We start from the raw sequence: 55373 nt of genomic DNA on the forward strand, positions 1-55373 counted from the left end.
GCGCGTCGAAGGACGAGATCGAGGCGCTCGCGCTGGCGTGCGACGACTTCGTGCTGCATGCGCAGGGCGCCGCGCCCAAGCGTGTGATCGTGGTGCCGGGCCGGCTCGTCAACGTGGTGATCTGAGCGAATGAACAACCCAACAACTGCTTCCCGCCGCCGCTTCCTCGCCGCCGGTTCCGCGCTGGCCGGCCTGGCCGTCCTCGCCGGTTGCGGCTTCGAGTTGCGCAAGGCCCCGACCTTCGCCTTCAAGAGCCTGTCGCTACCGGGCCGCTCGGCCTTCACCGTCTACCTGCGCCGCAACATCGCCGCGGCGGGCACGGTGGAACTCGTGCCGCCCGAGCGTGCCAAGGACGCCGAAGCGGTGCTCGACATCCTCGGCGAGAACCGGGAGCGCGTCGTGCTGTCGACCAACGCCGCCGGCGAGGTGCGCGAGCTGGAACTGCGCCTGACGGTGCGCTTCCGCCTGCGCACCCAGGCCGGCAAGGAATTGCTGGTCGCGGACATCTCGCAGAAGCGCGACCTGACCTACAGCGAAACCAACGCGCTCGCCAAGGAAGGCGAAGCCGAACTGCTCTACCGCGACATGCAGAACGACGTGGCGCAGCAGATGCTGCGGCGCATCGCGGCGGTCAAGGAACTCTAGGCGCACGCATGCAACTCGCGGCCGCCCAGCTGTCGGCGCATCTCGGCAAGGGGCTGCGCGCGCTCTACACCATCCATGGCGACGAGCCGCTGCTGGCGCAGGAGGCCGCCGATGCCATCCGCGCCGCCGCGCGCGCGCAGGGCTACACCGAGCGCAGTTCGTACACCGTGGCCGGCGCGCACTTCGACTGGAGCGCGGTGCTCGCGGCCGGCGGTTCGCTCAGCCTCTTCGCCGACAAGCAGATCGTGGAGATCCGCGTGCCCTCCGGCAAGCCGGGCAAGGATGGCAGCGCCGCCCTGCAGCACATCGCGGAAGGTGCTGCCGGCAACGACAGCACCCTCACGCTGGTGCTGCTGCCGCGCCTGGACCGCGCCACCCGTACCGGCGCCTGGTTTACCGCGCTCGAGAACAACGGCGTCAGCCTGCAGGTCGACCCGGTCGAGCGTGCCGCGCTGCCGCAGTGGATCGCGCAGCGCCTGGCGCTGCAGGGCCAGCGGGTCAAGGGCGGCGAGGAGGGGCAGCGCACGCTGCAGTTCTTCGCCGACCGCGTCGAAGGCAACCTGCTCGCGGCGCACCAGGAAATCCAGAAGCTCGCGCTGCTGCACCCGGCCGGCGAGCTGGGCTGGGAACAGGTCGAGGCCGCTGTCAACAACGTGGCGCGCTACGACGTCTTCAAGCTGTCCGACGCGGTGCTGGCCGGCAACCCGGTGCGTGTGGCGCGCATGCTCGACGGCCTGCGTGCCGAGGGCGAGGCCGAGGTGCTGGTGCACTACACGCTGGCCGAGGACATCCGCGCGCTCAAGCGCGTGCGCGACGCGATGAACGCCGGCCGGCCGCTGCCGATGGCGTTGCGCGAGAACCGCATCTGGGGCGCCAAGGAGCAGGCGTTCGAGCGGGTGCTGCCGCGGCTCGACGACCGGGCGCTGGCGCGCCTGCTGAAGGCGGCGCACACGGTCGACGGCATCGTCAAGGGCCTGAAGCAGCCCGACTGGCCGGCCAGCGGCTGGCAGGCGCTGCAGCGGCTGGCGCTGATGCTGTGCCGCGCCTGCGTCAAGGCTTAGGGCGCTGCCCGCCCCCGATGGTCAACGGACATTGATCGTTCGCGCGACGCTCGGCACGCCCTGGGCGTCCAGCGCGAAGAGCATGTAGTTGCCGGGGATGACCAGGCCCCGGTCCGCCGGAATCGCCAGGCGGTAGTCGCCGTCGCTGCCGGTCGCCGTGAGCGGGATGCGGCGCTGGTCGGTGTTGACCGAGTGGGTGGCGGACGCCATGCGCACGAGCGCGAAGCGTGCCACCGCGCGGTCGGTCTGCACCACGATCACCTCGCCCGGCGCGGCACGACCGGGGGCCTGCGCAATCGCCGGTCGAGGTGCGAGCGTGCCTTCCGGCGTCAGCAGATACGGCGGCGTCAGGATTTCGGCGTCGGGATGGTTGGCCGTACAGCCGGTGCCGCACAGCCCGCCGCCACCGGCCAGCACCCGCCCGTCCATCAGCAGCAGCGCAACGCTGTGGTAGTTGCGCGGCACCTTCATCGGTTGCAGGGGGGTGAAGGTCTCGGTAGCCGGGTTCCAGATTTCGGGTGTGAGGACCGAGAAGTCGTCCGGCGTCGGGCCGTGCAGCGTCATGCCGCCGATGACCACCACCTCGCCGCTGGGCAGCACCACGCTGTTCGAGAACGTGCGGCCGTAGGCCAGGGGCGCCAGCTTGCGCACCACCGGTGGATGCGGGGCACCGGCCGAGATATCGATGCTGTAGGCCGTCTTGAGCGGGATGCCGTAATCGTGCCCCGGCGAACCAGCGAGCTTGAGGATCTTGTAGGCGTCGTACATCACGGCGCCGCCGGTGATGGCGTAGGCATCGTCGTCGCGTGGACCGGCCTGCACGATCCGGCCGTCGCCCCGGGTGTCGATCCAGTGCATGGCCGCACTCGGGCCGGCGTGGAAGACCCAGCCGTCCGCACCACCGAACAGCCACATGTGGTTGTCGGCACGAAAGTAGCCGCCGGCATCCGGCCCCGCCAGGGGTGGATCGCTCGCATTGGACGGTGACGGCATCTCTGCGGGCACGCCGCTCAGGGTGCGCCAAGTCTGGGTCGAGGCCGACCAGAGCTCGCCGTACTTGCCGCCCAGCGCGAGTCCGCTCCAGGAGCCGCCGACCAGGAAGACCGAGCCGTCGGCCATGGTGGTGCTCGACTGGTAGCCGCGCGCGATGTTCATCGGCGCGGCGCCGACCCAGCCGCCGAGGCTCGGGTCGTAGCGCGTGCTCTTGCCGCTGTCCCAGCCGCCGGTGACCAGGTAGCTGCCGTCGGCCAGCATGCTGATGCCGGGACACACCATGTCGTGGCCGGTTTCGGTCGCCATGCGGGCGGTGGCGGTCTGTGTCGCCGGATCGAACACCGCGGTGAGGGTCTGGCCGCTGATGTTCAGCCCGCCGAGGCCGTCGGGGCTGCCGGCTGCCCACAGCAGGAGCTTGCCGTCGGGCAGGTTGGCGGCCGCCGCCGGGACCAGGGGCAAGGCGATGGGGGCCGTCCAGGACTGCTGCGCGGCGCTCGATTGCAGTGGCGTGTAGCCGGCAGCGACGAAGCGGTAGCTGGCGGGGGCCAGCCACACGCCGTCCTTGCGGGTTCTCAGTGTGACGGTGAGGACTTCACCCTGGGTCGGCAGGTTCGGGACCGTGACGCTCTGGCCGGTCACGACGCTGTCGTACAGCGCCGTTGCCGAGGCGGTGGATTCGATGCGCAGCCCGTAGGCATCGCCATCGCCGGCGTCCCAGGCGAAACGCACGCTGGCTCCGTCGAGCTTACTGTCGCCGGGCGGGCTGAGCAGCTTCGCGGCCTGGGGCACCGCCGGCGGCGGTGTTTCGGTCGGGACGGTGGGCGAAGGGGCGGTGCCGCTCGACGGCACGGACGCGCCGTCGTCTCCACTGCCGCCACCGCCGCACGCGGAGAGCCAGAGCGCAGGCGCCAAGAGCAGGAGGGTGCGGCGCGGGAAGGGTGGCAAGGAGGGCGTCATGACAAACCTTTGTGGGGATGAACGGAAGCAGGGACGACGGTGGAGCGCGACGTCAGCCGCGCAGTTGCTGCAAGGCGCCGCCGATCTCGTCCAGCGGCGGCAGGCCGCTGGTGCGCCAGGCGAGGCGACCTTCGCGATCGAACAGGTGGACCTCGGTGGTGTGGCGGTCGCCCAGGCTGGCGCCCGCGGGGCCGAGCAGATCGAGCAGCTTGTCGAGGTCGGTGACGGTGGGGGCGGCCGCGCTCCAGCGCGGGCCGGCACCGTAGCGCTCGCGCCAGGCGTTCAGGGCGGGGGGCGAATCGCCGAGCGGGTCGATGCTCAGCGACAGCAATTGCACATCGGTGAGGGCCTGGGCCGACAGGCGCGCCTGCAGGGACGCGAACAACGCACCTTGCAAGGGGCAGATCGCACTGCAGCCGGTGAACATCAGCTGGACCGCGGTGAAGCGGCCGCTCAATTGCTCCGCGAGCGTGATCGATCGGCCGTCGTGCCGCGTCAGCCGCGCGGTCGGTGGTGCGCGCCGCGGTCGAATCGGCCCCATGCCGTCGGCCAGGGCCCGGTGCGCGGGGGCGGCCAGCAGGGCCAGCCCTGCGGCTGTCAACAAGCGCCGGCGGAATGCGCAAGGGCTCGCGGGGGATGTCGTGGAAAGGAGGACGGGGGTGGTCATGGGGTGTTGCGGGTGAGGTGGGTCCAGAGCGCCTCGCAGCGCGTGTCGTCGATGTCGAAGCGCGGCATGGTTCGCGGCAGGATCACGTGCGCCGGGTCGATGCCCTCACGCACGGCGCGGCAGAAGGCGGCCAGGTCATAGGCGACGGGTGGGCCGCCGCGCCGCGACAGGGGGGCGCGCAGGTGCTGGCTGTCGAGCGGTGGCCCGGGCAAGGCCGGCCAGCTGTTGACGGCGATCGGTGTGACGGGGCCGGTATGGCACTGGCTGCAGCGCGCCGTCTGGGCCGGCAAGGGTGTCGCGTGGCCCGCCAGCGTGGCGGTGAGCGGCTCGCGGCCGTCGAACAGCCGCGCGCCGCGCGCGGCGGCCCCTAGCCCCCGGCATGCGACCCAGACGGCGGCTGCCACCGACAGCAGCAGGGCCATCACGATCACGGCGATCACCGTGCGCGTGGCGCGCCGACGCCCGGCGCCGGGCGCTTGCTTCATTGCCACGACCTCAGCGGATGTTGACCGTGCGCGCCACGCTCGGCACGCCCTGCGCGTCGAGGGCGAACAGCATGTAGTTGCCCGGCAGCAGGGCACCGCGGTCGGTGGGGATCGCCAGCGTGTAGCGGCCGGCGTCGCCGGTGAAGGCCACCGGAATGCGGCGCTGGTCGGTGTTGACCGAATGCGTGGCCGAGGCCATGCGCACCAGCGCGAACTGGCGCACGGGGCGGTCGGTCGTGACGGCGACCTGGGCGCCCCAGGTGGCGGCGGCCGGCGCCGTCTGGAGCGTCGGGCGTGCGGCGGGCGTGCCGTCGGGCGCGAGCAGGTAGGGCGGCGTCAGGATTTCCACGTCGGGGTGGTCGCCCGCACAGGCACACAGACCGCCGCCGCCTGCGAGCACGCGGCCATCGGGCAGCAGCAGCGCGATGCTGTGGTAGTTGCGCGCCTTCTGCATCGGCGGCAGCGTGACGAAGCGCTCGGTGACCGGGCTCCACAGCTCCGCGGCCAGCACGGAGAAGTCGTCGGAGAAGCCCTTGGGATAGGTCTGGCCGCCGATCACCACGACCTCGCCATTGGGCAGCGCCACGCTGTTGACGAAGGTGCGGCCGTAGGCCATGGGCGCCACCTTGCGCACCGTCGGCGCCTTCGGCGGGCCGGCGCTGATGTCGATCACGTAGGCGGTCTTGAAGGCATCGCCGCTGTCGTGGTTGGGCGCGCCGCCGAGCTTGAGGATCTTGCCCGCGTCGTACATCACGGCGCTGGCGGTCATGGCGTACGGATCGTCGCTGCGCAGCCCGGCCTGCACGATGGCACCGGCGCCGCGCGTGTCGATCCAGTGCATGGCCGCGCTCGGGCCGGCATGGAAGATCCAGCCGTCGGCGGCGCCGAACAGCCACATGTGGTTGTCCGCGCGGTAGACGCCGGCCGCGTCCGGCCCATTGAGCGGCGGATTGGCGGCGTTGGCCGCGGTGGGCATGTCGGACGGCACCGCCGACAGCGTGCGCCAAGCCTGCGTCGCCGGCGACCACACCTCGCCGAACTTGCCGCCCAAGCCGCCGTTCCAGGAGCCGCCCACGGTGAACACGCTGCCGTCCGACATCGTCGTGCTGGCGTTGTAGGCCCGCGGGATGTTCAGCGTGCCCGCCGCCGACCAACTGCCTTTTTGCGGGTCGAAGCGCGAGGTCTTGCCGGCGTCGCTGCCGCCGCTGACCAGGATGCCGCCGTCGGCCAGCATGCTGAGCCCTTCGCAGAACATTTCCTGTCCGGGGTTGGTGGTCACGGTCGGCGTGCTGGTGCCGCTGGCCGGATCGAAGACCGTGGTGTAGGTGGCGAGCCCGCTGTTGCTGCCGAAGTAGGTGGTGCCTTGCGCCGACCACATCAGCAGTTTGCCGTCGGGCAGGTTGGCCGCTGAGGCCGGCACCAGGGGCAGCGCGATCGGGGCGGTCCAGGGCTTGGCCGCGGCGGTCGACTGGGCGGCGGTGTAGCCGGCCGCGGTGAAGCGGTAGTCCACCGCGGGCAGCCAGGTCTCGCCATGGCGGGTCTGCAGGCGGACGACCAGTTCGCCGCCGTCGACCGGCAATCCGGCGACGACCAGGCGCGTGTCGGGGGTCGTGCCGTCGAACAGCGGCGCGGTGCTGCCGGGCCGTTCGACCGTGAGCCGGTAGGCGTCCGCGTTGCTGGCCGTCCAGTCGAAGGTCACGCGCGCCCCGCCGAGCTTGCTGGGTGCGGCGGGGCTCAGGAGGGTGGCGGCCTGGGGCGCAGGCGCAGGCGCAGGCGCAGGGGCGGGCGCGGGCGCGGGTGAGGGCGACGGAGGCGGTGCGGGCGATGGGGCCGGCGAAGGCGGGAGTACCTCGGTGCCGGTGCCGGATCCCCCGGCCGCCGTGCCGCCGGATTCACCGCCACCGCCGCCGCCGCAGGCGGCCAAAAGGGAAAGCGTCGCGCAGGCGAGCGCCAGCGACCGTGGTTGAAACGGCTTCATATGTATTCTTTCGCATTAATGTGTGACAGGGCGCAGGCTAGCCACGCCAAAGAGCCTTGGCAACCCCGGTCGACCCCGGGCGCGGCAAAATGCGTGAATGAATGCGCTCAATGTTTCGGAATACGTGCAGACCCTCGGGCTGCAGGCCAAGGCCGCGTCGGCCCTGATGGCCAAGGCGGATGCCGCCACCAAGAACAAGGCCCTGAAGGCGCTGGCCCGCCGTCTGCGCGACAGCGCCGCCGAGCTGGCACCGGCTAATGCGCGCGACATCGAACGCGCCACGGCCGCCGGCCTGTCGGCACCGATGGTCGACCGCCTCAAGCTCACGCCGAAGGTCATCGAGACCGTGGCGCTCGGCTGCGAACAGCTGGCGGCCATGCCCGACGTGATCGGCGAGATCAGCGGCATGAAGCAGCAGCCCAGCGGCATCCGCGTGGGCCAGATGCGGGTGCCGATCGGCGTCTTCGGCATGATCTACGAGAGCCGGCCCAACGTGACGATCGAGGCGGCGAGCCTGGCGATCAAGAGCGGCAACGCCGCCATCCTGCGTGGCGGCTCGGAAGCCATCGAATCGAACAAGGCGCTGGCCGACCTGGTGTCGGCCTCACTGGCCGAGGCCGGCCTGCCGGTCGATGCGGTGCAGCTGGTGCAGACCACCGACCGCGAGGCGGTGGGCCAGCTCATCGCCATGCCGCAGTTCGTCGACGTGATCATCCCGCGCGGCGGCAAGGGGCTGATCGAGCGCATCAGCCGCGACGCGAAGGTGCCGGTCATCAAGCACCTGGACGGCAACTGCCACGTCTACGTCGACGACAGCGCGCCGCTGGACATGGCGCTCAAGGTGGTCGACAACGCCAAGACCCAGAAGTACAGCCCCTGCAATGCCGCCGAAGGCCTGCTGGTGGCGGCCTCGGTGGCCGAGCTCTTCCTGCCGGAGATCGGTGCGGTGTTCGCAGCCAAGGGCGTCGAGATGCGTTGCGACCCGGCGGCCGCGCGCATCCTGCGGGCCGAGGGCGCGCTGCACGGCGAGACGGGGACGATCGTCGATGCGGTCGAGTCGGACTGGTCGGAGGAATACCTGGCGGCGGTGATCAGCATCAAGGTGGTGGACGGCGTCGACGAAGCCATCGCGCACATCAACCGCTACTCGAGCCATCACACCGACGCGATCATCACGCGGGACCACATCAATGCGCAGCGCTTCCTGCGGGAGGTCGATTCGGCCAGCGTCATGGTGAATGCGAGCACGCGCTTCGCTGACGGCTTCGAGTTCGGGCTGGGCGCCGAAATCGGCATCAGCACCGACAAGTTCCATGCGCGGGGGCCGGTGGGCATCGAGGGCCTGACCTCCCTCAAATACGTGGTGCTGGGCCAGGGCGAGATCCGAACCTGAGCTGACTTGAGCCGGACTTGAGGGCGCGCAGCCGGAAACGCACTGTTTTCGGCTTGTCATCGGGGCGGGTGGCCCCAAATCCTACAATTGCAGTCCACCTTTCTGCAGAAATCGCATAAGAAGGCCGCCCGCATGGTCCCCCATCTCGTCACCGCCCTGACCGGCCCGATCAACGAACTCGAACAGCGCGTCCTGGATTCCACGCCAGCGATCGAACGCTGGTTCCGGCTGGAATGGATGGAGCACACGCCGCCCTTCTACAGCTCGGTCGACATCCGCAACGCCGGCTTCAAGCTGGCGCCGGTCGACACCAACCTCTTCCCCGGCGGCTGGAACAACCTGACGCAGCAGATGCTGCCGCTGGCCGTGCAGGCGGCGCAGGCGGCCATCGAGAAGATCTGCCCGGAGGCGCGCAACCTGCTCGTCATCCCGGAGAACCATTCGCGCAACACCTTCTACCTGGCGAACATCGCGCAGCTGGTGCGCATCTTTCACATGGCCGGGCTGAACGTGCGGGTGGGGTCGATCGACCCGGCGATCAAGTCGCCCAAGAAGATCGAACTGCCCAACGGCGACACCGTGACGCTCGAGCCGGTGGTGCGCACCAAGCGCCGCCTGGGCATCAAGAACTTCGACCCCTGCACCATCCTGCTGAACAACGACCTGTCGGCGGGCGCGCCGGGCATCCTGGAAGATCTGCATGAGCAGTACCTGCTGCCGCCGGTGCACGCGGGCTGGTCGGTGCGCCGCAAGAGCAACCACTTCCGCAGCTACGAAGAGATCTCCAAGCGCTTCGGCAAGCTGCTGGGCATCGACCCCTGGCTGATCAACCCGATGTCGAGCCTGGCCGAGGGCGTGAACCTCGGCGAAGGTGTCGGGGTCGACCTGATCACCAGCCATGTCGACGCGATGCTCACCAAGGTGCGCCGCAAGTACAAGGAATACGGCATCAACGAGAAGCCCTTCGTGGTCGTGAAGGCCGACAGCGGCCCCGGCGGCACCAGCGTGATGACGGTGCGCGATGCGCGCGAGGTCGAGGCGCTGAGCGCCCAGGCGCACAGCCAGACCAGCTCGAAGGGCAGCGCCCCGGCGCTGATGGACCTGATCGTCCAGGAAGGCGTGCTCACCAACGAGCGCGTGCACGACGGCGTGGCCGAGCCGGTCGTCTACATGATGGACCGGTACGTGGTCGGCGGTTTCTACCGTGTGCACGCCGACCGCGGCATCGACGAAAGCCTGAAGTCGCCCGGTGCGAGCTTCGTTCCGTTGGCTTTTTCCGACAGCGCGCACCTGCCGCAGCCCGGCGCCAAGCCCGGTGCCAGCGCGCCCAACCGCTTCTACATGTACGGCGTGATCGGCCGTCTGGCCATGGTGGCTGCGAGCTACGAGCTCGAGGCGACAGACCCGGACGCCGAGGTCTACGAGTAGGCGGCGGCACCCAGCCGTAGCACATTTCGTCCCCTTGCGGGGACTGGCGGCACGGGCAAAATAGCCGTCCTCTACAGCCAACGGAATCCAGGGTGGGGTGGACGCAGCGGACGCATCCGTTGCTTCTCAGCCCGCCGGTGCCAGGCACCGACGCCTTTTTCCACGACTTCGTGTCAGCCCCCAAATCTTCCTCCGCCGCCCTGATCATCGGCGCCATCGGCGTCGTCTACGGCGACATCGGCACCAGCGTCCTCTATGCCACCAAGGAGGTCTTCGGCCACGGCCATGTGCCGTTCACGCACGAGAACGTCTACGGCATCCTGTCGATGTTCTTCTGGACGCTGACCATCATCGTGTCGCTCAAGTACGTGGTGCTGGTGCTGCGCGCGGACAACGAGGGCGAAGGCGGCCTGGTCGCGATGCTGGCGCTGGCCTCGCGGGCGGTGGCCGACAAGCCGCGGGTGCGCAACGTGCTGCTGGCCGTGGGCATCTTCGGTACCTCGCTGTTCTATGGCGACGGGGTCATCACGCCGGCCATCTCGGTGCTGTCGGCGGTCGAGGGCCTGGAGGTGGTCTCGCCGCACTTCAAGCACTACGTGATCCCGATCACGCTGGTGGTGCTGTTCTGCCTCTTTGCCGTGCAAAAGCGCGGCACGGCGGGCATCGGCAAGTTCTTCGGACCGATCACGCTGGCCTGGTTCCTGGTGCTGGCGGTGCTGGGCGTGTCGCAGATCCTCGGCCACCCGGCGATCCTCAAGGCGGTGAGCCCGCACTACGCGCTGAAATTCATCTGGGACAACCCAATGACCAGCTTCATCGTGCTGGGCGCCACCGTGCTGTGCGTCACCGGTGCCGAGGCGCTCTACGCGGACCTCGGCCACTTCGGCAAGGGGCCGATCCGCATCGCGTGGTTCTCGGTGGTGATGCCAGCGCTCACGCTCAACTACTTCGGCCAGGGGGCCCTGCTGCTGGAGAACCCGGAAGCGGTGAAGAACCCCTTCTTCATGATGGCGCCCGAGTGGGCGCTGATCCCGCTGGTGCTGCTGGCGACGCTGGCCACGGTGATCGCCTCGCAGGCCCTCATCACCGGCGCCTTCAGCGTGACGCGCCAGGTCATCCAGCTGGGCTACCTGCCGCGCCTGAACATCGAGCACACCAGCGTGCGCGCGGCCGGCCAGATCTACATCCCCTTCGTCAACTGGGGGCTGTTCGTGGCGATCGTGCTGGCGGTGGTGATGTTCCGCTCGTCGAGCAACCTGGCGGCGGCCTACGGCATCGCGGTGACCACCGACATGCTGATCACCACGGTGCTCACCTTCTTCGTCATCCGCTATGCCTGGAAGCTGCCGCTGCTGCTGTGCGTCGGCGCCACGGCCGCCTTCTTCGTGGTCGACTTCGCCTTCTTCGCGTCGAACCTGCTGAAGCTGCCTGAAGGCGGCTGGTTCCCGCTGCTGATCGGCGGCGCCATCTTCATGCTGATGATCACCTGGAAGGAGGGCCGGCGTCTGATGGGCGAGGTGCAGCGCACGGATGCGATCGAGCTGCGCAGCTTCCTCGATGCCGTCTTCGTGAGCCCTCCGGCCCGGGTCGACGGCACGGCGGTGTTCCTCACGGCCGAGCCGGGCGTCACGCCCAATGCGCTCTTGCACAACCTCAAGCACAACAAGGTGCTGCACGAGCAGAACCTGTTCGTCACCGTGCGCAACCACGAGGTACCCTGGATCCCGATGGACAAGCGCATTGAGGTGGAGGCCCTGGGCCGCCACTGCTGGCAGGTGATGGTGCACTACGGCTTCAAGAACGACGTCGACCTGCCGCGCGCACTGGAAAACGCACGCCTGCGCGGCTGCCAGCTCGAGCCGATGACCACCAGTTATTTCCTGTCGCGCGACGTCGTGATCCCGACGCTGGGCAGCGGCATGGCGCCATGGCGCGAGAAGCTCTTCGCGCAGATGCACCACAACGCGAGCGGCGCGGCGAACTTCCTGAACCTGCCGAACAACGCGGTGGTGGAGCTGGGTTCCAAGATCGAGATCTGAGGCGGCGGCCGGCGACGGCAAGGTTCGTGCTTGAGCTGGGTCAGGCCCCGACCCGATGCCCGCCATGCACCACCCCGCCACCGCCGCCATGCCTTCCCTGCGCCACAGCTATTTCGAGGATGCCCAGGCGATCTTCGCCGGCACGCTGTTCGTGTCGCTGGCGCTCATCCTGTTCAACCAGGTGGGGCTGCTGACCGGCGGCGCAGCGGGCCTGGCCTTCCTGCTGCACTACGTCACCGGCATCAGCTTCGGCAAGCTGTTCTTCCTGATCAACCTGCCTTTCTACGGCTTCGCCTGGATGCGCATGGGGCGGGAATTCACGGTCAAGACCTTCATCGCGATCACGATGCTGTCGGCCATGACGGAATGGTCGCCCGCGCTCTTCGCCATCGACCGGCTTCACCCGGCCTATGCGGCCGTGCTCGGCGGGTTGTTGCTGGGTGCGGGCTGCCTCTTCCTGGCGCGGCATCGCGGGAGCCTGGGCGGCGCCACCATCGTGTCGCTCTACATGCAGGAGAAGCACGGCTGGCGCGCCGGCAAGGTGCAGATGGGCATCGACTGCAGCATCGTCGCACTGGCCTTCCTCGTCATCGAGCCCAGCCGGGTGCTGTATTCGGTGCTGGCGGCCGTTGTGATGAGCGTGTTCCTCGCGGTCAACCACAAGCCCGGGCGCTACGTTGCGATGTAGCGCTTCGGGGTCGCGTGCTCACCCGAAGTCGGCCGGCCGCTCGCGTGCCAGCGCATCCATGTGCGAGGCGATCGCGCCCGGCGTGGTGAACCAGACATCGCCCCGATCCCTTGCGCGCGCCAGGTGCTGCAGGGCGGTCCGCAGATGCCGCAGCCGGTAGGGCTGTCCGACGATGTACGGATGCAGCGCCAACCCCATCACCAGCGGCTGCGCGCGCGACTGCTCGCGCATCTCGTCGAAGTTGTCGATCACCATGGCGGTGAAGTCCTTCGCGTCCATCAGGCGGCCGACGATCATCGGGATGTCGTTGAGCTCCTGTGGGTACGGCACCGACCACAGCGAGCCGCCGCCGCGGGTGCGCATGCGCACCGGCTGGTCGTCGTGGCACCAGTTGAGCGTGTAGCCGTAACCGGTCTCAGCCAGCAGGTCGGGCGTCAGGTGCGTCTCGGAGATCCAGGGCGACAGCCAGCCGGCGGGCGTTTGCCCGCTCTCGCGCTGCATGCGTTCGCGGCAGCGCACCAGCAGCGCGCGCTCATGCGCCTCGTCGAGCACCCCCTGCCGCTCGGCGTTGCTGTGGCCGTGGCCGATGAGTTCGTCGCCGCGCGCCACGCAGGCCTGCACCAGTTCCGGGCAATGGTCGTAGAGGGCGGTGTTGATGAGGGCGCCGGTCGGCAGCCCGAGCGCGTCGAAGAGTTCGAGGCAGCGCCAGGCGCCCACGCGGTTGCCGTATTCGCGCCAGCCGTGGTTGAGCACGTCGGGCTGCGGGGAGGCCGGGCCGATGTTGGCGCCCAGCCCGTCGCCGAAGGCGAAGTGCTCGATGTTGAAGCCGAGGTACACCGCCAGCCGTGCCCCATTCGGCCACACGTAATCGGGACGGCGCGTGATGGGGCGGTAGTCGAAGCGGTCGTGTGCGGGGAGCAAGTCGGGCCAGCGTGTCGTCATGTCGCCATTCTCACAGCGAGACCGCCCGGCGTGCCGAGCGGCACAATCGCCGGATGCGTTTCTTCAAGGACCTGAGTCTTTCGGCCTTCACCGCCGGCTTCGTCGCGGTGCTGGTCGGCTTCACCAGCTCGGTCGTCATCGTGTTCCAGGCCGCGCAGGCCTTCGGCGCCACGCCCGAGATGATCGCCTCGTGGATGTGGGCGCTCGGCCTCGGCATGGGCCTCGCTTCGTTGCTGCCGTCGCTGTGGCTGCGCAAGCCGGTGATGGTCGCGTGGAGCACGCCCGGCGCGGCGGTGCTGGCCACCGCCGGCGCGGGCTACGGCATGGGCGAGGCGGTCGGCGCCTTCATCGTGTGCGCCGCACTCATCACGCTGGCCGGTGCCACCGGCTGGTTCGAGCGGGTGATGAACCGGATCCCGATGGCCATCGCCTCGGCGCTGCTGGCCGGCGTGCTGGCGCGCTTCGGGCTGTCGGCCTTCGCGGCGGCGCAGACCGCGCTGCCGCTGGTGCTGCTGATGCTCGGCACCTACCTCGTCGGCAAGCGCATCGCGCCGCGCTATGCGGTGCCGCTCACGCTGGGCGCCGCCATCGCGTACGCGGCGCTGCGCGGCGAGCTGGCCTGGTCGGCGGTGCACTTCAGCCTGGCGATGCCGGTGTTCACGATGCCGGTCTTCACCTGGCAGGCGGCGGTGAGCCTGGCGCTGCCGTTGTTCGTGGTGACGATGGCGTCGCAGAACCTGCCGGGCGTGGCGGCCATCCGCGCGGCCGGCTACGACATGCCGATCTCGAAGCTCATCACGCTGACCGGCGTGGCGACGCTGGTGCTCGCGCCCGTCGGCGGCTATGCGCTCAACCTGAGCGCCATCACCGCCGCCATCTGCATGGGCCGCGAGGCGCACGAAGACCCGGCGCGGCGCTACACCGCGGCCGTGAGCTGCGGCGCGATCTACGTCGTGATCGGCCTGTTCGGCGCGGCGGTCACCAGTCTGCTCACCGCCTTCCCGAAGGAACTGGTCGCGGCCATCGCCGGGTTGGCACTGCTGGGCACCATCGGCGGTGGCCTGGCGGCGGCGTTGCGCGACGAGTCGCACCGCGAGGCCGCGCTCATCACCTTCCTGGTCACGCTCTCGGGCGTGACCCTCGCCGGCATCGGCTCGGCTTTCTGGGGCGTGGTGGCCGGCGCCGTCGCGCTGGCGATCCAGCGCGTCGGAAAAAGGGCCGCGGCGGGCAAGGACATCGCGCCTGCCTGCAAGATCAAGCAAGACAGCAAGGCGGCCATCCGGGCCGCCGGAAAGACACCATGAGCCGCAACATCCTCTTCGTCGCCGACCCGCTCGACCAATTCAAGATCTACAAGGACACGACCTTCTCGATGATGCGCGAGGCACAACGCCGCGGCTGGCGCATCGCGGCCTGCCTGCCGCAGGACCTGACCTGGAAGTCGGGCGGCGTGGTTGCGGCCAACGTGCTGCAGATCACGCTGACCGGCGACGCGAAGGCCTGGTACCACGTCGACATCGAGGAGTCCAAGGCACTGAAGGACTTCGACGCCGTGCTGATGCGCAAGGACCCGCCCTTCGACGCCGAATACATCTACGCCACCCACCTGCTCGAGCAAGCCGAGCGCGAAGGCGCGCGCGTGGTCAACAAGCCGCGGGCGCTGCGCGACCACCCGGAAAAGCTCGCGATCATGGAGTTCCCGCAGTTCGTCACGCCGACGCTGGTCACGCGCAGCGCGGGCGCGGTGCGCGACTTCCACGCCGAGCACGGCGACATCATCCTGAAGCCGCTCGACGGCATGGGCGGCATGGGCATCTTCCGCGTGAAGCAGGACGCGATGAATCTCGGCTCCATCATCGAGACGCTCAACAAGGACGGGGCCGAGACCATCATGGTGCAGCGCTTCGTGCCGCAGATCACCGAGGGCGACAAGCGCATCCTGATCATCGGCGGCGTGCCGGCGCCCTTCGTGCTGGCGCGCATCCCGCAGGGCACCGAGGTGCGCGGCAACCTCGCGGCCGGCGGCAAGGGCGTGGCCCAGCCGCTGACGCCGCGCAACCGCGAGATCGCCGAAACCGTTGGCCGTGCGCTGGCGCCGCGCGGCCTGCTGCTGATCGGCCTCGACGTGATCGGCGACAGCGTCACCGAGATCAACGTGACCAGCCCGACCTGTTTCCAGGAGATCACCGAGCAGAGCGGCTTCGACGTGCCGGCGATGTTCATCGATGCGCTCGAGGCGGAATTGAAAAAGGGACCGTGAGGTCCCTTTGGATGTACCAACGACGCCGAGGCGTCGCTAGGGTGATCAGAATTCGACTGAGGCGCTTACGCTGAACGTGCGTGGATTCCCCAGTACGAGGTATCCGTTCTCGGGGTAGCCGCCCACCGACGACCAGTAGTTGCGGTCGGCGACGTTGTCCACGCGGGCGCGGAGCGTCACGAGCTTTCCACTCCACTCGGTGACGTAGCGCGCACCGAGGTCGAGGCGGGCCCAGCCCGGCACGCGCAGGGTATTGGCGCTGTCGGCATAGCTGTGACCGGTCGCGACCACGCGGGCGTCGAAAGACAGCCCGCGCATGCCCGGCACATCCCAATCGACGCCAATGCTGCCTTGTACCTTTGGGACGCCGATCACCCTTTTGCCGTCGGTAATGGTGGCTCCGGTCGACTTCTGCTTGGCATCGAGGAGCGTCAGACCGCCCAGCACTCGCAGGCCCTTGGCTGCTTCACCGAAAGTCGTGAGTTCGAAGCCCTGGTGGCGATCCTTGCCCGCCTCCACGAAATAGCGCTGGTCATTGATGAAAGCACGCGGCTTGTCGGTGGAGAAAAACGCAATGGCACCACCAATGCTTCCACCGTCGTATTTGACGCCGACCTCTTTCTGCTTGGAGACGTATGGCGAGAGTTGCGCACCGGGGTTGAACACCGGACCGCTGGTCGAGGTGGTGGGCGCGGTCTCGCCTTTGCTCAGCCCTTCGATGTAGTTCGCGTACAGCGACACTTGCGGTTGCAACTTGTAGACGAAGCCGGCCATCGGGCTGACGCGGCTCTTTTCGTACCCGGAGGGGACGCCTGTAAAGTATTCGTAGCCTGTGCTCGACAGCGTCTGGTGGCGTAGGCCCAAGGTCAGCAAGGCCCGATCGTCAAGGAGTGACAGGGTATCGCCGACGGCGAAGCTGCTCAGGCGGACTTTGGTCAGCAGTGCTGGGTCGTTCAGATCGTTGCCGCGGAAGGCGCCCGCCGTGAAGCCAGGCAGTGCGATGCCTACCGGTGTGTACATGCTGCTCACGGTGGGGTTGAAGAAGTCCCACTCGTAGGCGTTCTTTTCCTTGAGTTCATAGAACGAGTACGAAGCAACGAGCGAATGCTTGACTGACCCCATCGTTAACTTGGCGCGCATGCCGAGTTCGGCGGTGCGGGTGTCATCCTGGCGCTCGTTGTCGAAGCGGGACATGTTGCCTGCGCCAGCAGCGGTGGTGACCGTGATGCCGGCGAGCCGGTTGCCCTCGAAGCTCCGGCGAGCGCCTGCAGCACCCCAGATGGTCACATCTGGATTGATGTCGTATTCCCCGCGCACCGATCCAAAGGTGTCGCGTTCGTTCGAATAGGTCCAGGGCTGCGCGTAGTTGACGCTGTTGTCGGGCGCCGACGGTACCGAGGTGAGCGCCGGGCCGAGCGTCACGTTCGGCCGCGGCCGCGTCAGACGGTGCTCCTGGTGGCCGACGTCGACCGAGATGCGTGCGTCGCGGCTGCGCCAGTCAAGGCCCAGCGAGAACAGGTCTAGCTTGACCTTCTCGTCATCCACAGCGGTGCCGCCTTCACGATGCAGTGCGTTCAGACGGATGCCGGTGCTCTGGTCCGGACCGAAGCGGCGCGCGATGTCTGTCGACACATAGCCTTGCTCGCCGCTGCTGACGCCGGCACTGACCTGCGTCAGCGGATCGTTGCCCGCGCGCTTGGGCAACAGGTTGATGTTGCCGCCGATGCCACCACCACTGGGCGTTGCGCCGTTCAGGAAGGCGCTGGCGCCCCGCAGCACTTCGACGCGTTCGAACAGTTCCGACGAGATGTACTGGCGCGGCAACAACCCGTACAGGCCGTTGTAGGCGATGTCATCGGAATTCACGATGAAGCCGCGAATAAAGTACGACTCCTGGAAGTTGCCGAAGCCGCGTGCGACCCGCACCGTCGGGTCGTTCTGCAGCACGTCGGCCACGCTCCTGGCCTGCTGGTTCTGGATCAGTTCGCTCGTGTAGCTCGTCGTGGAAAACGGCGTGCTCATGATGTCCTGTGTGCCTAGGATCCCCACCCGCCCACCCCGCGCCACCTGTCCGCCTGCATAGGGCTTGGTCAACCCTTCCGCCGACGCATCGGCGCTGGCTTCCACCGTCACGGTCGACAGGGTGCCGGAAGCGGCGGTCGGGGTGGTTTGTGCAGACGTCGACAGCGCGTGCAGCGCAAGCGTCGCGGCCAAGGTGACGGGCCGCAGCGGAAAGCGGATGGAAGACATGAACGGTTCCCTCTTTATTGGAGTGCAAATGAGAACCGTTATTATCTTGCCGGCTTTCCGGCGCGCGCGCAGGCCGCCGCAAAAAGAGCGCGGACGTTGTTTCCGCGCGACCCGGTATTCAGCCGGCCCGGCGGCCGTCCACGAAAACGGCGAGTTCGCCCGCCGAGAACGGCATCCATTGCTCGTTGGTCGTCAGTGGCGCGGTGACTATCACCGCGACGCGGTCGTCGAGCGTCGTGTGCTGCGAGAAGTCCATCTGCACATCCTCGTCGGCCAGCTTCGCCAGCGTGAACGGATGCTGCCGTTCGATGTACCAGAGGTTCGTCGACGCATGCGCCCACAGCGCCTGGCCGTTCGACAGCATGAAGTTGAAGGTGCCGTGCCGGGCGAGCTGCGGCGCCAGTTCGCGCAGCGTCAGCGTGAGTTCGGCCACGCTGGGTACATCGGCATGCGACTTGGCCAGTTCCTGCATGACCCAGCAGAAGGCGTGCTCGCTGTCGGTGCTGCCCACCGGATGGAAGTTGCCGTGCAGCCGCGGCCGGAAGTCCTTCAGGTCGCCGTTGTGCGCGAACACCCAGTAGCGGCCCCACAGCTCGCGCACGAAGGGGTGGCAGTTCTGCAGGTTGATGGCGCCCTGGGTCGCCTTGCGGATGTGCGCGATGACGTTGCGGCTCTTGATGGGGTAGCGGCGGATCAGCTCGGCCACCGGCGAGTCGCAGGCCGGCAGATGGTCGACGAAGTGGCGCAGCCCGCGGTCCTCGAAGAAGGCGATGCCCCAGCCGTCGGCATGATGGTCGGTGCGGCCCCCGCGCTGCGCGAAGCCCGTGAAGCTGAAGGTCACGTCGGTGGGCGTGTTGCAATTCATGCCGAGCAGTTGGCACATGGTCAGGACTCTTTCGGCGGTGGGGGCACGCGCAGTTGCAGGGCCGCGAGGATGGCAATGGCGCACAGCGCCGACAGCATGAAGAACACCTCGTTGAAGGCGGCCAGCCGCGCCGGGCTGCTGGCCGCCTGCGTGAGCGAATCGCCATGTGCGGCCAGACGCCATTCGAGCGCGATGGCGCACAGGCTCACGCCCGCCGCGCCGCCGAGCATGCGCAGGAAGCTGATGGCGCTGGCGCCTTGCGGGATGAGCGGCTTGGCCAGCGGGCGCATCGCACCGAGGTTGAGCGAGGGCAGGATGAAGCCCAGCCCGATGCGCCCGATGACGGCGAAGGCCACCAGCAGCCACAGCGTGCTGCCCAGCGTCAGCACCTTCATCAGCGCGAAGGACACGGCCAGCAGCGCCAGCCCGATGCTGACCAGCAGCCACGTCGGCTGGCGGTCGGCCAGCCGGCCGACCAGGGCGATGGAGATGGCCAGCACGATGCCGGCCGGCAGCATGATGGTGCCCACATGCGAGGCCGACAGGTGCAGCGCGACCTGCATGTACACCGGCAGCAGGTAGGTCGAGCCGAACAGCGCCGCGCCGTAGATGAACGACACCACGCTGCCCATCGCGAACGACCGGTAGCCGAAGAGCGCCATGTGCATGAGCGGCGCGCCGCCACCGGCCGCCAGACGCTTCTGCCACCCCACGAAGACGGCCAAGGACAGCACCGCGCCCGCCAGCAGCAGGGCGGCCTCGACCGGCGCGTCGCCACGCAGCTCGACCAGGCCATTGAGCAGGCACAGCGTGCCGGCCAACCCGATGAGCAGGCCGCGCCAGTCCAGCCCGCCCGCACGCGTGGCGGTGACGCCGCCCGGCGCCGTGGTGGGCACGAACTTGTAGGCCAGCCAGATCGACGCGAGGCAGAACGGCACCACCATGAAGAAGATGGAGCGCCAGCCGAACAGGTCGACCAGCACCCCGCCGATGCTCGGCCCGATGGCCGGCGCCAGCACCACGCCCATGCCGAAGATGCCGCTGGCGCGTCCCTGCTCGTGCGGCTCGAAGGCGCGCAGGATGATGATGGCCGGGATGGGCTGCACCACGCCCGCGGCCAGGCCTTCGGCCACGCGTGCCAGCAGCACCAGCGAGAAGTCGTTGGCCAGCCCGCCGGCGATGCCGCCGGCCAGCAGCAGCACCATCGTGCCGACATAGGTGCGGCGGTAGCCGTAGCGCCCCAGCAGCCAGGGCGTGGTGAGCATCGACACCGTCATCGCCACCATGAAGCCCGAACTCACCCATTGCGCGCGTTCCTGGCCGAGCGCGAAGTGGTGGCTCATGCCTGGGATCGCGACGTTGACGATGGTCGAGGACATGATCGACGCCATCGTGCCGACCATCACCGAGAGCAGGAGGAGCCAGCGGTAGCGCTCGCCGTAGCGGCTGCGCAGCGAGGGAAGAGGGGTGTCGTTCATCGAGGTGGGCGGGCGGCGGCATGGCCGTGTTGGCCTGTCCTACAAGGATACGGGTCTTTGCGCTGCGGGGCGCCGACGCACGGCGGGGACAATGCCGGGGCTGTCACGCCAGCTGCGCGGCTTTCTCCTCGCACTGTTCCGCCTCTCAAAAGAACATACACCATGGACTCCATCCTTCACGACGGCGCCAGCGCCGCATCGACCGAAGCGGCCGACGCCCCCGCCAGCGACAGTCACTCCCTGGCGGCGGACCTGCGCGCCCCGACGATCAGCCGCGCCTACCAGTGCCAGTGTGGCCGCCCCGTCTTTCTCGGCAACAGCCAGTGCCTGGCCTGCCGCACGCCGCTCGGCTACGTCACCGAACGCCTGGGCGTCGTGCCGCTGGCGCCGGCCACCCACGACAACGCCGAGCCCGAGACCTTCACCGTCTTCGGCGACATCGGCGGCAAGGCCTGGCGCCGCTGCAACAACTTCCTGACGGCTGCCGGCTGCAACTGGATGGTGCCGGCGCCGCGCGACGGCGACGACGCCTCGTTCACCACCGAGGGGCTGGCGCCCGGCTTCTGCCTGTCGTGCAGCGCCACGCGCACCATCCCCGACCTGTCGATCGAGACCAACGGCAACCTGTGGCGCAAGCTGGAGCAGGCCAAGCGCCGCCTGCTGTCGCAACTGCTCGCCCTCGGGCTGCCCGTGGTCACCCGCCATGCCGACCCGGTGCACGGCCTGGCCTTCGACTTCCTCGGCAACATGCCCGGCGGGCCGCACGTGCTCACCGGGCATGAAGAAGGCGTGATCACGCTCAATGCCGAGGAGGCGGAAGACGCCGTGCGCGAACGCATCCGCGCCGAGATGCGCGAACCCTACCGAACGCTGGTCGGCCACTTCCGCCACGAGATCGGCCACTACTACTGGGACCTGCTGGTCTTCCCCACGCCCTGGATCGACGACTACCGTGCCCTGTTCGGCGACGAGCGGGCAGACTACGCCACCGCCCTGCGCACCCACTACGAGAACGGCCCGCCGGCCGACTGGGCGAACCGCTTCGTCACCAGCTACGCCAGCTCGCATCCGTGGGAAGACTGGGCGGAGACCTGGGCGCACTACCTGCACATGGCCGACACGGCGGACACCGCGATGAGCTTCGGGGTCGATGCGCAGAACGTCGAGCTGGCCAGCGACCTGTTCGAGCCGTCCGACCTGTGGCAGCCCGAGCACCCCGGCGCGATGAAGTTTCTCGACTTCCTCAATGGCTGGGTGCGGCTCACCAATGTGCTGAACGAACTGTCGCGCAGCATGGGCCAGCCCGATTACTACCCCTTCGTGCTGCCGCGCGCGGCCGTGGGCAAGCTGCAGTTCATTCACCAGGTGATCACCGAGCAGCGGCAGCGCAGTCAGACCGGCGCGACGCAGGCGGAGGGCACGAGCACCGATGTGGCGTTGGACGCGTCCGCGTCGAGCGTGCCGCCCGCGCCGGAGGCGGCGCCCGCGCCGCCGATCGAGACGGTCGGCATGACCCAGAGCCAAACCCAGACCCAGGCGCAGCAGCCCTTCTTTCAGACCGGCCTGCAGCAGAACCAGGGCATGTTCGACCACAGCGTGGGCAACGTGCAGTCGCACTGAAGCGACGTCGGGGGCCGATCAGACGGTTCGGTCGGCCGCCGCGGCGCAGCGTGCACAGATGCACGCCCGGCCGCGCGCGGCGCCGGGCACGCGCTCACGGAGCGCTTCATCGAAGCGCGCCGTCATGCACCAGCACGGCCCCTGGGCCACGCCGGTCGTCCGCTCGATTTCCGTCGCGCATGCGTTCGCCGCGCCGCAGAGTGGGCAGCGGGTCGGGTCGATGGCCGGAACGTTGGACATGGGGCCATTGTCGCGCGCACCACCGCGCGGGTTCAACGCGGCTCGTCGTCGGTCAAAAAGGCGAAATGCGAGGGCATCGGGCTCGATTCGGGCAGCACGTAGACCAGGCCGCGACGCGTGCCCAGCACCGGCTTCACTTGCGTGTCGTAGAAGGCGGCCGGCACGTTGATGCAGCCGTAGGAAATGCGGTTGTCGTGAGCGCTCGGCGAGGCCAGTCGCTGCAGCCGCCGTTCTGCTTTGTTGGTCGCGCGCACCCGGTGCATGGAGATCGCCGCGTCGTAGTCGACCCACACGATGTCCTCGCCGGCGGTGTTGCGGCCGGGCTCCGAGACGAAGCGCCCCGCCGGGGTCGTGCGTTCATGCGGCAGGATCTGGGCGATCGGCCGTTCACCGATGCCGGGCACCGACACGTCGCCGCGCGCCAGACCGAGCAGCACCGGCGACGACGCCATCAACGAACCGTTGGCGTCGTAGATCAAGAGGCGTGCCTTCTTCTTGTCGATCAGCGCGAAGGGCTGATGCCGGTTGTCGCCAGTCGCCACGGCGCGTTGTACGAAGGCCGAGGCCTGGGCGTCGCCGGTTGCCGCATAGGCCGGCACCAGCGTCGCGCCGCAGAGCAGCCACGTGGCGACGAGTCGAAGCAGGGAAGGGTGCATGACGCGGTCCCGAGATGGTCGTGAAGGGAAAGACGACGGGCCGGCGACCGCATGCGATCGCCGGCCCCGTGGCCTCTGGGCAGGTCTCGACCTGGCGGTCGACCTCAGTTGCGGTCTGCGCGCGCGGGGCGCATGGCGGGTTCGGCCGGCGCGTTGGGCGCTTGGGCGGGCGTGGTGGTCGTGCCACTGTTCATCGGTGCGGCACCGGGCGTGGCCGTTGGCGTGCCGGTGGTGCCCATCGGCGTGCCTTGCTGCGTCTGCTGGCCGGCCCCGATGGCCGGATTCGACACATTGGGGTTCGGCGGATTGCCCTGCGCCATAGCGACGCCGGCGGCGCCCATCAGCAGAGCGGCGAGAAGGGGAGCGGTGCGCTTGATCATGATGAATCTCCTGGAGTGGATGAGAGGGAGTCGAACCGGTGAACCCGGCGCTGACGCGGTGGACAGCTGCGTTCAGCCTAGGCAGCGCGAGCGATGTCCCCGTCGTCCCGGCGCGCGGTGCCGTGTAGGAGAGGCATGCCCACGGTTGTGGCGAATGGGGCTGCGCCGCTGACGGCCAGGGCTGGCGTTGCCATTCGTCCGTGTTGCTGCGTCGCTGCGCATCGGCGCCTGAGACGCGGGCTCCTCAATGCATCGGCTCACGCCTTGGGCGGCGTGCGCAGCGCATCGCGCAGGCCGCCCACGATGCCGGCCTGCGCCGGGCGTGCGCGGGTCACCATGCCGATCTCGCGGTGGAAGGTCGCGTCGCCCAGCGTGACTACCCGCACGCCCTCGGGCACGCGCCAGTTGGCGCGCACGCGCGGCAGCAGGGCGGCGCCCATGCCCAAGCCCACCAGTTGCACGATGCCTTCGAGCTCGTCCATCTCCACGGCGTCCTGCACCTCGATCGCTTCGCTGCGCAGGAAGCGGTCGACCAGCCGGCCGCCGAAGGACGCGCGGTCGTAGCGCAGGAAGGGCTCGCTGGCGAGGATGCGGCGCCAGTCTCGACCCTTGGCCTGTGGCGGCGCGAGCAGCACGAAGGGCTCCTGCCACAACGGTTCCCACACCAGCTCGGGCGGCATGCTGAAGGGTGGGCGGATCATCACGGCGGCGTCGAGCTCGCCCGCATCCACCATGCCCAGCAGCGCCAGCGACACGCCCGGCACCACGCGCAGCCGCACCTGCGGCACGCGGCGCCGCAGTTCAACCAGCGCGGCCGGCAGCCCGCCCGCCTGCACCGAGGCGATGGCGCCGATGCGCAGCGCCACCGAGAAGTCCGCGGCGCCCGGCCCGGCGTGGAGCTGCTCGGCCATCAGCACCAGGGCCTCGGCGCGCGCGAGGGTGTCGCGGCCGGCCTCGTTGAGCGTGGCGGTGCGGCCCGCGCGGTCGAACAGCGCGAAGCCCAGCGAGGCCTCGAGCCGCTGGATCTGCGCGCTCACGGCCGATTGCGTGAGCCCGATGCGTTCGCCGGCGCGCGAGAAGGTGCCGTGGCGGGCCACGGCGATGAAGGTGCGCAGTTCCTTGAGCATCGGTACAGATCAATGAAAGTGATGAGTCAAAGAAAAATATATCGTTTTTCAGAATCATCGGATTTTCCTAGACTTCCGGTTTTCTTTTCCAACGAACGCACCCCATGACCACCGCTGCCGTCGCCACCACGATCCCGCCCTTCCACCTCGCCTTCCCGGTGCACGACCTGGCGGCTGCGCGCGCCTTCTACGGCGAACTGCTCGGCTGCCCCGAAGGCCGCAGCTCGCCAGACTGGATCGACTTCAACTTCTACGGCCACCAGATCGTGGCCCACCTGGCGCCCGACGAGTGCGCCAATTCCGCGCTCAGCCAGGTCGACGGCCACGGCGTGCCGGTGCGTCACTTCGGTGCCGTGCTGTCGATCCCGCAATGGGAAGCACTGGCCGCCAAGCTCAAGGCCGCGGGCACCGAGTTCGTCATCGAGCCCTACATCCGCTTCAAGGGCGAGCCGGGCGAGCAGGCCACCATGTTCTTCCGCGACCCGTCGGGCAACGCGGTCGAGATCAAGGCTTTCGCGAGCCTCGAGTCCCTGTTCGCCAAGTGAGCCGCGACCGCATCGCGCTCTACTGCGCCCAGGCGCAGGCCTTGGCCTGGGCCGATGGCCTGCGCGCTGCGCTGCCGGGCACGCAGATCGACCTGTGGCCCGAAGCATCGCCCGAAGCGCGGCACGCGATCGTCTGGACGCCGACACAGGCATTCATGGACGCGCACCCGGCGCTCGAACTGATCTTCAACATGGGGGCGGGCGTCGATGCGCTGCTCCGCCTTCGCCTGCCGCCGAAGGCGCGCATCGTGCGCATCGAAGATGGCGGCATGGCGGTGCAGATGGCCGACTACGTGTGCCACGCGGTGCTGCGCCACTTCCGCGAGTTCGACGTCTACGACCGTACCGCAGCGGCCGGCCAGTGGGCGCCGCGCCCGGACCGGGCGCGCAGCGACTTCCCGGTCGGCGTGATGGGCCTGGGCGTGCTCGGCCAGCGCGTGGTGAACGCATTGCAGCAGTTCGACTTCCCCGTGCGTGGCTGGAGCCGCTCGCCCAAGGCGATCGAGGGCGTGCGCTGCTTCAGCGGCACCGAACAGTTCGACGATTTCCTGGCCGCCAGCCGCTTCCTCGTGTGCATGGTGCCGCTCACGCCTGACACGCAGGGCATCCTGTGCCGCGCGTCGCTCTCGAAGCTGCAACCGGGCGGCTACCTGATCAATGTGGCGCGCGGCGCGCATTTGGTCGAGAACGACCTGCTCGCGCTGCTCGACAGCGGGCACCTGGCGGGCGCGATGCTCGACGTGACGCGCACCGAGCCGCTGCCCGAAGGCCACCCGTTCTGGTCGCACCCGAAGGTCACGATCACGCCGCACATCTCGGCGCAGACTGTGGTGTCGGAATCGATCGCGCAGATGGTCTCGAAGATCCAGGCGGTGCAACGCGGCGAGGTGCCGGCGGGGTTGGTGGACCCCGCGCGCGGCTACTGACGTCTTGCGCAGCGGGCAAAGAAAAAGGCACCCGCAGGTGCCTTTTTCGTGCCGGTGCGACGCGGCCGATCAGGCTTCGCCCTTCACCTTCAGCCGCCACGCGTGCAGCAGCGGCTCCGTGTACCCACTCGGCTGCTCGACGCCCTTGAACACCAGGTCCTGCGCGGCCATGTAGGCGGCGCTGGTCTTGAAGTGCCCGGCCATCGGCTGGTAGAGGCCGTCGCCGGCGTTCTGCCCATCGACCACCGCAGCCATGCGTTCGAAGGTCGCGTTGACCTGTTCCTTCGTCACGATGCCGTGCAGCAGCCAGTTGGCGATGTGCTGGCTGCTGATGCGCAGCGTGGCGCGGTCTTCCATCAGGCCGACGTTGTGGATGTCGGGCACCTTCGAGCAGCCCACGCCCTGGTCGATCCAGCGCACCACGTAGCCCAGGATGCCCTGCACGTTGTTGTCGAGCTCCTGCTGCTTCTCTTCTGCGGTCCACGCCGGCTTCGGGGCCACCGGCACCTGCAGCAGGTCGTTGAGGATGGCGTCGCGCTCGGCGTTGGCGTCGATCTTCTCCAGTTCCTTCTGCACGTCGGCCACGCTGACTTGGTGGTAGTGCAGCGCATGCAGCGTGGCGGCGGTGGGCGAGGGCACCCAGGCGGTGTTGGCGCCGGCCTTGGGGTGCGCGATCTTCTGCTTGAGCATGTCGGCCATCAGGTCGGGCATGGCCCACATGCCCTTGCCGATCTGCGCCTTGCCGCGCAACCCGCACGCGAGGCCGACCAGCACGTTGTTCTTCTCGTAGGCGGCGATCCATGGCGTCGTCTTCATGTCGCCCTTGCGCAGCATCGCGCCGGCCTGCATGGCGGTGTGCATCTCGTCGCCGGTGCGGTCGAGGAAGCCGGTGTTGATGAAGGCCACGCGCGCGGCGGCTTCGGCGATGCAGGCCTTGAGGTTGACGCTGGTGCGGCGCTCCTCGTCCATGATGCCGAGCTTCACCGTGTTGGCCGGCAGGCCGAGCAGTTGCTCGACGCGGCCGAACAGCTCGCTCGCGAAGGCCACTTCGGCCGGGCCGTGCATCTTCGGCTTCACGATGTAGATGCTGCCGGTGCGCGAGTTGCCCTTGCGCTGGAGGTCGATGGTCGCGATGGTGGTCGTCACCACGGCATCGAGGATGCCTTCGGGGATCTCCTTGCCGGCACCGTACAGGATGGCCGGGTTGGTCATCAGGTGGCCGACGTTGCGCAGGAACATGAGCGAGCGGCCGTGCAGCTTGAGCGGCTGGCCATCGGCGCCGGTGTATTCGCGGTCGGGGTTCAGGCCGCGGGTGAAGGTCTTGCCGCCCTTGGCGACTTCCTCGGTCAGTGTGCCCTGCACGATGCCCAGCCAGTTCGAGTAGGCCGTGACCTTGTCGGCCGCATCGACCACCGCGACCGAGTCCTCGAGGTCGAGAATGGTCGAGAGCGCGGCTTCCATCACCAGATCGCTCACGCCCGCCGGGTCGGTCTTGCCGATGGCCGTGCTGCGGTCGATCTGGAGGTCGAGGTGGATGCCGTGGTGCTTGAGCAGCACCGACGACGGCGATGCCGCATCGCCCTGGTAGCCGACGAAGGCGGCCGGGTCCTTGAGCGAGGTGTCGCTGCTGTGCAGCGTGACGACGAGCTGGCCGTCCTTCACGCGGTAGCCGGTCGCGTCCTTGTGCGAACCGTTGGCCAGCGGCGCGGCCTGGTCGAGCACGTTGCGCGCGAAGGCGATGACCTTGGCACCGCGCACCGGGTTGTAGCCCTTGCCCTTCTCGGCGCCGTCGGCCTCGGGGATCGCGTCGGTGCCGTAGAGCGCGTCGTACAGCGAGCCCCAGCGCGCGTTGGCGGCGTTGAGGGCGTAGCGTGCATTCAGGATCGGCACCACCAGCTGCGGGCCGGCCTGCTGTGCGAGTTCGGCGTCGACGTTCGACGTCGTCGTCTGTACGTCCTTGGGCTGCGGCAGCAGGTAGCCGATCTTCTCGAGGAAGGCGCGGTAGGCCGGCATGTCGGTGATCGGGCCGGGGTGCGCCTTGTGCCAGGCGTCCATCTCGCTCTGCAGGCGATCGCGCTCGGCCAGCAGCGCGATGTTCTTCGGCGCCAGGTCGTCGACGATGGCGTCGAAGCCCTTCCAGAAGGTCGCGCTGTCGACGCCGGTGGCGGGCAACACCTTGTCTTCGATGAAGCGGTGGAGTTCGTTGGCGACCTGGAGGCCGTGGACGGTGGTGCGATCGGTCATGGAAACCTCGACAGTGGACGGGTGGGGGAGACGGAGGAAACGGGTCGGTTCGCAGTGTGGGGGCGCACGGGGCGCGTGCACAACGGTGCGTTGGACGTCTACTTTATTGCATCCCTGGAAGAAGATTAATCCGCCGTAAATCCATTGATTGATGACCTGAATGCGGGTAATCGGCGTTCGAAGCAGCCCGGCGGGTGGCGACAATCGAGGCTTCCCTCGAATTTGTCACGGATATCCCTGCCATGCCCCAGCCTGATGTGCTGATCAGCGAAGTCGGTCCGCGCGACGGCCTGCAATCGGTCCAGGCCACCATGCCGACCGCCGACAAGCTGCGCTGGATCGACGCGCTCCACGCCGCGGGCGTGCGCGAGATCGAGGTCGCGTCCTTCGTGCCTGCGCGGCGGCTGCCGCAGATGGCCGACGCGGCCGAGGTCGTGCGCCACGCCATCACCTTGCCCGGCCTGACCGTGATGGCGCTGGTGCCGAACCTGCGCGGCGCCGAGGCGGCCCTGGCGGCCGGGGTGCACAAGCTCACCGTGCCGGTGTCGGCCAGCGAAGCGCATTCGCTCGCCAACGTTCGCAAGACGCGCGAGCAGATGGTCGAGGAAGTGCGCGCCATCGCCGCGTTGCGCCGCGACGTCGCGCCGCACGTCGGCTTCGAGGCCGGCCTGTCGACCGCTTTCGGCTGCACGCTGCAGGGCGAGGTGCCGGAAGACGAGGTCATCCGCCTGGCCGCGCAGTGCATCGAGGCCGGCGCCGACGAGGCCGGCCTGTCCGACACCGTGGGCTACGCCAACCCGGCGCAGGTGCGCCGCCTGTTCCGCCGCCTGCGCGCGGAGATCGGCGAGCACGCCGGCGCCGCCCACATGCACAACACGCGCGGTCTCGGCCTGGCCAATTGCCTGGCGGCGTACGAGGAGGGCGTGCGCACCTTCGACGCCTCGCTCGGCGGTCTGGGTGGCTGCCCCTATGCGCCCGGTGCGTCGGGCAACGTGGTCACCGAAGACCTGGTCTTCATGTTCGAGGCCATGGGCGTGCGCACCGGCATCGACATCGAACGGCTGATCGCGGCGCGTGCGCCGCTGATGGCCGGGCTGCCGGGCGAGCCGGTGTACGGCATGACGCCGGAGGCCGGCCTGCCCAAGGGGTTCACCAAGGGATTCGCCAAGGGATTCGCCAAGGAAATGAAGCATGTCTGAGCCCACCCCGCTGCCCTACGCAGGCATCCGCGTCGTCGAATTCACGCACATGGTCATGGGCCCGACCTGCGGCATGCTGCTGGGCGACCTGGGCGCCGAGGTCATCAAGGTCGAGCCGATCGCCGGCGACGACACGCGCCGCCTGCTCGGCTCGGGCGCGGGTTTCTTCCCCACCTTCAACCGCAACAAGAAGAGCATCGCGCTCGACCTGAAGAAGCCCGAAGGCCTGGAGGCCGCGCTCAAGCTCGTCGCCAGCGCCGACATCGTGAGCGAGAACTTCAAGCCCGGCACGATGAAGAAGCTGGGCCTGGACTACGACACGCTCAAGAAGCTCAACCCACGCCTGATCTACGTCAGCCACAAGGGCTTCCTGCCCGGCCCGTACGACCACCGCACCGCGCTCGACGAGGTGGTGCAGATGATGGGCGGCCTGGCCTACATGACCGGCCGTGCCGGCGACCCGCTGCGGGCCGGGACCAGCGTGAACGACATCATGGGCGGCATGTTCGGCGCCATCGGCGCGATGGCCGCGCTGCGCCAGCGCGACGCCACGGGCGAAGGCTGCGAGGTGCAGTCGGCGCTGTTCGAGAACAACATCTTCCTGGTCGCGCAGCACATGATGCAGTTCGCCGCGACGGGCAAGGCCGCCGACCCGATGCCCAGCCGCATCTCGGCCTGGGGCATCTACGACGTGTTCACGGTCAAGGACGGCGAGCAGATCTTCCTGGCCGTGGTGAGCGACAAGCAGTGGGCCATCTTCTGCCAGGCCTTCGGCCTGCAGGAAATGCACGCCGACCCGCGCCTGGCCACCAACAACGACCGGGTGCGCGCCCGCGACTGGATGATGCCGATCCTGCGCTCGCACCTGGCCGACACCAGCGCCGCCGAACTGAGCGCGGTGTTCGAGAAGAACGAGCTGCCCTTCGCGCCCATCACCCGGCCGCAGGACCTGTTCGATGATCCGCACCTGAACGCGACGGGCGGCCTGGCGCCGGTGCGCATGAACGACGGCAGTGAATCGAAGGTGCCGCTGATGCCCTTCACGCTGGGCGGCCAGCGCCCCGGCATCCGGCTGCAGCCGCCGCTGCTGGGCGAGCACACCGAGGCGCTGTTGCGCGAGGTGGGCTACGACGATGCGGCCATCACGGCGTTGAAGGCGAGCCGGTCGGCCGCCTGAGCGCGTGGCCGTTCAGGGCGCGCGAGACATCGTCTGCGCGCGCTCCGCGTCCCACCCGCCGCCCAGCGCCCGGTCGAGCGCGATCCGTGCCGCCAGCTGGTCCGCACGCAACTGCAGCGCCGTCTGCTCCGCGCTGAACAGGTTGCGCTGCGCGTCGAGTTCATCGAGGTGCGAGGCATAGCCCTCGCGGTAGCGGTTGCTGGCCACGCGCAGCGTCTCCTGCAGGGCCGCGCGCTGGGCCTCGACCTCGACCGCCTGCCGCGCCAGTTCGTCGATGGCGGCGAGCTGGTCTTCCACCTCGCCGAAGGCGGTGAGCACGGCCTTTTCGTAGGTGGCCAGGGCCTGGTCGCGCCGCGCGTCGGCCGCGCGCACGCCGGCGCGCAGCCGGCCGCCTTCGAACAGCGGGGCGAGCACGCTGCCGCCGAGGCTCCACAGCTTGAAGGGGTCGCCGGTGAGCGCGCTCGAGCTGATGCTGCCGAGGGTGGCCGACAGGTGGATCGACGGCAGCAGCTGTGCGCGCGCCGCGGCGAGCTGCGCGTCGGTGGCGGCCAGCTGCGATTCGGCGCTGGCGATGTCGGGGCGGCGGCGCAGCAGTTCGGACGGCACGCCGACGGCGGGCAAGGCCGCGAGCGGCAGGTCGGTCAGCGCCTTGCCGCGCGCCACCGGGCCGGGCGCGTCGCCGGTGAGCAGGCGCAGCGCATGTTCCTGGCGCCGGATGGCCAGATCGAGTTGCGGGACGACGGCGGCGGTGGCGCGGTACTCGGCTTCGCTCTGCTGCGTCTCGAGCATGGAGGTGTAGCCGCGCTCCTGGCGCGAGCGCGCGAGCTGCAGCGCCGAGGCGCGCGCGTCGAGCGTCCGGCGCGCCACCTCGATCCGCGCGTCGAGCGCGCGCAGGTTGACATAGCCCGCCACCACCGTGGCCGCCACGCTCAGCGCAGCGCTGTCGCGCGCGGACGCACTGGCCTGCAGTTGTGCGTCGGCGGCTTGGCCCAGCGCGTCGACGCGACCCCACAGGTCGACCTCGTAGGCGGCCTGGAACTGCGGCTGCAGCACGGTCGACAGGTAGGGCTTGCCGGTGGCGGCGCTGATGCTGCGGCTGCGGTTGGCGCCCACGCCGAGGTCGAGCGTCGGCAAGGCGGCGGCATGCTGCACGTCGCTCAGCGCGCGGGCTTCCGCCACGCGTGCGGCGGCGACGCGCAGGTCGGTGTTGCGGGCCAGGGCCCGGTCGACCAGGCCGTCGAGCACGGGGTCGCCGAGGTCGTGCCACCAACCGGGTTGAACCTGGCTGCCGGTGGTCGGCGGTGTCGTGGCGTCCTGCCAGCGCGCGGGCACCTCGGCCGCCAGCGGCGCCGGCGTGGCTGGCAGGCTGCCGCACGCCTGGAGGAGCAGCGCCGCACCCAGTGCCGCGGTGCCGAGCGTGAGGCGCTTCATGAGCGGCTCCCCGGATCGTGCTTCGCCGACTTCGTGTCGACGCTCACGACCACCGACATGCCCGGCCGCAGGCGCTGTGCCATCGCCTGGTCGGCGTCGATGGCGATGCGCACCGACAGGCGCTGCGGGATCTTGGTGAAGTTGCCGGTCGCGTTGTCCTGCTTGATCACGCTGAACTCGGAGCCGGTGGCCGGCGACAGGCGCTCCACGTGCCCGGTCAGGCGCGCGCCCGACAGGGCATCGACATCGAAGTACGCCAGCTGCCCGGGCACCATGTGCGCGGTCTGCGCTTCCTTGAAGTTCGCCACGACCCACACCTGCGAAGGCACCACCGCCATCAGCTGCGTGCCGGGTGTCACGTACTGGCCGAGCTTGACGCCGACTTCGCCCACATGGCCGTCGCGCGGCGCGCGGATCTCGGTGTTGTCGAGGTCGATCTCGGCGAGCTTCACGGCAGCGCGCGCGGATTCGACCGCCGCCTCGACCGCGTCGCGGTTGACGATCACGGTGCGCAGGTCCTGCGTCGCGACCGACTTGCCGGCCTGGCTCTGCATCGCCGCGGCTTCGGCCTGTTTCACCGCGGCCTCGGCCTGGTGCAGCGCGGCCTCGGTCTGGTCGCGCTCGCGTTGCGACAGCGAGCCGTCCTGCGCCAGCGGCACGGCCCGGCGCATGTCGGCCTGGGCGCGCGTGAGCTGGGCGCGGGCATTGAGCAGCTGCGCCTGTGCGCTGGCGATTTGCGCCTGCGTGCTGCCGATGGCCGCTTCGCGCGCGCGCTGGGCCTGCGCGGTGTTCGCCAGGTTGGCCTCCTGCGCCGCGAGCGCGCTGCGTGCCTGCTCGAGCTTCTGGCGGTAGATGCGGTCGTCGAGCTTCACGATCACCTGGCCGGCCTTGACCGTCATGTAGTCCTGCACGTTGACCTCGGCGACGTAACCGTCGACCTTGGGCGCGACGATGGTCACCAGGCCGCGCACGTAGGCGTTCTCGGTGGTTTCGGTACCGGTGTGGAAGGGCGGCAGGCGCCAGGCGTAGAGCACCAGCGCGACGCAGGCGAGGGTGGCGATCAGCACGATCCAGCTGCCGCGCGAACGAAGGGTTGGGGTCAGGAGAGACATGATGAGAAGCGATCAGGAAGAAGCGGCAGGTGCGGTCGACGCATGGGCAGGAACGGCGCGGCGTGCGCGGTGCCAGCGGTGCGTCTTGGCCCCCGCGAAGACGAGAAAACCGAGGGTCGATACGAGCGCCACGGCGCGGAACAGGTCGTTGTAGGCCAGCACATAGGACTGCTGCGTCACCTGCTGGGCGAGCAGGCCCAGGGCCTGGGTGCTGCGTGCGGCCGTGTCGTTGAGCGTCGACGCGTAGGCGCCGCCGAGCTGCGCCAGGCGCTGCACCACCTGCGGGTCGGACAGCTGCATGTGCTCGAGCAGGCGCTCGTAGTGCAGGCGCTGGCGGTCCTGCAGCAGCGTGGCCAGCCAGGCCTGGCCGATCAGGCCCGCCAGTGCCTGGCCGCCGCTGAAGACGGCGATGAAGCTCACGATGTTCTTCATGCCTCCCGCGATCACCTCGCCGAAGCCCTGCAGCAGGGCCGACGCGAGGAACATCGCGCTGGCCGTGGCCAGCAGCGTCTGCGACAGGTACAGGTCGTGGGGGCGCGTCAACACGGTCGACTGGCTGTCCATCCACGCGGCGATGATGATCAGCACCAGCGCGATGTCGCCGAGCACGCCGAAGCGTTTGGACGGCAGCGCCAGCAAGGCCAGCAGGAAGCCGCCCACCGTGCCGGCCGTGACCCAGAGGAACAAGGGATGCATCTGGTCGTTGGTGAAGCCCAGGGTGTTCATGAGGCCCACTGCGCCGGTGGTCTGCTCCGACAGGATGATGCGGAACAGCAGCGTCGCGCCCATGAAGCGCAGCATGAAGGGGCTCACCAGCCAGCGCAGGTCGAGCAGCTGCTTCTCGCGCGGCAGCTCGATGGCCACGTAGAGGCCGAAGCACAGCGCCGACCCGGCCAGGCACAGGCCGAGCCAGGGGGTGTCGGTCCACCAGTGCAGGCGGCCTTGCGTCAGCACCACGCACAGCAGCGCGAGCGAGGTCGCATACAGCGTGAAGACGAGGGCGTCGCCCTTGGCGAACATCTGCTGCGTCGGCATGGGCTTGATGCGCACCACGTTGATGGCGGCCACGCAGAGGATGGCGAGCGCCGCGTCCACCACGTTGAGCCCTTGCCATTGGCCGATCTGCAGCAGGTCTTCGGAAATCACGCGTGACAGCGGCGCCCCGAGCTGCAAGGCCGCGAAGCCCAGCACCGCCCCGATGAAGATCTTGGGCCCGGCCGGAAAGGCCTGCACCATGTAGAGCACGGTCAGGCTGCTGAGCGGCGCGGCGGCCAGGCCGAGCGCTGCACGCACGAGGAGCGCCGAGCCCAGGTGCTGCGTGAACAGGTGCGCCACCGCCAGCAGCAGGTAGAGGGGGATGACGATGTCGGCGAACTTGCGCAGCCCGTACTGGTAGCGCACCTTGGTCAGCAGCAGCGAGGCCGAGATGTTGGTGGCGTAGTAGGCGGTGGTGAGCCAGCTGGCTTCCGTGGGCGTGGCGCCGAGCGCGCCCTGGACGCCGGTGAGATTGGAGTTGACCAGGTTCACCCCCAGGCCCTGCGTGATGCCCAGCAGCACCGACACGGCGGCGAAGGCCAGGCCTTCGCGCAGGTCGTACGGCGCGGCCGGGGCGGGCGCGGGGGCCGCGACGGGTTCGCGTTCGTCGCTCACTGGATTACCTTCGCTTCCGGCTGCGGAGCGAGCTTGCTTGGGGCGGCCCGGCGCGTCGCTCATGTCGGGCGTGCCTCGCCGGGCTGGCGTGCCAGCGGCATCACGAGCTCGTCGACGACCCGGGCGATCGACGCCCGCGTGACTTTCTGGCTGCGCGTGTTGTAGCGGTAGAGGATCATGGCCGGGACCAGGTCGAGCAGCAGATCCATGTCGGCCGGGGCGTCGATCTCGCCGCGCGCGACCGCGCGCTCCACCAGCGCACGCACCTTGGCCCGGCGTGCGGTGAGCCGCTCGGGCGTCACCTTCTCGGTCCAGGCCATGTGCTGGCGCACGTTGCCCAGCATCTCCTGCACGGCCGCCTGCATCACGTGGTTGCCGATGCCGTAGTAGTGCTCGTAGATCTTCACCAGGTCGCCGCGCAGCGTGCCGGTATCGACCTCGACATCGATCGGGGAGTGGAGGGTGAGGGCGTCGGCCAGCAGTTCGTCCTTCGACTTCCAGCGGCGGTAGAGCGAGGCCTTGCCCGCGCCGGCGCGATGCGCCACGGCGTCCATGGTCACGGCCTGGATGCCCGATTCGCCCAGGATCTCCATCGCGGCGCGCAGGATGCTCGCGTCGAGCGCGGCGTCGCGGGGGCGGCCGGGGGTCGGAAGGGCGGTGTCGGCGGTCATGTATTTCGGAACTAATCAGTATCGAAACTGGATTGTATCGAAATTAGGGTTTTCCCGCTGATGCCCGACAAGGCCATGCGGGTGCTCCGGATAATCCGGCGTCCATGGACCGCCTCACGCAACTCGAATCCTTCGTCTCGGTCGCCACCCGGGGCAGCCTGACCGCGGCCGCCAAGGCCGAGGGCGTGGCGCCGGCGATCATGGGCCGGCGCATCGATGCGCTGGAGGAGCGGCTGGGCGTGAAGCTGCTGTTGCGCACCACGCGCCGCCTCACGCTCACCCACGAAGGCAGCGCTTTCCTTGAGGACTGCCAGCGCCTGCTGGTCGAATTCGCCAATGCCGAGGCCAGCGTGAGTGCCGGTGGCGTCAAGGCCAGCGGCCACCTGCGGGTGACGGCGCCGGCCGGCTTCGGGCGCCGCCATGTCGCGCCGCTGGTGCCGCGCTTCCATGCGCTGCACCCCGAAGTGACGATCTCGCTGAACCTGAGCGACCGCGTGGTCGACGTGGCTGGCGAGAGCTTCGACTGCGCGGTGCGTGTCGGCGACCTGCCCGACTCGTCGCTGGTGAGCCTGCGCCTGGCCGACAACCGCCGCCGCTGCGTGGCGACGCCGGCCTTCCTGCGTCGTCACGGCACGCCGCGCCATCCGTCCGACCTGGCGCGCTTCGCCTGCCTCACATTGTCGAGCGATGCGTCGCAGACGCGCGGCTGGGCGTTCCGCGTGCCGTCGGCCAGCGGCGAGCCGGAGACCATCCATTTGAAACCCAGCGGTCCGCTCGACTGCTCCGACGGCCAGGTGCTGCACGACTGGTGCCTGGCCGGTCATGGCATCGCCTGGCGCAGCGGCTGGGAGATCGAGGCCGAGGTCGAGGCCGGCCTGCTGGTGCCGGTGCTCGACGAGTTCGCGGCACCGCCGAACGGCATCTACGCGGTGTTTCCCAACGCCAAGCATCTGGCCCTGCGCGTGCGCCTCTGGCTGGATTTCCTCAAGGCCGAATACGGGCGTCCCGAATTCTGGAGCGGCACAATGGCGGCCGTCCGCACGGACACCCCAAACCCCACGGAAAAGAAACGATGACCTTCGAAGCCATCCTCGCCTACCTGCACCTGCTGGCCATCCTCACGATGGTCGTCTTCATCTCCAGCGAAGCCGCCCTGTGCCGGGTGCAGTGGCTCAACGCCGCGGTGGTGGAGCGGCTCGCCAAGGTCGATCTGGTCTACGGCATTGCGGCGATCATGGTGCTGGCCACCGGCGTGGCGCGCACCGTCTGGGGCGTGAAGGGCACGTCCTGGTACTGGACCAACCCGCTGCTGCACGTGAAGCTCACGCTCTTCATCGTGGTGGGTGTGATCTCGATTTTCCCGACCCTGACCTACGTCCGCTGGCGCAAGGCGCTGCGCGCCACCGGCGCCCTGCCGGCGGAGGCCGACATCCAGAAGACCCGCAAGCTGGTGATGGTGCAGGCGCACCTGATCGCGCTGATCCCCTTGGTCGCCGTCTTCCTCGCGCGCGGCTTCGGCAAATAGGAAAAGCCCCGCGATCGGGGCTTTTCTTCGGGTAGGTATCGCGTCAGCGGCAGGTCAGGCCGGCTTGTTGCTGAGGCAGGTCTTCATGAAGGCCTTCCGGGCGTCGCCGGCCAGCGCCTTGGTCTTGGCGTCGGCGTTGCAGATCTTCATTTTTTCCTGCTGGGTCACCTTGGCGCCGCCGTCGGCCGACAGGCAGCCCTTCATGAACGCCTTGCGGTCGTCGCCCTTCTTCTCGCCGGCGTCCTTGTTGCAGGTGGCCATCTTGCCTTGCTGGGCGGTGGGGGCCTTGGCGGGGGCGGCGCCCTTGTCCTGGGCCTGCGCGGCACCGAAGGAAAGACAGGCGCCCAGTGCGATCAGGGAAAGGATTTTTTTCATGATGTGGTTCCTCGAAGGTTGATCGGGTGACAGCAACCCGGCGACGGCCGGGCCCGTTCATGCTAACGGCCGATCCCGCACCGCGGATGACCGGACGGATGGCCCTGCGGGTTCACCCCGGTAAAATCCCGCGATGCTATTGGTCAAACAGGAGCTGCTCGCGGCGCTCGCGAACACGCTCGAATCCTTCTCGCCCGGCGCCGGTGCCAAGGCCGCCTTCGAATCGCCCAAGGTGGCGGCCCATGGCGATTTCGCCAGCACGGCCGCCATGCAGCTGGCCAAACCGCTCGGCCGCAAGCCGCGCGAACTGGCCGAGCAGTTGAGCGCCACGCTCTTCGCCACGCCCGCCTTCGCGCAGTGGGTCGAGGCGATCGAGATCGCCGGTCCCGGTTTCCTCAACATCCGCCTGAAGACCGCCGCCAAGCAGCAGATCGTGCGCGAGGTGCTGGCCGCCGGCGACGCCTTCGGCCGCCAGCCGGCCCTGGGCGACAAGGTGCTGGTCGAGTTCGTCTCGGCCAACCCGACCGGCCCGTTGCACGTGGGCCATGGCCGCCAGGCGGCGCTCGGCGACGCCATCTGCAACCTGCTGGCCGCCCAGGGCGCGGACGTCTACCGCGAGTTCTATTACAACGACGCCGGCGTGCAGATCCAGACGCTGGCCAACAGCACGCAACTGCGCCTGCAGGGCTTCAAGCCGGGCGACGCCGAATGGCCGAGCGGCGAGAAGGCTGCGGCGTACAACGGCGACTACATCGCCGACATCGCCGAAGACTTCAAGGCGAAGAAGACCGTCAGCGCCGACGACCGCGAATACACCGCCAGCGGCGACGTGGACGACATCGACTCGATCCGCCAGTTCGCCGTGGCCTACCTGCGCCGCGAGCAGGACCTGGACCTGAAGGCCTTCCAGGTGAAGTTCGACAACTACTACCTGGAGTCGAGCCTGTACACCAGCGGCCGCGTGGCCGCCACGGTGCAGAAACTGGTCGACGCCGGCAAGACCTACGAGCAGGACGGCGCGCTGTGGCTCAAGTCGACCGACTACGGCGACGACAAGGACCGCGTCATGCGCAAGCAAGACGGCACGTACACCTACTTCGTGCCCGACGTGGCGTACCACATCGCCAAGTGGGAGCGCGGCTTCCACCGGGTGGTGAACATCCAGGGCACCGACCACCACGGCACCATCGCCCGTGTGCGCGCCGGGCTGCAGGCGGCTGGCGTCGGCATCCCGGCCGGCTACCCCGACTACGTGCTCCACACCATGGTGCGGGTGGTCAAGGGTGGCGAGGAGGTGAAGATCAGCAAGCGCGCTGGCAGCTACGTCACGCTGCGCGACCTGATCGAATGGACCAGCACCGACGCGGTCCGCTTCTTCCTGCTCAGCCGTAAACCCGACACCGAATACACCTTCGACGTCGACCTGGCGGTCACGAAGAACAACGACAACCCGGTCTACTACGTGCAGTACGCGCATGCGCGTATCTGCTCGGTGCTCACGGCCTGGGGGGGCGACGAAGCCGCGCTGAAGGCGGTCGACCTGTCGGCGCTCGAGAGCCCGGCCGCGCAGGCGCTGATGCTGATGCTGGCGAAATTCCCCGAGATGCTCACCGCCGCGGCCAAGGATTTCGCGCCGCACGACGTGACCTTCTACCTGCGCGAACTGGCCGCCAGCTACCACAGCTACTACGACGCCGAGCGCATCCTGGTCGACGACGAAAAGGTCAAGTTGGCCCGGCTGGCACTGGTCGCCGCCACCGCGCAGGTGCTGCACAATGGCCTGGCGATTCTCGGCGTGAGCGCGCCGCGCAAGATGTGATGACCTCTCTTCCCTCACCATGAAAACAAGACAACGCGGCAACACGGTCATCGGCCTGATCATCGGCATCGTCCTGGGCCTGGGCGTGGCGCTCGGCATCGCGGTCTACGTCACCAAGGTGCCGATCCCGTTCATGACCAAGACCCAGCGCGGCGGGGCCGAACAGGACGAGGCCGAGGCCCGCAAGAACAAGGACTGGAACCCCAACGCCCCGCTCGCCGGCAAGCCCTCGGCGCGCACCCCGCCCGAACAGCCCGCCTCGGTCGGTCCGCTGAACCCGGCCGCGCCCGCCACCGGCCCGGTGCCGGCCGTCGTCGCGCCCGACGCGCGCAGTGCCGCTGTTCCGGCCCGCACCCGCCCCGAGGTCAACGCGCCGGCGGCGTCGTCCGACCCGCTGGGCGACCTGGCCCGCGCGCGCGCCGGCATCACCGCGCCGGCCACCACCACGGCGGCGGCCGACGGCACCGACCCCTTCGTGTACTTCGTGCAGGCCGGGGCCTTCCGCAGCACCGAGGACGCCGAGGCGCAGCGCGCCAAGCTCTCGCTGATGGGCGTCGAGGCGCGCGTCACCGAGCGCGAGCAGGCCGGCCGCACCGTCTACCGGGTGCGCGCGGGCCCCTTCAACAAGAAGGACGACGCCGACCGCTTGAAGTCGCGGCTCGACAGCGGCGGCCTCGAATCCAACCTCGTCCGCGTCCAGCGCTGAGCGCAACACAGGGCGTGACCGAACCGGCGTCCTCGGGCGCCCATCCCTGGCTGCGGGAACTCCGCAGCCGCTGCCCGGCTCTGTCAGCCGCACAGGAGAACCTTTGATGACCATGAACCGCCGTGACTTTTCGCTGACCGCCGCTGCCTCCATCGGGCTGCTCCCCCTCGCCGCCACCGGCGTGCACGCCCAGGCCCGCCCGCCGAAGGCCGGCACCGACTACATCGTGCTGGGCAAGCGCGCCCCGGTCGACACGCCCGCCGGCAAGGTCGAAGTGGTCGAGTTCTTCTCGTACAACTGCCCGCACTGCGCCGCCTTCGAGCCGCGCCTGGAGCCATGGGTCAAGACGCTGCCGGCCGACGTGGTGTTCAAGCGCATCCCGGTGCCCTTCGTGGGCAACGACACCGAAGTCAAGCAGCGGCTCTACTACACGCTCGAGGCCATGGGCAAGGTCGACGCCTTCCAGATGAAGCTGTTCCAGGCCATCCACCAGCAGCGCCAGCCGCTGTTCGGCGACGCCGCGATCCTGGCCTGGGCCGAGAAGCAGCCCGACCTGGATGGCAAGAAGTTCGCCGACCTGTTCAAGTCCTTCTCGGTGGCTGGCAAGGCCAAGCGCGCCACCCAGCTGACCAGCGACTACCAGGTGGCCGGCGTGCCGGCGCTGGGCGTGGCCGGGCGTTGGTATGTGGACGGCGACACGGCCGGTTCGCTCGACCGGGCCCTCGAGGTGGTCGGCCTGCTGGTCGCCGAAGCCCGCAAGGGCTGAGAACGTGTGAATGAACCTGCTGCGCACCCCGATCTCGCATCTGCGGTCCTCACCGCACGGGAGTGCGGCTCCGGTCCTCAATGCAACCTCGGGGCGCTCGCGACGGTTCCTCCACGCGTTCTAAGGCCCGCGGCCGTTCGACACGGCCGCTTCACAAATGTCAAAAGCCCGCCTTGGCGGGCTTTTTCGTCCGGGCGACCGGATGCACTGATCCGGCGCATACAATCGTCGAGCAAGTTTCGTGCCTTTATGACACTTCGACCCCACACTCCCCTTTCCTCCCTCCTGCGCGCCGGCTTCGCCGCGCTGCTGCTCGCCGTCGCCACCGTTCCGGCGCTGGCCGAAAAGGCCGACCGCACCAAGCCCATGAACATCGAGGCCGATGCCATGCGCTACGACGACCTGAAGCAGACCAGCGTGTTCACCGGCAACGTGGTGGTGACCAAGGGCACCATCATCATCCGCGGGGCGCGGATCGACGTGCGCCAGGACCCGGAGGGCTACCAGTACGGCGTGGTCACCGCGGCGCCCGGCAAGCTGGCTTACTACAAGCAGAAGCGCGACTCCGGCGTCGACGAGTGGACCGAAGGCGAGTCGGAGGTCATCGAATACGACAGCCGCGCCGACAACGTCAAGTTCATCCGCCGCGCCATCATGCGGCGGCTGATCGGCGCCAAGGTCAACGACGAAACCACCGGCGCGCTGATCGTCTACGACCAGAGCAACGACACCTTCACCGTGAACGGCGCGCCGCTGCCCCCGGGCGCCAGCGTGGATGCCGGCAACCAGGGCAGCCGCGTGCGCGCCATCCTGACGCCGAAGGCGGCCGGCGCCGAAGCGGCGCAGCCGGGCGCACCCGCCGCGCCGGCATCGGCACCCGGCCGGGGCCTGCGTCCGAGCACCACGCTCGGCGGAGAAGCGCGCCCGTGAACGACAGCGTGGACATCGCGAAACAGGCCGCGCCGGCCGGCGCCGTCGAAGGCAGCCGGCTCCAGGTGCGCGGGCTGCAGAAGCGCTACGGCAGCCGGCAGGTCGTCAAGAACGTCTCGCTCGACGTGCAGAAGGGCGAAGTCGTCGGTCTGCTCGGGCCCAATGGCGCGGGCAAGACGACCTCGTTCTACATGATCGTGGGCCTGGTGCGGGCCGATGCGGGCGAGATCAGCATCGACGGCGAGCCGATCGCGCACATGCCGATCCACCGCCGCGCCCGCATGGGCCTGAGCTACCTGCCGCAGGAGGCCTCGATCTTTCGCAAGCTCAGCGTGCAGGAGAACGTGCGCGCGGTGCTTGAGCTCCAGCGCGAGCCCGACGCCCACGGCCGGCTCGTGCCGCTGTCGAAAAAGCGCACCGACGATCGCCTGAACGAGCTGCTGTCGGACTTGCGCGTCGAGCATCTGCGCGATTCGCCGGCGCTGGCGCTGTCGGGCGGAGAGCGTCGCCGCGTCGAGATCGCCCGCGCCCTGGCCACACAGCCGCGCTTCATCCTGCTGGACGAGCCCTTCGCCGGCATCGACCCGATCGCCGTGATCGAGATCCAGCGCATCGTCAGCTTCCTCAAGAGCCGCGGCATCGGCGTGCTCATCACCGACCACAACGTGCGCGAGACGCTGGGCATCTGCGACCACGCTTTCATCATCAGCGACGGGCAAGTGCTGGCACAAGGCACGCCTTCGGAGATCGTCGACAACGCCGAGGTACGCCGCGTGTACCTGGGCGAACACTTCCGCATGTAAGGGGAGGACGGAACTCTCCATGAAGCAGGGCCTTTCGCTGCGCGTTTCGCAGCATCTCGCGCTCACGCCCCAGCTGCAGCAGTCGATCCGGCTGCTGCAGCTGTCCACGCTCGAACTGAGCCAGGAAGTGGAGCAGATGCTCGACGAGAACCCGTTTCTCGAGCGCACCGCCGAAGAGGCCGCCCGTGAGGAGTTCGGCGTCGACGCCGCCGATGCCCCGCCGCCGCGCGACGACGACTTCTCGCCCGGCCCCGCCGCCAGCAACGACAGCACCACCAGCACGACCGAGGCCGAAGCACCGGTGGTCGATGCGACCGAAGCCACGCCCGACTGGGAAGGCGACGGCACCGTCGACATGGCGCCCGACGACAGCGAATGGGGCGGCGACGCCCCCCCGCGCGCCAGCAACCTGGGCGACGACGAACGCGCCGACGCCACCGAGCTGGCGCGCAGCCAGGAATCGCTGCAGTCCCATCTGCACCGCCAGGCCCTGAGCCTGCGCCTGAACGAGAGCGACCAGGCCGCGTTGCGCTTCCTCATCGAGTCGCTCAACGAAGACGGTTACCTCGAGGATTCGTTGCCCGCCCTGGCCTCGGGCCTGGCGGGCGACGACAACGACGAGTTCGACGGGCTGGTGCACCACTTCCAGGTGGCGCTCGGCCTGCTGCAGAGCCTGGAGCCGGTCGGCGTGGGTGCGCGCGACCTCGGCGAATGCCTGGCCATCCAGCTGCGCGCGCTGGCCCGGCCCGACGAGACGCCGGAAGCGACGCAGGTGCGCAAGACCGCCATCGCGATCTGCAAGCAGCCGATGGAGCTGCTCGCGCGGCGCGACTTCAAGCGCCTGGCCACGCTCACCCGCAGCAACGAGGACGAGGTGCGCTCGTCGCTGCAGCTGATCGCGACGCTCGAGCCCAAGCCGGGCCGGCGCTTCGTCGACGTGGAACGCAACGTGGTGATCCCCGACGTGATCGTCACGCGCATCGGCACCGGCACCAATGTGAAGTTCCGCGTGATGCTCAACCCCGACGTGATGCCGCGCCTGCGGGTGCACGACATCTACGCCGGCGCGCTCAAGCAGCACAAGGGCGAAGGCAGCCAGGCGCTGTCGCAGCGGCTGCAGGAGGCGCGCTGGTTCATCAAAAACATCCAGCAGCGCTTCGACACCATCCTGCGCGTCTCCAACGCCATCGTCGACCGGCAGAAGAGCTTCTTCGTGCACGGTGAACTGGCCATGCGGCCGCTGGTGCTGCGCGAGATCGCCGACGAGCTCGGGCTGCACGAATCCACCATCAGCCGCGTGACCACGGCCAAGTACATGGCCACGCCCTACGGCACGGTCGAACTCAAGTACTTCTTCGGCTCGGCGCTGGGCACCGAGACCGGCGGCAATGCATCGAGCACCGCGGTGCGCGCGCTCATCAAGCAGTTCGTCGGCTCCGAGAGCATCAAGAAGCCGCTGTCGGACAGCCAGATCTCCGAGATGTTGAAGGAGCAGGGCATCGAATGCGCCCGCCGCACTGTGGCCAAGTACCGCGAGGCGCTGCGCATCGCGCCGGCCAATCTGCGCAAGGCGCTGTAAGTCCGTCCCATGAACCAGCTCCATCTCTTCCTGCCTTGCGCCGCCGGCGTCGAGGACTTTCTCGCGCAAGAGGTGCACGGCCTCACCGGCCTGGCCGGCGACGACCTCATGGCCTCGCGCGGCGGCGTCTTCGTGCGCGGCTCGTGGCGTGACGCCATGAAGCTCAACCTGCACAGCCGGCTCGCGCAGCGCGTGCTGATCGAGCTGGCGCACGCGCCGTACCGCAGCGAGAACGACCTCTATGCCATCGCCAGCGGCATCGCGTGGGAGATCTGGTTCACGCCGAAGCAGACCTTCAAGATCGAGACCACGGCGCAGCACAGCCCGCTGCAGAGCCTGAACTTCGCCACCCTGCGCATCAAGGACGCCATCGCCGACCGCTTCCGCGCCAAGGCCGGCGGCGTGCGGCCGAGCATCGAGACGCAGTGGCCCGACGTGCGCGTGTTCGCGCACCTGACCACCGACACCTGCACGCTCTACATCGACACCTCGGGCGAGCCGCTCTTCAAGCGCGGCTGGCGCCAGGACACCGGCGACGCGCCGTTGAAGGAAACGCTGGCCGCGGCCATGCTGGCCGCCAGCGGCTGGTGGAACCCGGAAACCGGCGCCGTGTCGGAGGCGCCGCTGTACGACCCTTGCTGCGGCAGCGGCACCATCGCCATCGAGGCGGCGCAGATCGGCCTGGGCATCCCGGCCGGTGCGCTGCGGCGCTTCGGCTTCGAGAAGCTGCTGCCCTTCCAGCCGCACGTCTGGGAGGCGATCCAGAACGAGGCCGCCGATGCGCCGGCCAGGACTGCGCCGGCCATCTTCGGCAGCGACGTGTCGCACCGCATGGTCGACTTCGCCGATCGCAACGCCGAGCGGGCCGGCGTTGCCGCGGCTGTGCAGTTCCGCGGCGGCGATGCGCTGCAGCGGATGCCGCCGGCCGAGGCCGGCGTGATCGTGCTGAACCCGCCGTACGGCGAGCGGATCGAGGTCGGCGGCGTGGCGCGCGCCGGCGCCCGCGAGCAGGCCGCGACCGAAGATGGCGGCGAATTCTTCACCCAGTTGGCCAGCCACTGGAAGAAGAGCTATGCCGGCTGGACCGCCTGGGTGCTCACGCCCGACCTGCAGCTGCCCAAGCGCATGCGCCTGAAGGAGTCGCGCCGGGTGCCGATGTGGAACGGCCCGATCGAATGCCGGCTGTTTCGCTTCGACATGGTGGCCGGCTCGGCCCGCACGCCGCGGTCTGAAGACCCGGCCCGCACACCGCGGTCCTGACTCCCGCGCCTTGGACTCAGCCGTGCGCCAGCGGCTGGTCGGCCGGCAGGAAGCGCTGGAACAGGTCCGACACGAAGGCCGCGCCGCCGTCGGCCTGCACCCCCGTCAGGTACAGGCCGCGCCAGTACGGCGAACGCCGGCCCCGACTCTCCTCGAACATCCGGTCCACCACGCTGCGCAGCCCGGGTTGCAGGGCGTTCACCTGGTCGAAGAAGGCATGGATCGCGAGCTGGTCGGCGGCGCTGGTCGCCTCATCGAGCAGGCGCAATCGCAGCGCCTGCAATCGCGCCGCGATGGGTTCGAACAGCTCGCTCAATCGGTCTCCCGCGGCTGGCGCGGCGCTGCGGTCCTGCAGGGGCAGACGGTGCCCGAGTGCCTGCGCCAGCACCTCGGGCGGCAACGCGCCGTACACGGTGGCGTAGCCGGGCAGTCGCTCCAGGCCCGTGACGATGAGGTAGACCGGCAGGCGCAGCTGCAGGTGCTCGGCCGCCTCGTCGACCACGTGCCGCAGGCGCGCCGTGCCCGGCATGACGTCTGCGGGCTCGCCCAGCAGGGTGGCGGCGCCGACGCACACCACCACGCCATTGAGTGGCAGCCGCTCGCGCTGCTCGGCCAGTTCCATGAGCGCCTGGTACCAGAGGTTGCGCGTGCGGCGCGAGCCGGCATCGCAGACGGCCGCGGAGCTGGTCTCGATCGCCGTCATCGTCTCGAAGAACCACCAGCGCCAGAAGGCGCGCCCGCTCGTGTCGCGGTCGTGCGCCACCGGCAGCGGCGACACGCTGTGCGCGGCCGCCAGCAAGCCGGGCACGTCGGCCGCCGTGTCGCCGATGAAAAGGAACCACGGGATGCCGTAGAGACCCGCGCGCGACGGGCGTGCCGCCGTACCGGCGCGTCGCAACCCGCGTCGTGCCTGCGCCACGGCGTCCCGCATGACCTGCAGGGCCGCGAGTTCCGACGCCGATTCCGCCGGCCCGAGGGCCGTGATGCGCGCGCGCAGGGCGCGCCGTCGTGCGGCCTGCGGCGCGCCGAGCAGCCACCACCACAGGGCGATGAACGCGATGCCGCAGAGGGCAACCAGTTGCCAGAAGGTGGCCGGGAGGGAAGACAGGGTGGTCATGGCGCTTCTCCTGGGTGCGTCGATTCAGCGCGCAATGGTTTCCAGAAACAGGAAGTCCGCGACCAGCCGCTGGCTTCCGGGGGTCGCCGCGATCGACTCTCGCAGCGCTGCCAGGTAGGCGGACGCGAGCTCGAAAGGTGGCCGATCGGCAAGATGTTCGAAGGGCGATGCCGAGGCGACCACGGCCACCAGCACGGTGCCGAAGGGCGGGCTGACGAGCCAGCTCGTGGGCATGTTCCCGCCCAGCGTCACGGTCTGCCGGGCCGGCAGGCGCGTGCCGGTGGATTCCGACATCAGGTGCAGCACCGCGCCATCGCTCGTGTAGTAGTCGACCCGCACGTGGCTGGCATAGACGGGTCCGGTGACCTGCAGCCGCACCGCGTCGCCTTCGCGCAGCCGGCCCATGGGGGCCGAGGGCGCCTCGATCCGCAGCCCGGCCTTGCTGTCCTGGTTGCGCAGCTGGTAGGGCTTGAGGATCGCGGCCACCTCGCAGTAGGGCCAGGCACGGATGCGCAGGTCGAAATCCGGCGTCTTGGCCTGCGGCAGGGCCGCGATGTCCTGCCGCACACGCGCACCGTCTTCGGAACTGGCGACGAAGCCGCTGACGTGCGCGCTGCCATCGGCGCCGGTCGCCAGCGCCAGGTCGGCGCAGGCGTAACGCTGCAGTTGCGCGGCCACGCGTTCGGTGGGCGCGGGCGGCGGCCCGGCCCGGTCGCCGAGCAGCAGGCTGATCAGGTAGGCGCCGGGGGCGAGCAGTGCGATGGCGCCGGCGGCCTTCACCAGCGCGCGGCGGCGGCGCTGGGGCCGACGGCGTGCCGGTGGGTCCGGCGAGGCATAGGGCTGCGGCGTGAGCCGTGTCCAGGCCAGCGCGTCGAGTTCGACCGGGGGGGTCGGCAACTGCTGGCCATGCAGGCGCTTGAGCTTGCCCCACTCGCCGGTGTCGGCATGCTCGAAGTAGTACTGCCCCCGGAAGCCCAGGGCCAGCGCGTACCAGTAGACCTCGCGCACCGCGCCGTCGTCCGGGCCGAGCGCTGCCAGGTGGTGGAAAAACTCGGTCTGTGCGTTGCTGGAATTGAAGAGCGTCGATTGCAGGGCGTCGCCGGCATCGGTGGCGCCGGCCAGCCGTTGCAGGAGTTCGTCGAACCAGGCCACCGCCGCGAAGCTCGCCGACTCGACCGGCGCGGCCGGCCAGCCGGTCGCGCGCGCTGCGCCGCGGGCGGCATCGAGCAGCGCGTGCGCCTGTTGCCGCGCGGCCACCGGGTCCGTCATGGCGCCGCCGTCCTCCCGCACCGCCGCGAGCCGCAGGCCGAAGGCGAAGAAGGCCGAGAAGGCGTCGAGCAGGCGTGCCATGGCTGTCATGCCGACGCGGCCGCCGTGCGAGGCCGGTCGGGCGTGTGCCGGAATCGATGGCCCATGCTGTCCCCGTTCTCGTGGCTTGGGGGAAAACCATCCCACCGGCCCCGGCGCGCGCCAATACCGCAGGGGGTCTATGCCTTTCGGCAGTCGGCCATGCCTTGCTGCGCAGCCCGTTCGCCGTTATCTTCTGCCGTTTCGGAGTTCACCCGAACCCCGGGGGTTACGTCATGAAAATCCTGATCGCCGACGATCACCGACTCGTCATGGAAGCGGTCAAGGCCAAGCTGGCCGAACTCGAGCCCGGCATCGAATTCGTCCTGGCCATGAGCGTCGACGAGTTGATGGCTGCGGCCTCCGACGACCTGGACCTGGCGCTGATCGACCTGAACATGCCCGGCGCGGAAGGCCATGGTCACATCGACGAGATGCGCCGACGCCACCCGGCCGTGCCGGTGATCGTGCTGTCGGGCACCGAAGACCCGGCGGTGATGCGCGCGACCATCGAGCGCGGCGTGCTGGGTTTCATCCCCAAGGCCTATTCGCCCGACGTGATGATCTCCGCCGTGCGGCTGGTGCTGGCCGGTGGCGTCTACGTTCCGCCGATGATGCTGTCGGCCGTGCCCGCCGGCATCGTGGCCGGCGTGCCGGCGGCGGAGGTGGCACGGCAACTGGGCGGCGCCGGCCACACGCTCGACCACCTGCGCAACGTGCTGACCGACCGGCAGGTCGAAGTGCTCCAGCTGCTGTCCCAGGGCAAGCCCAACAAGCTGATCGGCCGCGCCCTCGGTATCAGCGAGGGCACGGTCAAGATCCACCTCGCAGCGATCTTCCGCGCGCTCAACGTGCGCAACCGCACCGAAGCGGTGGTCGCGGCGCAGGCGCTGACCGAAGCCTGAGCCCGCCGGCACCGGCGCCGCCTACCCGGCGAGCTGCAGGAACACCCGCCCGCCTTCGATGCGCACCGGATAGCACCGCAGGTCCGTCGTGGCCGGCGCGCAGGTCGCGCGGCCATCGCGAATGTCGAAGCGGCCCTGGTGCAACGGGCATTCGATCTCATAGCCTTCGAGAAAGCCGTCGCACAGCCGCGCGCGGCCATGGGTGCAGCTGTTGTCGGTGGCGAAGACGCGGCCCTCGACCTTGTAGAGGGCGATGTCGCGGCCCGCGATCTGCAGGCCGACGGCGTTGTCGTCGAACACGTCGTCCTCGTTGCAGACGTCGGTCCATGGGGTGTCGTTCATCGGCGGGCCTCAGATCGGGTAGATGATGGAGTTCGGGATCATTTCGCTGTCGTACACGCACAGGCGCGACGCGAACCGGAGGCCGTTCGGCGTCCGGACGATGGTGTCGATGTAGCGGCCGACATTGAAGACGGTCGACGCCTCCGACAGCTTGGTGCGGAAGACCGCGTAGTTGGCTTCCACCTCGAAGCGGTCATGCGCCGCCGACCGGATCAGTGGCGCGCCGACCACATGCCGCTGGTAGTACGGGTCGTGGAACAGCGTCTCGCGGATGCCATAGGCGCGGTCCTTCAGCATGCCCTTGCTCTCGAAGAACAAGGTGGCGAGCGGGAAGCCGCGCTCGTGGTTCTCGCGCGGGATCAGCTTGTAGAGGCAGTCCTCGACGAAGAACTCCGGCCACAGGTCCCAGTCGCCGGAGTCCACGGCCTGTGCGTAGTCGGCGTGCAGGCGCGCGATCGCGACGTAGTCCTGGAAGCCGATGTCCGGTGCGGTGCCCGGCGGGGTCGCGCGGGTTGCTTCGCTCATGTCGTTCATGGGGTTCAGGCCTCCATCACTTCGCGCCAGTAGGCGTACATGCCGCGGATCAGCGTCTCGGTCACCATGTGGTCGGTGTCGCCGACCTCGCGCCCGCCGAGTTCGGCCAGCGTGCGATGGAAGGGCTTCTGCTCGAAGCCTTGCTGCGAGAACTCGATGACCTCGCCGTCGTCGGCCGAGACGAAGCCGGCTGGGCCGAAGAGGTTGGCCTGCCGCAGCCGGCGCTGCGTCATCTCGTCGGTGTCGTCGTCGAAGCCGAAGTGCGTCCACACGAAATCGAAGGCGCCATGGCCGTCGGGCTGGATGTGGCGGGTCGACACGCTGTTGACCTGCTGCTGCAGGATGACGCTCGGGAAGAGCGTCATCATCACGGCCGTCGGTCCGCCCCACCAGGGCTCCGGCACGATGTCCAGGAAGCGGGGGTCGTGGAGCTGCATGCTTTCCTTGAAGCTCGACACCTGCGTCACCTGATCGGCCTTGCCCGACTGGCCGCGCGTGGAAATCATCGCGGCATGGCGGTGCCGCGCATCCATCTTCAGCTCGCTCTTGTTGTCGGCGCGCCAGAGCCCGAAGGTGACGAACCAGGTGTGCAGCAGGCCGGGGTGGTACGGGTCCTTGATGTTCTCCTGCATCAGCTTCCAGTTGCCCGGGATGCGCTGGCGGTTGTAGCCGAGGATGCGCAGCTGTCGCCCGTTGAACAAGCGGTCGAAGTAGCCCAGGATGGTCGGCCCGAGGAAGTCTTCCAGCGACTCGATGTCGTGATCGAAGCTCGCGAACACCACGCCGCCGCGCGTCGCCACCTTGAGCTTGTTCAGTCCGTGGTCGGCGGTCTTGAAGTCGGCCGGCATGCCGCCGTTGACCTTGCCGTCCTGCTTCACGCCACGCCGGAAAGGCACGCCCTGCAGGTCGCCCTGCAGCGTGTAGCTCCACTGGTGGTAAGGGCAGACGAATTCCTTGCGGTTGCCGTGCCGCTCGCGGCAGAACTGCATGCCGCGGTGCGCACAGACGTTCTCGACCACAGCGATGCCGCCCTCGGCATCGCGCACCATGAGCACCGAGCGCTCGCCCACCACCGTGCGCTTGAAGTCGCCGGGTGCGGGGATCTCCGCTTCGAGCCCCACGTAGTTCCAGTGCCGCGTGTAGAAGAAGCGCTCGAGCTCCTTGCGGTGCTGCGCCTCGTCGGTGTAGGCCATGAAGGGAATGCGGCTGGTGTCGTCGGACGCCCAGTGGATGCGGGCCGGGAAGGTGCCTGTGTCGGGGTTGCTCATCGTGTGGTGTCTCTCGTTGTTTTCGCGCTGCTCGCCGAAGCCGTCCGAGCGCTTGGGGCTGATGCTCGGGCTGCCCTCAAAATCAGTCAATGCGATGGGGTCGATGTTCAATATCATCCGAATCAATGACAACAAAGGCCCGCCATGGAGCTGCATGACATCGACCTGAACCTGCTGGTGGTGTTCGACCAGCTCATGGCGGAACGCAAGGTGTCGAAGGTCGCCGAGAACCTCGGGCTGGGCCAGCCGGCCGTCAGCAATGCGCTGGCTCGACTTCGCAAGCTGCTGGGCGACGAGCTCTTTCTGCGCACCTCGGCCGGCATGCAGCCGACACCCTTCGCCGAACAGCTGGCCGCATCGGTCGGCCTGGCGCTGGGCATGCTCCACAGCGCCGTGAACGCCCGCAGCACCTTCGATCCGGGCCGCAGCGAGCGCCGCTTCTCGATCGGCATGACCGACATCGGCGAGATCTATTTCCTGCCCCAGCTGATGCAGCACCTGCACCGGGTCGCGCCGCAGGTGTCGATCACCACGGTGCGCAATACGGCGGTCAACCTCAAGGACGCGATGGAGGCGGGCCAGGTCGACCTCGCGATCGGCCTGCTGCCGCAGCTCAAGAGCGGGTTCTTCCAGCGGCGCCTGTTCGAGCAGAAGTACGTCTGCCTCGTGCGGCGTCGGCATCCGCTGACGCGCAGGAAACTGCAGGAAGCAGACTTCTTCGCCGCGGAGCATCTGGCCGTGGTCTCGGCAGGCACGGGTCATGGCCGCGTCGACCAGATCCTGGACCGAAGCGCACCGCAGCGGAAGGTCCGGCTGACGGTGCCGCATTACGTGGCGATCGGCCACATCCTTCAGTCCAGCGACCTGGTGGCGACGGTGCCGCACCGGCTGGCCGAACGGATGGTGGCGCCCTTCGAGCTGGCGGTGTTGCCGCACCCGGTGAAGCTGCCCGAGATCGCCATCCATCTCTTCTGGCACGCCAAGTACCAGAAGGACCCGGCGAACCAGTGGCTGCGCAACCTGATCGTCGAGCTGCACGCCGATTGACGGCGTGAGGCGAAGGCGGCCGCGCTCAGTGCTGCATCAGACGCCCAGCCAACCGGACAGCGCGGCCGGGTCCGCCGCGAGCGACGCCGACTCGGCCGCCAGCACGATGCGCCCTTTCTCCATCACCACCGCATGGTCGGTGTGCGCCAGCACCTTGCGCCAGTCGCGGTCGACGATCAGCGTGGCGATGCCGGTGCTGCGGATGTCCGCGATCACGCGCCAGATTTCGGCCACGATCAGCGGCGCCAGGCCTTCCGTCGCTTCGTCCAGGATGAGCAGGCGCGGGTTGGTCATCAGGGCCCGGCCGATCGACAGCATCTGCTGCTCGCCGCCCGACAGCTGCTGGCCGCCGTGCGAGAGCCGCTCGGCGAGGCGCGGGAAGGTCGCCATCACGCGGTCGAAGGTCCAGGCGCGGCGGCCGTCGAGCCCGGCGCGCTCGCTCATCAGCAGGTTCTCGCGCACCGTCAGGTTGGGGAAGATGCCGCGGCCCTCGGGCACGTAGCCGATACCCTGCCGGGCCATCTTCTCGGGCGCCCAGCCGGTCACGTCGCGCCCGTCGAGCAGCACGCGGCCGGAGGCCGGCCGCACGTAGCCCATCAGCGTGCGGATCAGCGTGGTCTTGCCCATGCCGTTGCGCCCGAGCAGGCCGAGCGAGCTGGCAGCGGGGTGCACGGCATCGACGCCGCGCAGGATGTGGCTGTCGCCGTAGTAGGTGTGGACCGATTCGATTCGCAGCATGTCAATGTGCTCCCTCGTCGCCCAGGTAGGCCTCGCGCACGGCCGGGTCCTGCCGGATCATGGCGGGGTGGCCGCTGGCGATGACCGCACCGTTGACCATCACGGTGATGCGGTCGGCGATGCGGAAGACCGCATCCATGTCGTGCTCGACGAGCAGGATGGCGTGCGAGGCCTTCAGGCGCGTGAGCAGGGCCAGCATCCGATCGGTCTCTTCCGCGCCCATGCCGGCGAGCGGTTCGTCGAGCAGCAGCACGCGCGGCCTCGTCGCCAGGCACATCGCGACTTCGAGCTGTCGCTTGGCGCCATGGCTCATCGTGCCGGCGATGCGGTGCGCCTCGGCCTCGAGCCCGGCGGCACGCAGCGCCTCGTCGGCCGCCGTGTTGCTGGCTGCGCAGCGGCCCGACGCCTGCCAGATCGCCCAGGGTCGCGGCGTCGCGGCCTGCGCCGCCAGGCGGCAGTTCTCGTGCACCGTGAACTCGGGGAAGATCGTGGTGCGCTGGTAGCTGCGGCCGATGCCGTCGCGGGCGCGGCGCGATTGCGCCCGGGTCGTGATGTCCTCGCCGGCCAGCGCGATGCGGCCTTCGGACGCCTCGATCTCGCCGGACAGCATGTTGATCAGCGTCGACTTGCCGGCGCCGTTGGTGCCGATCACCGCGTGCACCTCGCCAAGATGGAGGTCGAACGTCACCGCGTTGACGGCCACCAGCCCGCCGAAGCGGCGGGTCAGCCCCTGCACCGCAAGAAGCGGCGCGTTCATGACGTCACCGCCTTCGGCAGCGGGCTCGGCGAGATGCGTGCCGCCAGTCCGATCAGCCCCTTGGGCAGCAACGCCACGAACACGATGATCGCGATGCCGAGCGTGAGCTGCCAATGGTCGGCCAGCGGCCCCACCAGCGCGTGCGTGCCCAGCACTTCCTTGAGCACTGTGAAGGCGACGGCACCGATCACCGCGCCGCGCAGATGGCCGAGGCCGCCGAGGATGATCATCAGCAGCACCTCGCCCGAGTTGTGCCAGGCCAGCAGTTCGGGGTTGACCACGCCGTCGCGCGCGGCGACCAGGAAGCCGGCCAGGCCCGCCAGTGCGCCCGCCAGCACGAAGGCCGCGAGCTTGTAGCCGTACACCGCGAAGCCGGCCGCGCGCATGCGCTGCTCGTTCACGCGGATGCCCGCCAGGGCCGCACCGAAGCGCGAGCGGCGGATGAGTGCGAGCAGGCCGTAAGTGCCGGCCAGCGCCGCCAGCACCGCAAAGAACTGCACGCGGCGGTTCTCCATGTCGAGCGCGCCGAGGCTCGGCCGCACGTACAGGTAGATGCCGTCGCTACCGCCGCCGAACTTGGTGTCGTGGAAGATGAAGTAGGCCATCTGTGCGAAGGCCAGCGTGACCATGATGAAGTACACGCCGCGCGTGCGCAGGCTGAGCGCGCCGACGACCAGCGCGTACAGCGCCGCGCTGCCCATGGCCAGCGGCAGCAGCCAGGCGATCGAGCCGCCCTCGGCGCCCGATGCGAGCACCGTCGCATAGGCGCCGATGCCGTAGAAGGCCGCATGGCCGAGGCTCACGAGCCCGGTCATGCCGACCAGCAGTTCGAGGCTCAACGCGAAGATCGACAGGATCATGACCTTGACGACGAGGTCGGATGCATACGGCCCCAGCAGCGGCCCGGCCGCGGCCAGCAGCAGGGCGCAGATCAGGGGCGTCCAGGTGGAGAGTTTCTTCATGTTCAAGCTTTGCGCCCCATGAGTCCTTCAGGGCGCCAGATCAGCACGATCGCCATCAGCACGTACACGCCCATGCCGCTGAGTTCAGCGAAGAAGACCTTGCCGAAGGTGTCGACGAAGCCCACCAGCAGCGACGCGACCAGGGCGCCGGTGATGGAGCCGATGCCGCCGATCACCACCACCACGAAGCAGATGATCAGCACGCTCGCACCCATGTTCGGATACACCGAGGACATCGGCGCGGCGATCATCCCGGCCAGGGCCGCCAGCGCCACGCCGGCCGCGAACACGATGCGGTAGAGCCGCCGGATGTCGATGCCCAGCCCGCGCACCATGTCGCGGTTGCTCGCGCCGGCGCGGATCATCATGCCCAGCCGCGTGCGGTTCACCACCAGGTACAGGCCCACGGCCAGCACGATGCAGGCGGCCGACGCGAAGAGCCGGTACCACGGATAGCTCATGAGGTCCCCGAGCGCGAAGCTCCCGTCGAGCCAGGCCGGCACCTTCACGCCATGCACGTCGTTGCCCACGAGGATCGAGCGCAGTTCCTCGAAGACCAGGATCAGCCCGTAGGTCATCAGCACCTGCTGCAGGTGGTCGCGCTGGTAGAGGTAGCTGAAGAAGGCCCACTCCAGCAGGTAGCCGAAGACGGCCGCGAGCACCACGCCCGCGACCAGCATCACGATGAACTGGTCGCCGAAGAGCGGCGACAGCGCGAACGCCATGTAGGCGCCCAGCATGTAGAAGCTGCCGTGGGCCAGGTTGATCACGCCCATGATCCCGAAGATCAGCGTGAGCCCCGACGCGACCAGGAACAGCAGCAAGCCGTACTGGACCGCGTTCAGGCACTGGACGAGAAAGGTTCCGAAGTCCACGGCGCGCGCCTTACATCCGGCAGCCGCGTGCCGGGTCGGCCAGGCCCTTGATGGCGACGCTCACCATCTTGTTCTCCTTGCCGTCGACCTTGCGCAGGTAGATGTCCTGCACCGGGTTGTGCGACTTGCCCACCGAGAAGGCGCCGCGCGGACTGTCGATCTTCGCCTTCTCGACCGCGGCCGCGAACTCGGCCTTCTTCGAGATGTCGCCCTTGGTAGCATCCAGCCCGATGGCTAGGATCTGCGCGGCGTCGTAGCCCTGCACCGCATACACGTCCGGCTGCAGCTTGAAGGCCTTGGCATAGGCGGTGCGGAAGCTGGTGTCGCGCGGCGTGTTCAGGCCGTCGGCGTAGTGCAGCGTGGTCAGCATGCCCTGCGCGCTGTCGCCCTGGGCGTCGAGCGTGCCGTCGGTCAGGAAGCCGGGGCCGTACAGCGGGATGGTCTTGTTGAGGCCGGCGGCCGCATAGTCCTTGACGAACTTCACGGCGCCGCCGCCGGCGAAGAAGGCGTACACCGCATCGGGCTTGGCAGCCGCGATCTCGGTCAGCAGCGCCTGGAACTCGACGTTGGGGAAGGGCACGGTGAGCTGCTTCACGACCTGGCCGCCGGCC

The 55373-nt window shown here is 69.0% G+C and carries 53 protein-coding genes (2 of these 53 cut by a window edge); 25 read left to right on the plus strand and 28 right to left on the minus strand.

Annotated elements, in window-relative coordinates:
• The 3 genes in view from leuS to holA are tightly spaced (at most 8 nt apart) and all read left to right on the plus strand, a layout consistent with a single transcriptional unit that may run on beyond the window.
• Positions 1–125, plus strand: the end of a protein-coding gene (leuS, locus tag QTH86_RS19545) for a leucine--tRNA ligase (protein ID WP_286647898.1). The gene continues 2521 nt to the left of window position 1, outside the view; only the last 125 of its 2646 coding nucleotides appear in the window; the start codon falls outside the window, past its left edge; the stop codon is at positions 123–125.
• 4 nt (positions 126–129) lie between these two features.
• Entirely contained in the window at positions 130–645 is a 516-nt protein-coding gene (locus QTH86_RS19550) for an LPS-assembly lipoprotein LptE (RefSeq protein ID WP_286647899.1), read from the plus strand.
• Between the two features lie 8 nt (positions 646–653).
• Positions 654–1706 (plus strand): DNA polymerase III subunit delta, encoded by a 1053-nt coding sequence (gene holA / locus QTH86_RS19555; protein ID WP_286647900.1) that lies wholly within the window; start codon positions 654–656, stop codon positions 1704–1706.
• A gap of 21 nt (positions 1707–1727) precedes the next feature.
• On the opposite strand, the gene QTH86_RS19560 is transcribed toward holA, so the two are convergent.
• The 4 genes from QTH86_RS19560 to QTH86_RS19575 are packed head-to-tail and all read right to left on the minus strand — an operon-like array spanning position 1728 to position 6786.
• Complete coding sequence (locus QTH86_RS19560; RefSeq protein ID WP_286647901.1) at positions 1728–3656, minus strand: galactose oxidase early set domain-containing protein; 1929 nt, start codon at positions 3654–3656, stop codon at positions 1728–1730.
• Between the two features lie 52 nt (positions 3657–3708).
• On the minus strand, positions 3709–4323 hold the full coding sequence (locus tag QTH86_RS19565; RefSeq protein ID WP_286647902.1) for an SCO family protein: 615 nt from the start codon (positions 4321–4323) through the stop codon (positions 3709–3711).
• A complete protein-coding gene (locus tag QTH86_RS19570) occupies positions 4320–4808 on the minus strand; it encodes a hypothetical protein (RefSeq protein ID WP_286647903.1) in 489 nt (162 codons plus the stop codon). The genes QTH86_RS19565 and QTH86_RS19570 overlap by 4 nt, the downstream gene beginning before the upstream one ends.
• A gap of 10 nt (positions 4809–4818) precedes the next feature.
• Positions 4819–6786, minus strand: a complete 1968-nt coding sequence (locus tag QTH86_RS19575) for a galactose oxidase early set domain-containing protein (protein WP_286647904.1) — start codon at positions 6784–6786, stop codon at positions 4819–4821.
• A 97-nt stretch (positions 6787–6883) separates the two neighbouring features.
• Here QTH86_RS19575 and QTH86_RS19580 point away from each other — a divergent pair, with 97 nt between their 5' ends.
• From QTH86_RS19580 to QTH86_RS19595, 4 genes are all read left to right on the plus strand, one after another.
• Positions 6884–8179: a glutamate-5-semialdehyde dehydrogenase gene (locus QTH86_RS19580; protein ID WP_286647905.1), complete on the plus strand. Its 1296-nt coding sequence runs from the start codon at positions 6884–6886 to the stop codon at positions 8177–8179.
• A 132-nt stretch (positions 8180–8311) separates the two neighbouring features.
• Positions 8312–9607, plus strand: a complete 1296-nt coding sequence (gene gshA, locus QTH86_RS19585) for a glutamate--cysteine ligase (RefSeq protein WP_286647906.1) — start codon at positions 8312–8314, stop codon at positions 9605–9607.
• A gap of 170 nt (positions 9608–9777) precedes the next feature.
• Positions 9778–11646: a potassium transporter Kup gene (locus QTH86_RS19590; RefSeq protein ID WP_286647907.1), complete on the plus strand. Its 1869-nt coding sequence runs from the start codon at positions 9778–9780 to the stop codon at positions 11644–11646.
• A 55-nt stretch (positions 11647–11701) separates the two neighbouring features.
• Positions 11702–12334 (plus strand): YitT family protein, encoded by a 633-nt coding sequence (locus QTH86_RS19595; RefSeq protein ID WP_444813980.1) that lies wholly within the window; start codon positions 11702–11704, stop codon positions 12332–12334.
• A gap of 18 nt (positions 12335–12352) precedes the next feature.
• Here the strand turns inward: QTH86_RS19595 and QTH86_RS19600 are convergent, their stop codons facing one another.
• Positions 12353–13276, minus strand: coding sequence for a polysaccharide deacetylase family protein (locus QTH86_RS19600; protein WP_286647909.1), 924 nt, complete (start codon positions 13274–13276; stop codon positions 12353–12355).
• A 53-nt stretch (positions 13277–13329) separates the two neighbouring features.
• Here QTH86_RS19600 and QTH86_RS19605 point away from each other — a divergent pair, with 53 nt between their 5' ends.
• Both QTH86_RS19605 and gshB read left to right on the plus strand, forming a co-directional pair.
• Entirely contained in the window at positions 13330–14580 is a 1251-nt protein-coding gene (locus tag QTH86_RS19605; RefSeq protein WP_286647910.1) for a benzoate/H(+) symporter BenE family transporter, read from the plus strand.
• On the plus strand, positions 14577–15536 hold the full coding sequence (gene gshB, locus QTH86_RS19610) for a glutathione synthase (protein WP_286647911.1): 960 nt from the start codon (positions 14577–14579) through the stop codon (positions 15534–15536). Before QTH86_RS19605 ends, gshB begins: the two co-directional genes overlap by 4 nt.
• Before the next feature lie 45 nt (positions 15537–15581).
• On the opposite strand, the gene QTH86_RS19615 is transcribed toward gshB, so the two are convergent.
• From QTH86_RS19615 to QTH86_RS19625, 3 genes are all read right to left on the minus strand, one after another.
• Positions 15582–17786 carry a TonB-dependent receptor gene (locus QTH86_RS19615; RefSeq protein WP_286647912.1) on the minus strand — a complete coding sequence of 735 codons (2205 nt, stop codon included), beginning with the start codon at positions 17784–17786 and terminating at the stop codon, positions 15582–15584.
• A gap of 118 nt (positions 17787–17904) precedes the next feature.
• Positions 17905–18669 carry a class II glutamine amidotransferase gene (locus QTH86_RS19620; protein WP_286647913.1) on the minus strand — a complete coding sequence of 255 codons (765 nt, stop codon included), beginning with the start codon at positions 18667–18669 and terminating at the stop codon, positions 17905–17907.
• Positions 18670–18671: 2 nt separating this feature from the next.
• Complete coding sequence (locus tag QTH86_RS19625) at positions 18672–20129, minus strand: MFS transporter (RefSeq protein ID WP_286647914.1); 1458 nt, start codon at positions 20127–20129, stop codon at positions 18672–18674.
• A 162-nt stretch (positions 20130–20291) separates the two neighbouring features.
• On the opposite strand from QTH86_RS19625, the gene QTH86_RS19630 reads away from it, so the two are divergent.
• Complete coding sequence (locus tag QTH86_RS19630) at positions 20292–21749, plus strand: zinc-binding metallopeptidase family protein (RefSeq protein ID WP_286647915.1); 1458 nt, start codon at positions 20292–20294, stop codon at positions 21747–21749.
• Positions 21750–21767: 18 nt separating this feature from the next.
• Here QTH86_RS19630 and QTH86_RS19635 read toward each other — a convergent pair whose 3' ends face one another.
• The 4 genes from QTH86_RS19635 to QTH86_RS19650 all read right to left on the minus strand — a co-directional run bounded on the left by QTH86_RS19635 (position 21768) and on the right by QTH86_RS19650 (position 24152).
• On the minus strand, positions 21768–21989 hold the full coding sequence (locus tag QTH86_RS19635; protein ID WP_286647916.1) for a cysteine-rich CWC family protein: 222 nt from the start codon (positions 21987–21989) through the stop codon (positions 21768–21770).
• Positions 21990–22021: 32 nt separating this feature from the next.
• The gene (locus QTH86_RS19640; protein ID WP_286647917.1) at positions 22022–22645 is read right to left on the minus strand and encodes a L,D-transpeptidase; all 624 of its coding nucleotides are present in this window, start codon (positions 22643–22645) and stop codon (positions 22022–22024) included.
• A 104-nt stretch (positions 22646–22749) separates the two neighbouring features.
• Entirely contained in the window at positions 22750–23025 is a 276-nt protein-coding gene (locus QTH86_RS19645) for a proteophosphoglycan ppg4 (protein ID WP_286647918.1), read from the minus strand.
• 257 nt (positions 23026–23282) lie between these two features.
• Positions 23283–24152 carry a LysR family transcriptional regulator gene (locus tag QTH86_RS19650; protein WP_286647919.1) on the minus strand — a complete coding sequence of 290 codons (870 nt, stop codon included), beginning with the start codon at positions 24150–24152 and terminating at the stop codon, positions 23283–23285.
• A 104-nt stretch (positions 24153–24256) separates the two neighbouring features.
• Here QTH86_RS19650 and QTH86_RS19655 point away from each other — a divergent pair, with 104 nt between their 5' ends.
• Together QTH86_RS19655 and QTH86_RS19660 are read left to right on the plus strand one after the other, a co-directional pair.
• Positions 24257–24697 (plus strand): VOC family protein, encoded by a 441-nt coding sequence (locus tag QTH86_RS19655; protein WP_286647920.1) that lies wholly within the window; start codon positions 24257–24259, stop codon positions 24695–24697.
• Positions 24694–25623 carry a 2-hydroxyacid dehydrogenase gene (locus QTH86_RS19660; RefSeq protein ID WP_286647921.1) on the plus strand — a complete coding sequence of 310 codons (930 nt, stop codon included), beginning with the start codon at positions 24694–24696 and terminating at the stop codon, positions 25621–25623. Before QTH86_RS19655 ends, QTH86_RS19660 begins: the two co-directional genes overlap by 4 nt.
• A 69-nt stretch (positions 25624–25692) precedes the next feature.
• On the opposite strand, the gene QTH86_RS19665 is transcribed toward QTH86_RS19660, so the two are convergent.
• The gene (locus QTH86_RS19665; RefSeq protein ID WP_286647922.1) at positions 25693–27867 is read right to left on the minus strand and encodes a malate synthase G; all 2175 of its coding nucleotides are present in this window, start codon (positions 27865–27867) and stop codon (positions 25693–25695) included.
• A 242-nt stretch (positions 27868–28109) separates the two neighbouring features.
• Between QTH86_RS19665 and QTH86_RS19670 the strand changes: the two genes are divergently transcribed.
• Both QTH86_RS19670 and QTH86_RS19675 read left to right on the plus strand, forming a co-directional pair.
• The gene (locus QTH86_RS19670; protein ID WP_286647923.1) at positions 28110–29066 is read left to right on the plus strand and encodes a hydroxymethylglutaryl-CoA lyase; all 957 of its coding nucleotides are present in this window, start codon (positions 28110–28112) and stop codon (positions 29064–29066) included.
• Positions 29059–30243 carry a CaiB/BaiF CoA transferase family protein gene (locus QTH86_RS19675; RefSeq protein WP_286647924.1) on the plus strand — a complete coding sequence of 395 codons (1185 nt, stop codon included), beginning with the start codon at positions 29059–29061 and terminating at the stop codon, positions 30241–30243. Before QTH86_RS19670 ends, QTH86_RS19675 begins: the two co-directional genes overlap by 8 nt.
• Positions 30244–30255: 12 nt before the next feature.
• On the opposite strand, the gene QTH86_RS19680 is transcribed toward QTH86_RS19675, so the two are convergent.
• From QTH86_RS19680 to QTH86_RS19695, 4 genes are read right to left on the minus strand one after another with little or no spacing between them, the layout of a single operon-like run.
• Entirely contained in the window at positions 30256–31674 is a 1419-nt protein-coding gene (locus QTH86_RS19680) for an efflux transporter outer membrane subunit (RefSeq protein ID WP_286647925.1), read from the minus strand.
• Positions 31671–32786 carry an HlyD family secretion protein gene (locus QTH86_RS19685; protein WP_286647926.1) on the minus strand — a complete coding sequence of 372 codons (1116 nt, stop codon included), beginning with the start codon at positions 32784–32786 and terminating at the stop codon, positions 31671–31673. The genes QTH86_RS19680 and QTH86_RS19685 overlap by 4 nt, the downstream gene beginning before the upstream one ends.
• 12 nt (positions 32787–32798) lie before the next feature.
• A complete protein-coding gene (locus QTH86_RS19690) occupies positions 32799–34436 on the minus strand; it encodes an MFS transporter (protein WP_286647927.1) in 1638 nt (545 codons plus the stop codon).
• Positions 34437–34495: 59 nt separating this feature from the next.
• On the minus strand, positions 34496–35107 hold the full coding sequence (locus QTH86_RS19695) for a TetR/AcrR family transcriptional regulator (RefSeq protein WP_286647928.1): 612 nt from the start codon (positions 35105–35107) through the stop codon (positions 34496–34498).
• Between the two features lie 104 nt (positions 35108–35211).
• On the opposite strand from QTH86_RS19695, the gene QTH86_RS19700 reads away from it, so the two are divergent.
• Positions 35212–36183 carry a LysR family transcriptional regulator gene (locus QTH86_RS19700; protein ID WP_286647929.1) on the plus strand — a complete coding sequence of 324 codons (972 nt, stop codon included), beginning with the start codon at positions 35212–35214 and terminating at the stop codon, positions 36181–36183.
• Complete coding sequence (locus QTH86_RS19705) at positions 36180–36632, plus strand: DUF2214 family protein (RefSeq protein ID WP_286647930.1); 453 nt, start codon at positions 36180–36182, stop codon at positions 36630–36632. Before QTH86_RS19700 ends, QTH86_RS19705 begins: the two co-directional genes overlap by 4 nt.
• Before the next feature lie 54 nt (positions 36633–36686).
• Here the strand turns inward: QTH86_RS19705 and QTH86_RS19710 are convergent, their stop codons facing one another.
• Complete coding sequence (locus QTH86_RS19710) at positions 36687–37007, minus strand: PsiF family protein (RefSeq protein ID WP_286647931.1); 321 nt, start codon at positions 37005–37007, stop codon at positions 36687–36689.
• A 133-nt stretch (positions 37008–37140) separates the two neighbouring features.
• Here QTH86_RS19710 and argS point away from each other — a divergent pair, with 133 nt between their 5' ends.
• From argS to QTH86_RS19745, 7 genes are all read left to right on the plus strand, one after another.
• Positions 37141–38826 (plus strand): arginine--tRNA ligase, encoded by a 1686-nt coding sequence (gene argS, locus QTH86_RS19715; RefSeq protein WP_286647932.1) that lies wholly within the window; start codon positions 37141–37143, stop codon positions 38824–38826.
• Between the two features lie 19 nt (positions 38827–38845).
• Positions 38846–39532: an SPOR domain-containing protein gene (locus tag QTH86_RS19720; protein WP_286647933.1), complete on the plus strand. Its 687-nt coding sequence runs from the start codon at positions 38846–38848 to the stop codon at positions 39530–39532.
• Positions 39533–39644: 112 nt separating this feature from the next.
• Complete coding sequence (locus QTH86_RS19725; RefSeq protein ID WP_286648403.1) at positions 39645–40298, plus strand: thiol:disulfide interchange protein DsbA/DsbL; 654 nt, start codon at positions 39645–39647, stop codon at positions 40296–40298.
• Positions 40299–40547: 249 nt separating this feature from the next.
• A complete protein-coding gene (gene lptA / locus QTH86_RS19730; RefSeq protein WP_286647934.1) occupies positions 40548–41228 on the plus strand; it encodes a lipopolysaccharide transport periplasmic protein LptA in 681 nt (226 codons plus the stop codon).
• Entirely contained in the window at positions 41225–42031 is an 807-nt protein-coding gene (gene lptB / locus QTH86_RS19735) for an LPS export ABC transporter ATP-binding protein (RefSeq protein ID WP_444813988.1), read from the plus strand. The genes lptA and lptB overlap by 4 nt, the downstream gene beginning before the upstream one ends.
• 19 nt (positions 42032–42050) lie before the next feature.
• Positions 42051–43610, plus strand: a complete 1560-nt coding sequence (locus QTH86_RS19740; protein WP_286647935.1) for an RNA polymerase factor sigma-54 — start codon at positions 42051–42053, stop codon at positions 43608–43610.
• A gap of 9 nt (positions 43611–43619) precedes the next feature.
• Positions 43620–44870: a THUMP domain-containing class I SAM-dependent RNA methyltransferase gene (locus QTH86_RS19745; protein WP_286647936.1), complete on the plus strand. Its 1251-nt coding sequence runs from the start codon at positions 43620–43622 to the stop codon at positions 44868–44870.
• A 16-nt stretch (positions 44871–44886) separates the two neighbouring features.
• Here the strand turns inward: QTH86_RS19745 and QTH86_RS19750 are convergent, their stop codons facing one another.
• Positions 44887–45987: a type VI secretion protein IcmF/TssM N-terminal domain-containing protein gene (locus QTH86_RS19750; protein ID WP_286647937.1), complete on the minus strand. Its 1101-nt coding sequence runs from the start codon at positions 45985–45987 to the stop codon at positions 44887–44889.
• A 24-nt stretch (positions 45988–46011) separates the two neighbouring features.
• Positions 46012–47337 carry a DotU family type IV/VI secretion system protein gene (locus QTH86_RS19755; protein WP_286647938.1) on the minus strand — a complete coding sequence of 442 codons (1326 nt, stop codon included), beginning with the start codon at positions 47335–47337 and terminating at the stop codon, positions 46012–46014.
• A 233-nt stretch (positions 47338–47570) separates the two neighbouring features.
• Between QTH86_RS19755 and QTH86_RS19760 the strand changes: the two genes are divergently transcribed.
• On the plus strand, positions 47571–48239 hold the full coding sequence (locus tag QTH86_RS19760) for a response regulator transcription factor (RefSeq protein WP_286647939.1): 669 nt from the start codon (positions 47571–47573) through the stop codon (positions 48237–48239).
• A 21-nt stretch (positions 48240–48260) separates the two neighbouring features.
• Here QTH86_RS19760 and QTH86_RS19765 read toward each other — a convergent pair whose 3' ends face one another.
• Genes QTH86_RS19765 through QTH86_RS19775 form a run of 3 tightly spaced genes read right to left on the minus strand, consistent with a single transcriptional unit; the run spans position 48261 to position 50383 of the window.
• The gene (locus QTH86_RS19765) at positions 48261–48581 is read right to left on the minus strand and encodes a non-heme iron oxygenase ferredoxin subunit (protein WP_286647940.1); all 321 of its coding nucleotides are present in this window, start codon (positions 48579–48581) and stop codon (positions 48261–48263) included.
• A gap of 9 nt (positions 48582–48590) precedes the next feature.
• The gene (locus QTH86_RS19770) at positions 48591–49106 is read right to left on the minus strand and encodes an aromatic-ring-hydroxylating dioxygenase subunit beta (protein ID WP_286649396.1); all 516 of its coding nucleotides are present in this window, start codon (positions 49104–49106) and stop codon (positions 48591–48593) included.
• Positions 49107–49120: 14 nt separating this feature from the next.
• Positions 49121–50383: an aromatic ring-hydroxylating dioxygenase subunit alpha gene (locus QTH86_RS19775; RefSeq protein WP_286647942.1), complete on the minus strand. Its 1263-nt coding sequence runs from the start codon at positions 50381–50383 to the stop codon at positions 49121–49123.
• A 144-nt stretch (positions 50384–50527) separates the two neighbouring features.
• Here QTH86_RS19775 and QTH86_RS19780 point away from each other — a divergent pair, with 144 nt between their 5' ends.
• Positions 50528–51430: a LysR family transcriptional regulator gene (locus tag QTH86_RS19780; RefSeq protein WP_286647943.1), complete on the plus strand. Its 903-nt coding sequence runs from the start codon at positions 50528–50530 to the stop codon at positions 51428–51430.
• A gap of 36 nt (positions 51431–51466) precedes the next feature.
• Here the strand turns inward: QTH86_RS19780 and QTH86_RS19785 are convergent, their stop codons facing one another.
• The 5 genes in view from QTH86_RS19785 to QTH86_RS19805 are tightly spaced (at most 10 nt apart) and all read right to left on the minus strand, a layout consistent with a single transcriptional unit that may run on beyond the window.
• Complete coding sequence (locus tag QTH86_RS19785; protein ID WP_286647944.1) at positions 51467–52168, minus strand: ABC transporter ATP-binding protein; 702 nt, start codon at positions 52166–52168, stop codon at positions 51467–51469.
• 1 nt (position 52169) lies between these two features.
• Positions 52170–52925 carry an ABC transporter ATP-binding protein gene (locus QTH86_RS19790; protein WP_286647945.1) on the minus strand — a complete coding sequence of 252 codons (756 nt, stop codon included), beginning with the start codon at positions 52923–52925 and terminating at the stop codon, positions 52170–52172.
• Positions 52922–53887, minus strand: a complete 966-nt coding sequence (locus tag QTH86_RS19795; RefSeq protein WP_286647946.1) for a branched-chain amino acid ABC transporter permease — start codon at positions 53885–53887, stop codon at positions 52922–52924. Before QTH86_RS19795 ends, QTH86_RS19790 begins: the two co-directional genes overlap by 4 nt.
• A gap of 2 nt (positions 53888–53889) precedes the next feature.
• The gene (locus tag QTH86_RS19800; RefSeq protein WP_286647947.1) at positions 53890–54762 is read right to left on the minus strand and encodes a branched-chain amino acid ABC transporter permease; all 873 of its coding nucleotides are present in this window, start codon (positions 54760–54762) and stop codon (positions 53890–53892) included.
• A 10-nt stretch (positions 54763–54772) separates the two neighbouring features.
• On the minus strand, positions 54773–55373 hold the 3' portion of the coding sequence (locus tag QTH86_RS19805; RefSeq protein WP_286647948.1) for an ABC transporter substrate-binding protein. It continues 569 nt past the right edge of the window; the window shows 601 of its 1170 coding nt (coding positions 570–1170); its start codon lies beyond the right edge, outside the window; it ends in the stop codon at positions 54773–54775.

The organism is Variovorax sp. J2L1-78 (assembly GCF_030317205.1).
Classification (GTDB): Bacteria; Pseudomonadota; Gammaproteobacteria; order Burkholderiales; family Burkholderiaceae_C; genus Variovorax; species Variovorax arabinosiphilus.

Excerpts from the sequence above, each read along its gene's own strand:
- QTH86_RS19550 (WP_286647899.1), top strand. The coding sequence starts at position 130 with ATGAACAACCCAACAACTGCTTCCCGCCGCCGCTTCCTCGCCGCCGGT.
- holA (WP_286647900.1), top strand. The coding sequence starts at position 654 with ATGCAACTCGCGGCCGCCCAGCTGTCGGCGCATCTCGGCAAGGGGCTG.
- QTH86_RS19560 (WP_286647901.1), bottom strand. The coding sequence starts at position 3,656 with ATGACGCCCTCCTTGCCACCCTTCCCGCGCCGCACCCTCCTGCTCTTG.
- QTH86_RS19565 (WP_286647902.1), bottom strand. The coding sequence starts at position 4,323 with ATGACCACCCCCGTCCTCCTTTCCACGACATCCCCCGCGAGCCCTTGC.
- QTH86_RS19570 (WP_286647903.1), bottom strand. The coding sequence starts at position 4,808 with ATGAAGCAAGCGCCCGGCGCCGGGCGTCGGCGCGCCACGCGCACGGTG.
- QTH86_RS19575 (WP_286647904.1), bottom strand. The coding sequence starts at position 6,786 with ATGAAGCCGTTTCAACCACGGTCGCTGGCGCTCGCCTGCGCGACGCTT.
- QTH86_RS19580 (WP_286647905.1), top strand. The coding sequence starts at position 6,884 with ATGAATGCGCTCAATGTTTCGGAATACGTGCAGACCCTCGGGCTGCAG.
- gshA (WP_286647906.1), top strand. The coding sequence starts at position 8,312 with ATGGTCCCCCATCTCGTCACCGCCCTGACCGGCCCGATCAACGAACTC.
- QTH86_RS19595 (WP_444813980.1), top strand. The coding sequence starts at position 11,702 with ATGCCCGCCATGCACCACCCCGCCACCGCCGCCATGCCTTCCCTGCGC.
- QTH86_RS19600 (WP_286647909.1), bottom strand. The coding sequence starts at position 13,276 with ATGACGACACGCTGGCCCGACTTGCTCCCCGCACACGACCGCTTCGAC.
- QTH86_RS19605 (WP_286647910.1), top strand. The coding sequence starts at position 13,330 with ATGCGTTTCTTCAAGGACCTGAGTCTTTCGGCCTTCACCGCCGGCTTC.
- gshB (WP_286647911.1), top strand. The coding sequence starts at position 14,577 with ATGAGCCGCAACATCCTCTTCGTCGCCGACCCGCTCGACCAATTCAAG.
- QTH86_RS19615 (WP_286647912.1), bottom strand. The coding sequence starts at position 17,786 with ATGTCTTCCATCCGCTTTCCGCTGCGGCCCGTCACCTTGGCCGCGACG.
- QTH86_RS19620 (WP_286647913.1), bottom strand. The coding sequence starts at position 18,669 with ATGTGCCAACTGCTCGGCATGAATTGCAACACGCCCACCGACGTGACC.
- QTH86_RS19625 (WP_286647914.1), bottom strand. The coding sequence starts at position 20,129 with ATGAACGACACCCCTCTTCCCTCGCTGCGCAGCCGCTACGGCGAGCGC.
- QTH86_RS19630 (WP_286647915.1), top strand. The coding sequence starts at position 20,292 with ATGGACTCCATCCTTCACGACGGCGCCAGCGCCGCATCGACCGAAGCG.
- QTH86_RS19635 (WP_286647916.1), bottom strand. The coding sequence starts at position 21,989 with ATGTCCAACGTTCCGGCCATCGACCCGACCCGCTGCCCACTCTGCGGC.
- QTH86_RS19640 (WP_286647917.1), bottom strand. The coding sequence starts at position 22,645 with ATGCACCCTTCCCTGCTTCGACTCGTCGCCACGTGGCTGCTCTGCGGC.
- QTH86_RS19645 (WP_286647918.1), bottom strand. The coding sequence starts at position 23,025 with ATGATCAAGCGCACCGCTCCCCTTCTCGCCGCTCTGCTGATGGGCGCC.
- QTH86_RS19650 (WP_286647919.1), bottom strand. The coding sequence starts at position 24,152 with ATGCTCAAGGAACTGCGCACCTTCATCGCCGTGGCCCGCCACGGCACC.
- QTH86_RS19655 (WP_286647920.1), top strand. The coding sequence starts at position 24,257 with ATGACCACCGCTGCCGTCGCCACCACGATCCCGCCCTTCCACCTCGCC.
- QTH86_RS19665 (WP_286647922.1), bottom strand. The coding sequence starts at position 27,867 with ATGACCGATCGCACCACCGTCCACGGCCTCCAGGTCGCCAACGAACTC.
- QTH86_RS19670 (WP_286647923.1), top strand. The coding sequence starts at position 28,110 with ATGCCCCAGCCTGATGTGCTGATCAGCGAAGTCGGTCCGCGCGACGGC.
- QTH86_RS19675 (WP_286647924.1), top strand. The coding sequence starts at position 29,059 with ATGTCTGAGCCCACCCCGCTGCCCTACGCAGGCATCCGCGTCGTCGAA.
- QTH86_RS19680 (WP_286647925.1), bottom strand. The coding sequence starts at position 31,674 with ATGAAGCGCCTCACGCTCGGCACCGCGGCACTGGGTGCGGCGCTGCTC.
- QTH86_RS19685 (WP_286647926.1), bottom strand. The coding sequence starts at position 32,786 with ATGTCTCTCCTGACCCCAACCCTTCGTTCGCGCGGCAGCTGGATCGTG.
- QTH86_RS19695 (WP_286647928.1), bottom strand. The coding sequence starts at position 35,107 with ATGACCGCCGACACCGCCCTTCCGACCCCCGGCCGCCCCCGCGACGCC.
- QTH86_RS19700 (WP_286647929.1), top strand. The coding sequence starts at position 35,212 with ATGGACCGCCTCACGCAACTCGAATCCTTCGTCTCGGTCGCCACCCGG.
- QTH86_RS19705 (WP_286647930.1), top strand. The coding sequence starts at position 36,180 with ATGACCTTCGAAGCCATCCTCGCCTACCTGCACCTGCTGGCCATCCTC.
- QTH86_RS19710 (WP_286647931.1), bottom strand. The coding sequence starts at position 37,007 with ATGAAAAAAATCCTTTCCCTGATCGCACTGGGCGCCTGTCTTTCCTTC.
- argS (WP_286647932.1), top strand. The coding sequence starts at position 37,141 with ATGCTATTGGTCAAACAGGAGCTGCTCGCGGCGCTCGCGAACACGCTC.
- QTH86_RS19720 (WP_286647933.1), top strand. The coding sequence starts at position 38,846 with ATGAAAACAAGACAACGCGGCAACACGGTCATCGGCCTGATCATCGGC.
- QTH86_RS19725 (WP_286648403.1), top strand. The coding sequence starts at position 39,645 with ATGAACCGCCGTGACTTTTCGCTGACCGCCGCTGCCTCCATCGGGCTG.
- lptA (WP_286647934.1), top strand. The coding sequence starts at position 40,548 with ATGACACTTCGACCCCACACTCCCCTTTCCTCCCTCCTGCGCGCCGGC.
- QTH86_RS19740 (WP_286647935.1), top strand. The coding sequence starts at position 42,051 with ATGAAGCAGGGCCTTTCGCTGCGCGTTTCGCAGCATCTCGCGCTCACG.
- QTH86_RS19745 (WP_286647936.1), top strand. The coding sequence starts at position 43,620 with ATGAACCAGCTCCATCTCTTCCTGCCTTGCGCCGCCGGCGTCGAGGAC.
- QTH86_RS19750 (WP_286647937.1), bottom strand. The coding sequence starts at position 45,987 with ATGACCACCCTGTCTTCCCTCCCGGCCACCTTCTGGCAACTGGTTGCC.
- QTH86_RS19755 (WP_286647938.1), bottom strand. The coding sequence starts at position 47,337 with ATGGCACGCCTGCTCGACGCCTTCTCGGCCTTCTTCGCCTTCGGCCTG.
- QTH86_RS19760 (WP_286647939.1), top strand. The coding sequence starts at position 47,571 with ATGAAAATCCTGATCGCCGACGATCACCGACTCGTCATGGAAGCGGTC.
- QTH86_RS19765 (WP_286647940.1), bottom strand. The coding sequence starts at position 48,581 with ATGAACGACACCCCATGGACCGACGTCTGCAACGAGGACGACGTGTTC.
- QTH86_RS19770 (WP_286649396.1), bottom strand. The coding sequence starts at position 49,106 with ATGAGCGAAGCAACCCGCGCGACCCCGCCGGGCACCGCACCGGACATC.
- QTH86_RS19775 (WP_286647942.1), bottom strand. The coding sequence starts at position 50,383 with ATGAGCAACCCCGACACAGGCACCTTCCCGGCCCGCATCCACTGGGCG.
- QTH86_RS19780 (WP_286647943.1), top strand. The coding sequence starts at position 50,528 with ATGGAGCTGCATGACATCGACCTGAACCTGCTGGTGGTGTTCGACCAG.
- QTH86_RS19785 (WP_286647944.1), bottom strand. The coding sequence starts at position 52,168 with ATGCTGCGAATCGAATCGGTCCACACCTACTACGGCGACAGCCACATC.
- QTH86_RS19790 (WP_286647945.1), bottom strand. The coding sequence starts at position 52,925 with ATGAACGCGCCGCTTCTTGCGGTGCAGGGGCTGACCCGCCGCTTCGGC.
- QTH86_RS19795 (WP_286647946.1), bottom strand. The coding sequence starts at position 53,887 with ATGAAGAAACTCTCCACCTGGACGCCCCTGATCTGCGCCCTGCTGCTG.